At 48.6% G+C, this 57,671-nt stretch carries 43 protein-coding genes and 1 riboswitch (1 of these 44 only partly in view); of the genes, 26 read left to right on the plus strand and 17 right to left on the minus strand.

Annotated elements, in window-relative coordinates; translation table 11 throughout:
* Positions 1–400: 400 nt before the first annotated feature.
* A complete protein-coding gene (gene nqrF / locus BC343_RS28270; protein ID WP_078351174.1) occupies positions 401–2,677 on the plus strand; it encodes an NADH:ubiquinone reductase (Na(+)-transporting) subunit F in 2,277 nt (758 codons plus the stop codon).
* Here nqrF and BC343_RS28275 read toward each other — a convergent pair.
* Positions 2,674–3,486, minus strand: coding sequence for a sugar phosphate isomerase/epimerase family protein (locus BC343_RS28275; protein ID WP_078351175.1), 813 nt, complete (start codon positions 3,484–3,486; stop codon positions 2,674–2,676). The two genes, nqrF and BC343_RS28275, sit on opposite strands and share 4 nt — an antisense overlap.
* Before the next feature lie 149 nt (positions 3,487–3,635).
* On the opposite strand from BC343_RS28275, the gene BC343_RS28280 reads away from it, so the two are divergent.
* The 19 genes from BC343_RS28280 (at position 3,636) to BC343_RS28370 (ending at position 25,538) form a co-directional block, all read left to right on the plus strand.
* Complete coding sequence (locus BC343_RS28280; RefSeq protein WP_078351176.1) at positions 3,636–6,107, plus strand: glucosidase family protein; 2,472 nt, start codon at positions 3,636–3,638, stop codon at positions 6,105–6,107.
* 183 nt (positions 6,108–6,290) lie between these two features.
* Positions 6,291–7,277: a family 43 glycosylhydrolase gene (locus tag BC343_RS28285; protein ID WP_078351177.1), complete on the plus strand. Its 987-nt coding sequence runs from the start codon at positions 6,291–6,293 to the stop codon at positions 7,275–7,277.
* Between the two features lie 92 nt (positions 7,278–7,369).
* The gene (locus BC343_RS28290) at positions 7,370–8,311 is read left to right on the plus strand and encodes an FAD:protein FMN transferase (RefSeq protein ID WP_238381891.1); all 942 of its coding nucleotides are present in this window, start codon (positions 7,370–7,372) and stop codon (positions 8,309–8,311) included.
* A 4-nt stretch (positions 8,312–8,315) separates the two neighbouring features.
* Positions 8,316–9,512: a Gfo/Idh/MocA family protein gene (locus BC343_RS28295; RefSeq protein ID WP_078351179.1), complete on the plus strand. Its 1,197-nt coding sequence runs from the start codon at positions 8,316–8,318 to the stop codon at positions 9,510–9,512.
* Between the two features lie 261 nt (positions 9,513–9,773).
* Complete coding sequence (locus tag BC343_RS28300) at positions 9,774–10,640, plus strand: alpha/beta hydrolase (RefSeq protein ID WP_143822392.1); 867 nt, start codon at positions 9,774–9,776, stop codon at positions 10,638–10,640.
* Positions 10,641–10,841: 201 nt separating this feature from the next.
* On the plus strand, positions 10,842–12,233 hold the full coding sequence (locus BC343_RS28305) for a sialate O-acetylesterase (protein ID WP_162276965.1): 1,392 nt from the start codon (positions 10,842–10,844) through the stop codon (positions 12,231–12,233).
* Between the two features lie 172 nt (positions 12,234–12,405).
* Positions 12,406–14,109: a ribulokinase gene (locus BC343_RS28310; protein ID WP_078351181.1), complete on the plus strand. Its 1,704-nt coding sequence runs from the start codon at positions 12,406–12,408 to the stop codon at positions 14,107–14,109.
* Complete coding sequence (locus BC343_RS28315; protein WP_078351182.1) at positions 14,106–14,807, plus strand: L-ribulose-5-phosphate 4-epimerase; 702 nt, start codon at positions 14,106–14,108, stop codon at positions 14,805–14,807. Before BC343_RS28310 ends, BC343_RS28315 begins: the two co-directional genes overlap by 4 nt.
* A 44-nt stretch (positions 14,808–14,851) precedes the next feature.
* Entirely contained in the window at positions 14,852–16,219 is a 1,368-nt protein-coding gene (locus BC343_RS28320; RefSeq protein ID WP_078351183.1) for a glycoside hydrolase family 27 protein, read from the plus strand.
* Positions 16,220–16,262: 43 nt separating this feature from the next.
* Positions 16,263–17,753, plus strand: coding sequence for an L-arabinose isomerase (araA, locus tag BC343_RS28325; RefSeq protein WP_078351184.1), 1,491 nt, complete (start codon positions 16,263–16,265; stop codon positions 17,751–17,753).
* Between the two features lie 79 nt (positions 17,754–17,832).
* Complete coding sequence (locus BC343_RS28330) at positions 17,833–19,539, plus strand: sodium:solute symporter family transporter (RefSeq protein ID WP_078351342.1); 1,707 nt, start codon at positions 17,833–17,835, stop codon at positions 19,537–19,539.
* A gap of 111 nt (positions 19,540–19,650) precedes the next feature.
* Positions 19,651–20,058: an EthD family reductase gene (locus BC343_RS28335; RefSeq protein ID WP_078351185.1), complete on the plus strand. Its 408-nt coding sequence runs from the start codon at positions 19,651–19,653 to the stop codon at positions 20,056–20,058.
* A gap of 256 nt (positions 20,059–20,314) precedes the next feature.
* Positions 20,315–21,124, plus strand: coding sequence for an alpha/beta fold hydrolase (locus tag BC343_RS28340; protein WP_202909882.1), 810 nt, complete (start codon positions 20,315–20,317; stop codon positions 21,122–21,124).
* A 171-nt stretch (positions 21,125–21,295) separates the two neighbouring features.
* Entirely contained in the window at positions 21,296–21,973 is a 678-nt protein-coding gene (locus tag BC343_RS28345; RefSeq protein ID WP_078351186.1) for a type 1 glutamine amidotransferase domain-containing protein, read from the plus strand.
* Positions 21,974–22,039: 66 nt separating this feature from the next.
* Complete coding sequence (locus BC343_RS28350; protein WP_078351187.1) at positions 22,040–22,342, plus strand: putative quinol monooxygenase; 303 nt, start codon at positions 22,040–22,042, stop codon at positions 22,340–22,342.
* 65 nt (positions 22,343–22,407) lie between these two features.
* Positions 22,408–23,286 (plus strand): alpha/beta fold hydrolase, encoded by an 879-nt coding sequence (locus BC343_RS28355; RefSeq protein ID WP_078351188.1) that lies wholly within the window; start codon positions 22,408–22,410, stop codon positions 23,284–23,286.
* A gap of 9 nt (positions 23,287–23,295) precedes the next feature.
* The gene (locus BC343_RS28360) at positions 23,296–24,570 is read left to right on the plus strand and encodes an MFS transporter (RefSeq protein ID WP_162276966.1); all 1,275 of its coding nucleotides are present in this window, start codon (positions 23,296–23,298) and stop codon (positions 24,568–24,570) included.
* A gap of 93 nt (positions 24,571–24,663) precedes the next feature.
* Entirely contained in the window at positions 24,664–25,293 is a 630-nt protein-coding gene (locus tag BC343_RS28365) for a pyridoxamine 5'-phosphate oxidase family protein (RefSeq protein WP_078351190.1), read from the plus strand.
* Complete coding sequence (locus tag BC343_RS28370; RefSeq protein WP_078351191.1) at positions 25,290–25,538, plus strand: hypothetical protein; 249 nt, start codon at positions 25,290–25,292, stop codon at positions 25,536–25,538. Before BC343_RS28365 ends, BC343_RS28370 begins: the two co-directional genes overlap by 4 nt.
* Before the next feature lie 369 nt (positions 25,539–25,907).
* On the opposite strand, the gene BC343_RS28375 is transcribed toward BC343_RS28370, so the two are convergent.
* The 7 genes from BC343_RS28375 to BC343_RS28405 form a co-directional block, all read right to left on the minus strand.
* Positions 25,908–26,261 carry a DNA-binding transcriptional response regulator gene (locus BC343_RS28375; RefSeq protein WP_162276967.1) on the minus strand — a complete coding sequence of 118 codons (354 nt, stop codon included), beginning with the start codon at positions 26,259–26,261 and terminating at the stop codon, positions 25,908–25,910.
* Positions 26,262–26,544: 283 nt separating this feature from the next.
* Positions 26,545–27,573 carry an aldo/keto reductase gene (locus tag BC343_RS28380; protein WP_078351193.1) on the minus strand — a complete coding sequence of 343 codons (1,029 nt, stop codon included), beginning with the start codon at positions 27,571–27,573 and terminating at the stop codon, positions 26,545–26,547.
* A 251-nt stretch (positions 27,574–27,824) separates the two neighbouring features.
* Positions 27,825–28,745, minus strand: a complete 921-nt coding sequence (locus BC343_RS28385; RefSeq protein WP_078351194.1) for a LysR family transcriptional regulator — start codon at positions 28,743–28,745, stop codon at positions 27,825–27,827.
* A gap of 37 nt (positions 28,746–28,782) precedes the next feature.
* Positions 28,783–29,622, minus strand: coding sequence for an alpha/beta hydrolase (locus BC343_RS28390; RefSeq protein WP_078351195.1), 840 nt, complete (start codon positions 29,620–29,622; stop codon positions 28,783–28,785).
* A gap of 204 nt (positions 29,623–29,826) precedes the next feature.
* Complete coding sequence (locus BC343_RS31750; RefSeq protein WP_078351196.1) at positions 29,827–31,779, minus strand: sigma 54-interacting transcriptional regulator; 1,953 nt, start codon at positions 31,777–31,779, stop codon at positions 29,827–29,829.
* Positions 31,780–31,792: 13 nt separating this feature from the next.
* Positions 31,793–34,285, minus strand: coding sequence for a tetratricopeptide repeat-containing sensor histidine kinase (locus tag BC343_RS28400; protein ID WP_202909883.1), 2,493 nt, complete (start codon positions 34,283–34,285; stop codon positions 31,793–31,795).
* 229 nt (positions 34,286–34,514) lie between these two features.
* Positions 34,515–34,811 carry a putative quinol monooxygenase gene (locus BC343_RS28405; protein WP_078351197.1) on the minus strand — a complete coding sequence of 99 codons (297 nt, stop codon included), beginning with the start codon at positions 34,809–34,811 and terminating at the stop codon, positions 34,515–34,517.
* 265 nt (positions 34,812–35,076) lie between these two features.
* Here BC343_RS28405 and BC343_RS28410 point away from each other — a divergent pair, with 265 nt between their 5' ends.
* From BC343_RS28410 to BC343_RS28420, 3 genes are all read left to right on the plus strand, one after another.
* Positions 35,077–35,964 (plus strand): alpha/beta fold hydrolase, encoded by an 888-nt coding sequence (locus tag BC343_RS28410; protein ID WP_078351198.1) that lies wholly within the window; start codon positions 35,077–35,079, stop codon positions 35,962–35,964.
* Between the two features lie 192 nt (positions 35,965–36,156).
* Positions 36,157–38,478, plus strand: coding sequence for a sensor histidine kinase (locus BC343_RS28415; protein WP_078351199.1), 2,322 nt, complete (start codon positions 36,157–36,159; stop codon positions 38,476–38,478).
* Positions 38,479–38,531: 53 nt separating this feature from the next.
* On the plus strand, positions 38,532–39,074 hold the full coding sequence (locus tag BC343_RS28420; RefSeq protein WP_078351200.1) for a carboxymuconolactone decarboxylase family protein: 543 nt from the start codon (positions 38,532–38,534) through the stop codon (positions 39,072–39,074).
* A gap of 42 nt (positions 39,075–39,116) precedes the next feature.
* Here the strand turns inward: BC343_RS28420 and soxC are convergent, their stop codons facing one another.
* From soxC to BC343_RS28460, 8 genes are all read right to left on the minus strand, one after another.
* Positions 39,117–40,361 (minus strand): sulfite dehydrogenase, encoded by a 1,245-nt coding sequence (soxC, locus tag BC343_RS28425; protein ID WP_078351201.1) that lies wholly within the window; start codon positions 40,359–40,361, stop codon positions 39,117–39,119.
* Positions 40,362–40,366: 5 nt separating this feature from the next.
* Positions 40,367–40,936, minus strand: coding sequence for a c-type cytochrome (locus BC343_RS28430; protein WP_238381892.1), 570 nt, complete (start codon positions 40,934–40,936; stop codon positions 40,367–40,369).
* A gap of 15 nt (positions 40,937–40,951) precedes the next feature.
* On the minus strand, positions 40,952–42,208 hold the full coding sequence (locus BC343_RS28435; protein WP_078351203.1) for a YeiH family protein: 1,257 nt from the start codon (positions 42,206–42,208) through the stop codon (positions 40,952–40,954).
* A 16-nt stretch (positions 42,209–42,224) separates the two neighbouring features.
* Complete coding sequence (locus tag BC343_RS28440; RefSeq protein ID WP_078351204.1) at positions 42,225–43,679, minus strand: phytoene desaturase family protein; 1,455 nt, start codon at positions 43,677–43,679, stop codon at positions 42,225–42,227.
* On the minus strand, positions 43,679–45,280 hold the full coding sequence (locus tag BC343_RS28445; protein ID WP_078351205.1) for a hypothetical protein: 1,602 nt from the start codon (positions 45,278–45,280) through the stop codon (positions 43,679–43,681). The genes BC343_RS28440 and BC343_RS28445 overlap by 1 nt, the downstream gene beginning before the upstream one ends.
* Before the next feature lie 30 nt (positions 45,281–45,310).
* Positions 45,311–46,672, minus strand: coding sequence for a hypothetical protein (locus tag BC343_RS28450; protein WP_078351206.1), 1,362 nt, complete (start codon positions 46,670–46,672; stop codon positions 45,311–45,313).
* A 123-nt stretch (positions 46,673–46,795) separates the two neighbouring features.
* Positions 46,796–48,151, minus strand: a complete 1,356-nt coding sequence (locus tag BC343_RS28455; protein ID WP_078351207.1) for a RagB/SusD family nutrient uptake outer membrane protein — start codon at positions 48,149–48,151, stop codon at positions 46,796–46,798.
* A 15-nt stretch (positions 48,152–48,166) separates the two neighbouring features.
* Positions 48,167–51,301 carry a SusC/RagA family TonB-linked outer membrane protein gene (locus BC343_RS28460; protein WP_078351208.1) on the minus strand — a complete coding sequence of 1,045 codons (3,135 nt, stop codon included), beginning with the start codon at positions 51,299–51,301 and terminating at the stop codon, positions 48,167–48,169.
* Between the two features lie 492 nt (positions 51,302–51,793).
* Between BC343_RS28460 and BC343_RS28465 the strand changes: the two genes are divergently transcribed.
* The gene (locus tag BC343_RS28465) at positions 51,794–52,579 is read left to right on the plus strand and encodes an SDR family NAD(P)-dependent oxidoreductase (RefSeq protein WP_078351209.1); all 786 of its coding nucleotides are present in this window, start codon (positions 51,794–51,796) and stop codon (positions 52,577–52,579) included.
* 236 nt (positions 52,580–52,815) lie between these two features.
* Positions 52,816–53,622: a phytanoyl-CoA dioxygenase family protein gene (locus BC343_RS28470; RefSeq protein WP_078351210.1), complete on the plus strand. Its 807-nt coding sequence runs from the start codon at positions 52,816–52,818 to the stop codon at positions 53,620–53,622.
* A gap of 388 nt (positions 53,623–54,010) precedes the next feature.
* Here the strand turns inward: BC343_RS28470 and BC343_RS28480 are convergent, their stop codons facing one another.
* Complete coding sequence (locus tag BC343_RS28480) at positions 54,011–55,147, minus strand: cysteine desulfurase family protein (RefSeq protein ID WP_078351212.1); 1,137 nt, start codon at positions 55,145–55,147, stop codon at positions 54,011–54,013.
* Between the two features lie 97 nt (positions 55,148–55,244).
* Positions 55,245–55,360: riboswitch (SAM riboswitch) on the minus strand.
* A 445-nt stretch (positions 55,361–55,805) separates the two neighbouring features.
* Here BC343_RS28480 and rph point away from each other — a divergent pair.
* A protein-coding gene (rph, locus tag BC343_RS28485) for a rifamycin-inactivating phosphotransferase (protein ID WP_078351213.1) crosses the window boundary here: on the plus strand, positions 55,806–57,671 show its 5' portion. 723 nt of this gene lie beyond the right edge of the window; the window shows 1,866 of its 2,589 coding nt (coding positions 1–1,866); the start codon lies at positions 55,806–55,808; its stop codon lies beyond the right edge, outside the window.

The raw sequence follows: 57,671 nt of genomic DNA on the forward strand, positions 1-57,671 counted from the left end.
GCTTTTTGACAGGATATTCACTTTTCCGTGTAACCAACACCCTAAACCAACGGCAATACAAAACCACAAACAATTAATAAACAATAAATTACATTCAAAAATACAAACCTTAGTGTATCAACAACAATCTAAGGCATATTTGGGATAGTATAGGTTGCCAATTAAAACAACAAAGCAAATATTTACTAAAGCCGGGGGAAACGGCTGATATGTTCATTTAAATACAGGCCAGCAACATGCATATCAAATTGCTAAAATCTTTTCTCAATTTCTGCAATCGCGCGGCGTGTAAAACTTGTTCTTTAGCACTAAATTTAGAAGGCCAAATTATAACCTTAGCCCCCTTCCGGTTCTGTTCAGCATCCGCGGGCGCACTAAAGCTTTACAACATTTATTTATTATGGCAACCCAAACAATGGAATATAACGCCGTTGAGAAGATCGATTATTCGTTAACCGGAGCAAGCGCCGAACGCGCGTTAGCCCTTGGGCTGGCCGAGGCCGATTGGTACCAAAGCCCCGTACCACATAAAACTATGCGTAGCCTGCTTGCCCGGCGCGATGGCCCCGCTATCCGCGATACCCTGCTGCTGTTTGCTGTATTGGCGATAACCGCAGTAGCTACCATCTGGCTTTGGGGAACGTACTGGGCCATTATCCCCTACCTCATCTATGCCGTTTTTTATGGCACCAGTTCCGATTCGCGCTGGCACGAATGCGGGCATGGCACCGCCTTTAAAACCGACCGGCTGAATAATCTGGTTTATGAGGTAGCCTCGTTCATGGTGATGCGCGAATCGGTAGTGTGGCGCTGGAGCCATATACGCCACCATAGCGATACCATCATTGTAGGCCGCGACCCCGAGATACAGGTCCCCCGCCCTCCAAATCTGCTGAGCCTTGTATTATCGGTATTTAACATACAGACCTACCAGGCCTATTATAGCGGCTTGATACGCCACGCCTTTGGCAACATGAGCGCCGCCGAGAAAACCTACGTGCCTGATACCGAATACAACCGGGTATACCGCAACGCGCGCATCAGCCTTGGGCTATACGTGTTGTTTATTATTAGCGCCATTGCTTTCCATAGCTGGGTGCCCATATTTTTATTCATCCTGCCGCAATTTTTCGGTACCTGGTTAATGATAGTGCACAACACTACCCAGCATGCGGGCCTTGCCGAGAACGTGCTGGACCATCGCTTAAACTGCCGCACCGTTTACATGAACCCCATTAGCCGGTTTATTTACTGGAACATGAACTATCACGTAGAGCACCACATGTTTCCGTTGGTGCCCTACCATGCTTTGCCTAAATTACATCAGTTGGTTAAGAATGATTGCCCGCCGGTTTACCCCTCTATCCTATCGGCCTGGCGCGAGATACTACCAACGCTATTGCGGCAGCAGAAAGAACCCGGCTACCATGTAAAGCGCGAGTTACCGCTGGCAAGCGAAAGCAGCCGCGGCAATGTTATCGTATCATCCGCCTCAATTGGTAATGAAGGCTGGCTAAAGATAGGCGCAGCCGACCTGTTGGATAATGAAGATGTTCTGCGGTTCGATCATGATAACAAAACATTTGCCGTCTACCGCGATGCCAAAAGCCAGCTATACGCTACCGATGGTATTTGCACCCATGGCAATACACACCTTAGCGAAGGTTTGGTAAAGGGTGGCATTATAGAATGCCCCAAACACAACGGGCGTTTTAACCTGCACGATGGCTCCCCCGCAAGGGCACCTATTTGCCGCGGGCTTGCTACTTATCCCGTAAAAGAGGTTTCGGGCGAATTGTGGTTGAATCTTAAAAATGCGGGTGGCGCTAAGGAAATTGAAAGAGCCTATAAACTGCGCGTTGTATCTAACCAAAACGTAGCCACCTTTATAAAAGAACTGGTTTTGGAACCGATGGAAGACGGGGAGAAAATAAACTTTAGGCCGGGCGACTATATGCAGATAGAAATACCGCAATACGCCGAAATCAACTTCAGCCAGTGGGATATCCCCGCCCCCTACCGGCAGGTTTGGGAGGCGCAGCGGCTATTCGGTTTAAACTGCCAAAACTCGTCGCATATCCGCAGGAATAATTACTCATTGGCAGGCAATTGCAAAACCGACAGGCAGCTTACCTTCAACGTGCGCATAGCTATGCCGCCCCCGGGGCAAGAGTGTTTACCCGGCGTAGGCTCAAGTTATGTTTTTAACCTCAAGCCCGGCGATACGGTAACCGCTTACGGCCCCTACGGCGATTTTCACATTAAGCCTACCGAAAAAGAAATGGTTTATATTGGCGGCGGCGCCGGCATGGCTCCTATACGTGCCCACTTAACACACCTGTTAGACAATAGCGCTTCCGACCGGAAGATCACATATTGGTACGGCGCACGCTCGGGACAGGAACTTTTTTATACCGGCTACTTCCGTCGGTTGGAGGCAGAACACGCTAACTTCCATTTTCAGCCCGCCCTGTCTGATGCATTGGAAACTGAGGAATGGGATGGTTACCGCGGGTTCATCCACGAGGTGGCGCGCGATAATTACCTGAAGTTGCACCACGACCTTAGCCAGGTAGAATTTTACTTGTGTGGCCCGCCAATGATGATAAAAGCCTGCACCAAAATGCTGGCCGGCTTAGGCGTTAAACCCGCACAAATAGCGTACGACGAATTTTAAACTATGGTGTTACGGATGATATCTTTCATAAAGCAATTGATATCGAACTGGTTGGCAATAGGTTCCCCGGTACCGGGCAGCTTTACCATGTAGGGTGGCGGGCCAAATTCGGTGGTGATGGTAAAGGTTTTGTAACCCGCTTGTCGTTTAATATCGATGACCCTCTCCCACCAATTCATAAAAATATCGGTGGCTTGTTGCCACTCGACCACGCGAGGGTCGGGCACTTGCGGGCCCTGGGTGTGCCCTACACGGGCATGCATATGTTCGGCACGGTTCAATGCTTCGTTTACAATATCGGGGCAATGTTCCAGGTAGCTTTCGGTAACGCAAACCCAGTGCGATAGGTCGGCAGTAATTTTCATCCCGGGGCGATGTTTAAATAATTCAGCCGCATTGTAAGGGCTGTAACCCAGCCGCCCCCTGTGCGTTTCGTGCACTACGCGGATGTTGTTCTTTACCGAAAATTCTTCGGCCACGTCTATCACCCGCAATTGGTCGTCTAAACTAAAATAATCCCTGCCCGAATGGGAGTTGATGAGTATGGGGTTGCACTCCATCGAAATATTCAGGTAATATTCGAAAGAACGGCAAAACTCGTTGATGTTGTTGCCCTTCGCCTGGTGCTGATGGCTCACTATGGGTAACTTGTACTGTTCTATCAGCTTAACAAATTCCTTTCGCTCCTGCTCATCCTCCGGCATCCAGGTATCTATACCATCAAAACCTGCATCCTTTATTTTAATAATAAATTCTTCTGCGGGCAGGTGCTCAAAACCCCATTGGGGAGCTAATATTAAAACTTCCATAACAAGCTACTTTTGCCGCAATGTATATAAAATGCATTTACACTTTTTGACCGAAAACTTAAAGGATTTGCTAACTATTACGCAGCTATCCGTTTTTTACCAATATTTGGCATGCAACTCCAATTTATCTAACCAAGTAACCATCCGTTATGCTTTCGCGCTTCAAGTTTTGCCTGTCTATAATATTCGTCATTGCCCTGCTGCCCAAAAACTCGCAGGCGGCTACCGGGAATATCATCCATAACAAAACCAACCATACCATTGCTATAACGGGCGCAGACGGGAGCCTTAAGCTGATAATAGATTACACCAAAGGCTGTGTTGTAAAACAGCTGTTTGTAAAAGGCAAAAACAAGCTATCGCCATTGGGCATATACAGTGGTATTGGCAGCGCCACATCCCTCAATACAGCATCGATACAAGTCTCCGAAAGTAAGAACGCCATTACCATAAGCGGTATAAAATACGGCGATGTTGATTTAACTATAACCGAAACCTGGCTATTTAAACTCAATGGCAATACTGTAGATTGGGTGATAAACAGAAATTACGACAAGAATGCTAAGCCGAATGATATGGCATTCCCCAAATGGAATTTTGCGGACATGAATACCTGGAAGGGCGGTATTATGGATAACGGCGGTATGGTTTGGTGCAAATACCTGAAAGCCGTTGGCGATACCTACGGTGTACATACCGCGGGGGTAACTTTCTGGGATGCATCATCGGGCGATGGTTTGGCTATTAAAGCCAACGCCGGGCAAGGGCAATTCGCAGCATCAAAATATTCGCAGGGGCCAAACGGCGAGTTCACTTTCACCCAGCTTGCCACCACTACGCCCCTGCGGCAACGTTATGATCAGAGCAGGTTCGTATCTCAAAAAACAGATGTATTTGCGCCAGGCCAGGTAAAAAAGGGCGGGATGAGCATGCACCTGTCGTTAAGTTATGTAAACTATTTTGAGAAGTACTCGCGCGGGAACTTACCCGGTATTGATGCCGCCGCCGTACGCGAGCTGCTGAATACCACCGGCAGGTATGGCGTGGTTGATAATAATATTGTGGGGGGCAACGGCTGGACCACCAACTGGAAATGCCTGCACGAGCCATTTTTTGCGCAGGTTGGCATGGCCATAAACGACCCAAATTACACCCGCAACTTCTCGGCAACCCTTAACCAGGAACGCGATGAGGCCATGCTGCCCGACGGCAGGGTACTATCCCGCTGGCATAACGCGGCCGGCGATGAGATACCGGGCACCTACAACCCCAAAACCGGCTATTACGAGGCCATGTGGGGCTACACCATCGATTCGCAAACGGGTTACATCATTAACCTGAGCGAACAATTTGATATCACCGGCGATGTTAACTGGCTTCGCACACATCGCGAAAGCGCAGAGAAAGCGCTTGCGTGGCTCATTAAACGTGATGCGAATGGTAACGGCATTTTCGAGATGATGAACAATAACATTGCCGAGCACAAGGCCAGCGACTGGCTGGATATTGTATGGGCCAGTTATGAAAATGCTTTTGTAAACGCCCAAATGTACGAGGCGCTCACCCTTTGGGCCGAGTGCGAAAGGGTAATGGGCGATTCGCAAAAATCAGGTTACTACAAGTCGGTTGCCCTGAAGCTTAAAACGGCCTTTAATAAACCTGTTGAGGAAGGCGGTTTTTGGTCGGCAGCTAAAAAACAATACGTTTACTGGCGCGATAATGATGGCAGCGTGCATGGCGACAACCTGGTAACGCCCGTTAATTTTGCCGCCATTGCCTTCGGCCTTTGCGACGATCCTAAAAGAATCGAACAAGTGCTCGGTCAGATAGAGCAGCGTACCGTTGCCGAAAACCTTTTCCACTGGCCGCTCTGCTTCGAATCGTTCAAGCGCGAAGAAGTGCAAAGCGGAAACTGGCCCTTCCCTAAATACGAGAATGGCGATATATTCCCGACATGGGGTTATCTGGGCATACGAGCTTACGTGGGTTACGATAAAGCCATAGCTTTGAAGTACATCAACAACATCCTGAAGCAGTACAATAAAGATGGGCTATCGTCGCAACGCTACAGCCGGGTAACACAACTGGGCCAGGGCGATGATATCCTTTCGGGCATATGCACTTCTATTACTGCGCTTTACCGCGATATCTACGGCATCCGCCCAAAATGGAACCGCATGGGTATTGAGCCTAACATGGTGGCTTCGCTTAACGGCACAGCATTTAACTACACGTTACGAGGCACCGAATACCACATCGCCTTAAGCACGAATAATTACCGCATCAGTGCAAAAGGTTTCAATGTTTCGGCAAACGAAGGTTTTGGTGTGGCTAAAAACGGCAACAAACTCACATACTACCACCAAAATAAGGAAGAGCACCGGTTAGAATTGCTATCGAAAAATGGCATTGAAATTAAGCTGAACGTGAACCGTTGGGATAACGATTCGGTTAGCTGGAAAGTCGCCTCGACGGGGCTTTACACCTTTAAACTCACAGGCATGTCGCCCGGGAGGGAATATACAGTTGCTATCAACAATAAAAACCGGGTTATAAAAGCTACAGCCGAAGGTGATTTGCAGTTTAACCACAACGGCCCGGCAATCTTTATAGTGAAATAAGGTATCATCGGGCTGTGCGCAAGGTGCTCAAAAAACAGCCATCACATCAATGCCCAAACCATTCTAAATTGAGCTTAAGGGAAAGTGCCGTGTAGATACTTTAGCGTTGCGTTATAGAAAGATCGGATTAAAATGCGTATTATCACCGCACGCTTAATTTGCTAACCATATACATCTATACCAATGGCTAAATTATACCTGCTCTTGCTGGCTGTGCTATGCGGCTTCCGCACTTCGGCTCAGCAAAAACCTAAAATGTATTTTACCGATACCTCGGCTACCGGCATTATGGTGGCCAAAGACCCGGTGGTGGTAAAATTTAAGGGCCGCTACCTGATGTATTACTCTAAACAGGTTTTCAGGAACAGTGCCGATGGTATGCAGGGATGGAACATTGGTATAGCCGAAAGTAAGGACTTATACAACTGGCACAAAGTTGCCGAAATAAGCCCCGAGGCCGAGTATGAGAAAAAAGGGCTTTGTGCGCCGGGTGCATTGATCAGAGACGGGCAGGTACACCTGTTTTATCAAACTTACGGCAACGGGCCAAAGGATGCTATTTGCCATGCACAATCGGCAGATGGGCTGCATTTTACGCGGGATGCCTCAAACCCTATTTTTTCGCCCAAAGGCGATTGGACCAACGGGCGGGCGATTGATGCCGAGGTATATTTTTACAAGCAACAGTATTTCCTGTACTTCGCCACCCGCGACCCGGCAGGGCAGATACAGAAACAAGGCGTAGCTACCGCCAAAGCCGGCAGCAATTTCGGCCGCGAGGATTGGAAGCAGGCGAGTGATAATTCTATCCTCTACCCGGCTTTAGATTGGGAGGGGCAATGTATAGAAGGTGCCAGTGTTATTAAACGCAACAATAAGCTATACATGTTTTACGCTGGCAGTTACAATAACGTGCCGCAGCAAATAGGCGTAGCCGAAAGTAAGGATGGCATTAGTTGGAAGCGCGTATCAGATAAACCCTTCCTTGCCAACGGCGCACCGGGAAGCTGGAACACCAGCGAATCGGGGCATCCCTGCATTTTTGAGGACGAAGACGGGCAAACTTATTTGTTTTACCAGGGCAATAATGATAAGGGGAAATCGTGGTATCTATCCAACCTGAAAATAGGCTGGACGAAAAAGGGGCCGTACATCCTTCCAAATCAATAGGCAACAATGTTATGCATCTAACCCTATCAAAGTATTTTTGGGGCCTATGTTTCGCCGCTATCGCCTTTTGTTTAGCTGCGGCAAAACCTAACTTGGAGTTAAAGAGGTTTCAAATAACAGGTTATGCGCAGGGCACCACCTACCAGGTAACTTACTATGCCGAAGATAGTGTGGTAACCCAGCAGCAAACCGATAGTTTGTTAAACAGGTTGGATAGTTCGGTATCGCTGTATCGGCCCACATCCCTCATTTGCCAATTTAACCGTTCAGCTACAGGAATAACTATTGATAAGGATTTCATAATGCTGATAAAGAAAGCCCTCGAGATAAACCGCGCTACGGATGGCTTGGTTGATATTACCGTAAAGCCGCTGGTTGATGCCTGGGGCTTTGGTGTAAAAAAGCCTGCAAACTTTCCCGATAGTGCACAGGTAAAGGCCATTCTAAAAAATGTAGGCGGCGATAAGATTTGGCTCACGGGCAGCTTCCTACACAAAAAAACGCCGGGGGTACAAATAGACCTTAACGGTATTGCGCAAGGCTACGCTGCCGACCTGCTTGGCAATTTTTGCGAAAGCCACAATGTTTATAGTTACTTAGCCGAAATAGGCGGCGAACTGCGCATACAGGGCACGAAGCCCGGCAATGAACCCTTTGTAATTGGCATTGAAGCGATAGATGGCGACGATATGCGGCCCGAACCTTTGCGAAAACTCATCACGCCCGGCGACGGGGCCGTTACCACATCGGGCAATTACCGTAAGCATTTGCAGGCCAACGGCAAAACCATATCGCACATCATCGACCCAAAAACAGGCTACCCCACCCAAAACGAAATGATAAGCGTTACCGTTTTGGCGCAGGATGGCATAACGGCCGATGGTTATGATAACGCATTTATTACAATGGGTTTGAAAAAAACGCTTCGGTTTTTGGCGAATAGAACGGATATTGGCGCATATATTATATACAAAAAACCTAACGGCGCGGTTGCAGATACAGTAACCGCCGGTTTTAAAGGTTTAAAAAAATAACAGGATGGATCGCAGGGGATTTGTTAAAAACACAGGTTTAGTAGCGGGCGGGCTTTTAATAAGCAAATTGGATGCTTTTGCCGGCGAAGATACAGGCATTATAAAAATTGGCGTTATTGGCTGCGGCGACAGGGGGAAAGGTATTATAGATATGATAACCCGCTTACCCGAAAAATTTAAAATGATATCGGTTTGCGATGTGTTGGATTTCCGCCTGGCCGAAGCGCAGAGGTATGCAAAAGGCCAAGCCTATAAACAGTTTAAAGACCACCGCCAAATGCTTGACGATAAGGAGCTGGACGCTGTGGTGGTTTCTGTGCCGCTTAATGCGCATTACCAAATTGCTGCTGATGCCCTTAAAGCCAATAAGCACCTATACCTGGAGAAAACCATGACCTACGATATCCCCCAGGCGCTTAACCTGGTGAAACTGGTAAAAAGCCACCCGAAACAGGTTGTACAAGTGGGGCACCAATACCGCTACTCGCCGCTGTATTATAGGGTTAAAGAAATGATCAACAAAGGCTACCTGGGCCAAATAAGCCAGGTAGATTGCCGCTGGGACCGCAATGGCAGCTGGCGCAGGCCGGTGCCCGATGCATCGCTGGAGAGGCAGATCAATTGGCGCATGTATAAAGAATATTCGGGCGGCTTGGTTGCCGAACTACTATCGCACCAAATGGATTTTATTAACTGGGCCTTTGATACGCACCCTTCGGAATTTCAGGCTACCGGGGGCATTGATGTTTACAAAGACGGCCGCGAAACTTACGATAACGTGCAGGTACTGCTGCGCTACCCTGAACAGGGTATGGTGGGCAACTTCGGCGCTACCTGCGGAAACGCACGCGATGGCTACCTGTTTAAAATAAAAGGCACAAAGGGTACTGTATCGTTATTAACCGACCAGGGGATGTTCTACCCCGAAAAAAGCCTGCTGGCAGAAAAAGGAACGGTTGATGGCGTAACCGGCGCCACCCGCATCACTTGGAACAAAGAGGGTGGCACCCCTATCCTGCCCGAACCTACAAAAGATGGTACCTGGTATGCGCTTAACGATTTTTATGATAAAGTAAAATCCGGCCAACTGCCAGATTCTAACATCCATACCGGGGCTAAAACGGCTATATGCGTGCATTTGGCCAACCAGGCGCTGTACAGCAAGGCCGCTGCCTACTGGAAAGATGAGTATAATGTTTAACACCTCCGTGTTTTTTATTCGGAAAGAGGCCAACTCTATGTAAAATAGACTTTATTTATGGAGGGCCGGGGTAACGAAAACAAACTGGAAAAGTATTCGCATTATGTAGTGCTACCACATTTTTTTGGAGGATGAAGAGTTAGCATTAAAGGTGATTAACAAGATACCTAAGGATAAGCTTATCCTGCTTGATAAAATTTCCTGCGGGGTATTTGGTGAATTTGGAGCATCGTTATAAACCAATTGAACTCGATATAAAACATGAATATAAGGCCATTTTTACTCACCCTTACTTTACTATGTTCTGCACTGTGCAGTGTTGCACAGCAAAGCCTGCCACTATATCCCGAGGGGCAAATACCTTTTGCCAAACCGGGTGCCGAAATACCAAAATTAACCGTTTACGCGCCTGCCAAAGCTAATGGCAAAGCGGTGATCGTATGCTCGGGCGGCTCGTACGTTGGCCGGGCTAATGATGTAGAAGGTATACCTGCCTGTAAAAAACTGATAGCTGCCGGCATAACTGCCTTTTTGCTGGATTACCGCGTGCCTGATCCTGCAAAAATGGACCACAAAGAGCTGGTGCCGCTTACCGATGCACAGCGCGCCATACAATACGTGCGCGAAAATGCCGCCAAGTACCACATCGACCCGCAGCAGTTGGGCATTATGGGTTTTTCGGCAGGCGGGCATTTGGTATCTACCGTGGGTGCGCATTTTAATAAAACCGAATTATCAAATCCTAAAAACACCAGCCTTCGCCCCAACTTTTTGGTGCTAATATACCCGGTGATCAGCTTTGCCGATTCGCTTACGCACCAAACATCGCGCGAACGGCTCATAGGGCCGGATATAACGCCCGAAAGAATTACCTATTACTCTAACGAACTGCAGGTTACCGATGATACGCCACCAACCTACATTACCCATGGTATGGATGATAGCGGCGTAAAGGTGGCCAACAGCCTGTACTTTGCTGCGGCCCTTAAACAGCACCACGTGCCGGTAGAACTTTTCCTGTACGCCAAAGGCGAACATGGTTACGGCGCTTACAATAAGGCAGCCCAAACGCAATGGATAGACGATTGCATCAACTGGATATTGAAAGATCGCTGGAAGCAGAACTAAAACACAAAAATTTCATACAGTACGGAAACGCCAAGGCTTTCAATCAGCCATCACGGAAAGGGCATTGGCAACAATTCTCTATCTTAAACTATTGTATCCTGTTCATTTTAAACGAACAAAAACCTAATGAAACACCTTGCCATTTTCAGAATATTTATAAGCGTCTCCCTTCTTCTTTGCAGCGCCCCGCTAATGGCACAAATGCGATTGCCTAATGTGATCAGCGCTAACATGATATTGCAGCGTAACGCGCAGGTGCCTGTTTGGGGATGGGCCGCGCCGGGGCAACAGGTGCGCGTGGCATTTGCCGGGCAGGTAAAAACCGTCGTTGCCGCTGCCGATAGTGCGTGGCATGTAAAACTGGCAACAGGTAATGCGAATAGCAAACCGCAAGTATTGAGCATTACAGCCGGTAAGGAGACAAAGCAACTGGAGAATATCCTTATTGGCGATGTGTGGCTGTGCTCGGGCCAATCTAACATGAACTACGCCATGGACCGCACCATCAATAATTTTGCTGCTCCTGCTAAAGGTGCCGATTCTGCCGCGTTGGCCATGAAAGAACCACACCCCGGCATCCGCATCATGAAGGTAGAAATGCAGTACGATACGCCCGATGTGCCTTCTACGGGCTGGCATGAGGCAAAGGGCAGAATATTCGAGCGCTCATCGGTTGTGGCTTTCTATTTTGCCAAACAGCTGCAGGCAAAGTTGCATATACCCATTGGCATTATCACCTCAGCCTGGGATGGTAGCCGCATAGAGCCATGGACACCACCTATAGCCTACAAAAACATTCCCGCTTTTGAAGAGGATATTAAAAAGAATAGTACCGCCATGGATAAGGAAAAAGAGGGCCGAATGTATAACAGCATGATCAAACCACTGGGGCAGTTCGGCCTAAAGGGTATTATTTGGTACCAGGGCGAATCGAACTGTATGATAGAGGAGCAGGATATGCGTTACGCCTACAAAATGCAGGCGATGGTGGCCAGCTGGCGCAAACAGTTTGGGGCTCAACTACCGTTCTATTACACATTGATAGCACCTTATATCTACACCGAATGGCGCAACGGCATACCGCACACCATAGAAACGCTGCCTAAGTTTTGGGAGCAACAGGTAGCCGCCGCGCAAATACCCGGTACCGCCTTTGTTACCACTACCGACCTGGTGGATGTTATTACCGATATACACCCATCGTACAAATGGGTGGTGGGCCGACGCCTGGCAAATCTTGCACTATCAAAAACCTATCGCCAAAAGGGCATCCCCTACCTGGAGCCAACCTACGCCCATAAAAAGATAGAAGGCGATAAGCTTGTACTCTACTTTAAAAACGCCAACGGCTTAAAAACCCGCGACGGAAAATCACCCGACTTTTTTGAGATAGCCGGTGCCGATGGCAAATACCTGTCCGCACAAGCCACCATAAAAGGCAATACCCTTGTATTACAAAATGCAGATATAAAAGCCCCGACAGAGGCCCGCTTTGCCTGGACACAATTTGCCATGCCCAATTTGGTGAATGGTGATGATCTGCCCATGGTGCCTTTCCGCACCAATGCTGTAAAATGGGAATACATCCCTTAATGTAAAAACTAACCGCCTTCCGGCAAAATTAGAAACAATGCAAAAACCGTCCTGAATACGCCTTCAGGGCGATTTTTGTTTCAATGCCGTCCGGTCTCAATAATTTTTTTCATCAAAATTTCTTTTTGTAAAAAAATAAGTGTTATTTCAACACTCAATTATAAACTAAACAATGACTAAACAATATGTGATCGGGGTCGACTACGGTACCGACTCTGTGCGCTCGGTTCTGGTTGATGCCGCCAACGGGCAGGAAATTGCCTCTTCTGTTTTTAATTATCCGCGCTGGCGCAAGGGCCTTTACTGCAAACCCGCCGAAAACCAATTCCGCCAGCACCCTTTGGACTATGTGGAAGGGCTGGAAAATACCATCAAGGATTGCATCCGCAAGGCAGGTGGCGAGGCAATTGCCCCATTTGTTAAAGGTATATCGGTAGATACTACCGGCTCTACTCCTGTTGCTGTTGATGCCACGGGTACGCCATTGGCCTTAACCCCCGCTTTTGCCCAAAACCCGAATGCGATGTTCGTGCTGTGGAAAGACCATACCGGCATTGGCGAAGCAGAAGAAATAAATGCCCATGCCCAAAAGTTCGATACCAACTACCTGAAATATGTAGGCGGTATTTATTCATCCGAATGGTTTTGGGCGAAGCTGCTGCATGTGCTAAGGATTGACAGCGAAGTAGCTGCAGCATTACACTCCTGGGTGGAGCATTGCGATTGGGTGCCCTTCCTGCTGACAGGCGGAACCAAAGCTGAAGATATTAAACGCGGACGCTGCTCGGCGGGGCATAAAGCGCTTTGGGCCGAAGAATTTGACGGACTACCTCCCGATGAGTTTTTCAGTTCGCTTGATCCGCTTCTGACAGGTATCACCAATAAACTTTATACCGATACCTACACGGCCGATGTTGCCGCAGGCAATTTAAGCGCGGAATGGGCACAGCGCCTCGGCTTGTCGACAAATGTAATGGTAGGCACCGGTGCTTTTGATGCGCACATGGGTGCCGTGGGCGGTCAAATAGAACCGTATTACCTCAGCAAAGTAATGGGTACATCTACCTGCGATATTTTGGTAGCGCCCAACGCCGAACTGGAAGGCACACTGGTAAAAGGCATTTGCGGTCAAGTGAACGGTTCGGTAATACCCGGCATGGCCGGCTTAGAGGCCGGGCAATCGGCCTTTGGCGATACTTACGCCTGGTTTAAAAATCTGTTGAGCTGGCCGATGAATAACCTGTTATCGCAGTCTACGCTGATTGACAGCATCACTGCCGAAGCTTTAAGAGAAGAACTTGCCGACCTTATTATACCTGAACTAAGCCGCCAAGCCGCCCTGTTACCTGTAGACGAAAATACCGAACTGGCCATCGACTGGTTCAACGGCCGCCGCACACCCGATGCCAACCAGGCATTAAAGGGAGCCATTAGCGGTTTGAATTTAGGTAGCGATGCACCGCGTGTGTTCCGCGCACTGGCCGAGGCCACCTGCTTTGGAGCCAAGAGTATTGTAGAACGCTTTATCAGCGAGGGCATACCGGTTAAGGGAATCATCGGCATTGGCGGGGTGGCCAAAAAATCGCCATACATTATGCAAATGATGGCCGATGTTTTGGGCATGCCCATCCGCATACACCAATTTACGCATACTTGTGCTTTGGGTGCTGCCATGTTTGCGGCGGTTGTTGCGGGCATTTACCCCAATGTAGAGGCGGCCATGCAGTCCATGGGTGGCGGCTTTGATGTAAGCTACGAACCAAATCCTGCTCTTGCTGAAGTTTACCAAAAGCGCTACAGCCAATACCAAACGCTGGGGGGCTTCATCGCGCAGCAAACTGCCTTAAAAACAAAAACCGAAAAGCAACCCGCATGAGCCAGTATCAACATATAAAACAACAAGCTTACGATGCCAACATGCAGCTGCCCAAACTGGGCTTAGTGCTGTTTACCTTTGGCAACGTAAGCGCTGCCGACCGCTATTTGGGCGTATTTGCCATAAAACCAAGCGGCGTGCCGTATGACGAACTAACGCCTGAAAAAATGGTGATAGTCGACTTTGATGGCAACACCGTAGAGGGCGAGCACCGCCCTTCGTCGGACACACAAACGCATGCGGTGTTGTATAAGCACTGGCCAAACATTGGCGGTATTGTGCACACGCATTCCACTTTTGCTACGGCATGGGCACAATCGCAACGTTGCATACCCATCTTCGGCACCACACATGCCGACCACCTCACCTGCGATATCCCCTGCTGCCCGCCTATGCACGATGATAAGATAAAAGGCAATTACGAATACGAAACGGGTTTCCAGATCATTAACCACTTTGAAGAATTAGGGCTGAGTTACGAGGAAGTAGAGATGGTTTTAGTGGGCAACCACGCCCCTTTCACCTGGGCAAAAACGCCTGAAAAGGCCGTGTACAATAGCGCCGTGTTAGAGAACGTCGCCCACATGGCCTACCTCACCGAACAAATAAATGCCAACGCGCCAAGGCTGAAAGAAGCACTGGTGAAAAAGCATTTTGAAAGGAAGCACGGACCGGATTCTTATTATGGGCAGGCTTAGTTCAATGGTTCATTAGTCATTAGTTCATTGGTATCAAATTCAATATGAAATTCCGTCAACTTATATTAGTTATTGCCTGCTTTGCGCTTTGCGCTACAGCATCGGCACAAGTAAAAATTGCCGAACGGCCGCCTATGGGCTGGAACAGTTATAACTGCTTTGGCTCGGCAGTACACGAGGATGAGGTGAAGGCCAACACCGACTATATGGCCGATAAACTGAAAGCCTATGGCTGGGAATACATTGTTGTAGATTTTTTATGGAGCTACGATAACCCGCCGGGCAGCAATATTGGCAACCCTTTTCAACTGCGCCTGCACGATGGCTCGTACGTGCCCTGGCTCACCATGGATAAATGGGGGCGCTTAACACCGCAGCCTACAAAATTCCCATCGGCATTTGGTGGCGCGGGCTTCAAACCGTTATCCGACTATGTACATAGCAAAGGCTTAAAATTTGGCATACACGTTATGCGCGGCATACCAAGGCAGGCCGTTTGGAGCAAAAGCCCGGTTAAAGGTACCAATGGCATCACTGCCGATATGGTTGCCGACACCAACTCCAAATGCCCCTGGATGAACCACATGTACGGCCTTAACATGAGCAAACCCGGCGCGCAGGAATACCTTAATTCGATACTGGAACTGTATGCCAGTTGGGGAGTTGACTTTATTAAGGTGGACGACCTATCGCGCCCATACAGCAATGCCGAGGTAGAAGGCTACCAAAAGGCTATTCAAAACTGCGGCAGGCCTATGGTATTAAGCCTCTCGCCCGGCGAAACGCCCGTTGCGCAAGCAGCACACGCCACCAAATATGCCAATATGTGGCGCATGGCCGACGATTTTTGGGATAACTGGAAAGAAGTACTCCACATGTTCGATTATGCCAAGAGCTGGGAAGGCGTGGGTGGCCCCGGCCATTGGCCCGATGCCGATATGATACAAATTGGCAAGCTATCAAAACGCGGCCCCGTAGGCGAAGAACGCTACAGCCGCTTCACCGAAGAAGAGCTGTATACGCACATGACTTTCTGGAGCATTTACCGCTCGCCTCTGATGTTGGGCGGCAACTTGCCCGAGAACCGCGAGTTGGAACTGAAGTTATTCAGCAATGCCGAAGTGCTTGCCGCCAACCAGCAAGGCGAAAACCCCAAACAACTTTACAAAAAGGATGGGGCGATGGTTTGGTACTCGCATGTACAGGGCAGTAAGGACCTTTTCGTGGCACTGTTCAATATCGGCGATAGCAATAAAGCAGTTTCGGTAGACCTTAAAGCACTCGGCATAAAAGGCAAAGTAAAAGTGCGCGACTTGTGGAAGAAACAAGACGTCGGCACCTATAAAAACAGCTACCGGCAAACCATCAACCTGCATGGCGCAGCAATATTCAAATTAACACCAACAAAATAATTTTCATCTCAATACTCACATCTCAAATCACATATCTAACAACATGATCGATCTGAAAACATTCGAAGTTTGGTTCATCACCGGGAGCCAGCATTTATACGGCGAAGAAACTTTAAAACTGGTTGCCGAGCACTCGCAGCACATTGCAGCCGGGCTTGATGACGCGGAGCAAATACCTGTACGCGTGGTATATAAACCAGTTGTAAAAAGCACCGATGAAATTTACCAAACCATACAGGAGGCCAATGTGGCACCAAATTGTATTGGTTTGATCTGCTGGATGCACACCTTCTCCCCTGCCAAAATGTGGATACGCGGCCTCAACATTCTGCAAAAACCAATGCTGCACCTGCACACCCAATACAACCGCGATATACCATGGAGCAGCATCGATATGGACTTTATGAACCTGAACCAAAGCGCCCACGGCGACCGCGAGTTCGGTTTTATGGTATCGCGCCTGCGCAAAAACCGTAAGGTAGTGGTTGGGCACTGGCAGGATACCGAAGTGCTGGGCCAAATAAACGGCTGGGCACGCGCCGCCGCAGGATGGCACGATTGGCAGGGCGCTAAATTTGCCCGCTTTGGCGATAACATGCGTTTTGTGGCCGTTACCGATGGAGACAAGGTAGAGGCCGAAACCAAATTCGGTTTCTCGGTAAATACTTACGGTATTGGCGACCTGGTAGCTGTGATCAACAGCATCAGCGAAGCCGAAGTTACCGCCCTAACCGACGAGTACGAAGCCAGCTACACCATGGCAGATTCGTTAAAAAAAGGCGGCGATGGCTATTCGTCGGTTTACGAAGCGGCTAAAATTGAACTGGGGCTGAAAAAGTTTTTAGAAGACGGCGGCTTTAAAGGCTTTAGTGATACGTTTGAAGACCTGCACGGCATGGTACAGCTACCCGGCATAGCATCGCAACGCTTAATGGAAGCCGGCTATGGCTTTGCCGGCGAGGGCGATTGGAAAACCGCTGCATTGGTACGCGCCTTTAAAGTGATGGGCAGCGGCCTGCCGGGCGGCAATGCCTTTATGGAGGATTACACCTACCACTTCGACCCGAACAACGCACTGGTATTAGGCTCGCACATGCTGGAGATAGATTCATCATTGGCCGGCGGCAAACCTGCTTTAGAGGTACACCCGCTTGGCATAGGCGGCAAAGCCGACCCTGCGCGTTTGGTATTCAACGTGGCCGGCGGCGATGCACTCAATGCATCGCTGATAGATATGGGCAACCGTTTCCGTTTATTGGTTAACGAGGTAGAAGCCGTAGAACCGCAGCACGACCTACCGAAACTACCGGTTGCACGCGTACTATGGAAACCCCTGCCCGATATGAAGACCGGCTGCGCGGCCTGGATATACGCCGGCGGCGCACACCATACCGCCTACAGCCAAAACCTGAGCGCTGAACAGATACAGGATTTTGCCGATATGGCGGGCATCGAATACCTGCGCATAGGCAAAGGCACTACCATTGAGCAGTTCCGCAACGAGCTGCGCTGGAACGAAGTAGCTTACCGTTAACATAAATTAAACAGGCGGCCGGATGGGAACGGGCCGCCTGTTTTTTGTAATATTAAACCGAATCAATTTAAACCAAATTATGAACAAATTTACTACGATAGATTACGTCATTTTCGTTGTCTATTTCATTGTTGTATCGGGCTACGGCTACTGGGTATACAGCCGCAAGAAGATCAAGGGCGTATCCGACAGTAAGGATTTCTTCCTGGCCGAAGGTTCGCTTACCTGGTGGGCCATTGGGGCATCGCTTATTGCCTCTAACATATCTGCAGAGCAATTTATTGGTGCCAGCGGTACAGGCTTCGCCGTAGGTTTGGCCGTTGCCGCTTACGAGTGGGTGGCTGCTATAGCGCTTATTATTGTGGCGGTATGGTTTGTGCCCATTTACCTCAAAAATAAAATATTCACTATGCCGCAGTTCCTGCACACGCGGTATAACGAAACGGTGAGTTTTGTAATGGCCATCTTTTGGCTGTTCCTCTACATATTTGTAAACCTTACTTCTATCCTTTACTTAGGGGCGCTGGCCCTAAACAACCTCATAGGCGGCGACGTGGATAGCATGCACCTCATTATTATCGCATTGGCCGTATTTGCCTTATTCATTACGCTGGGCGGTATGAAGGTTATAGGTTTTACCGATGTGATACAGGTTTTGGTATTGGTGATAGGTGGCCTGGCTACCACATACATTGCACTAACTTTAGTAAGCGAAAAATTCGGTTATGGTAAAGATGCGCTGGCAGGCTTTAACGCCATGCTTAAGGATGCACCTGACCATTTTAAAATGATATTAGCCAAACCAAAGCCGGGCGCACCACAGGCAGATATCGACAAATATTTAACCCTACCCGGCATTGCTATGTATTTTGCAGGCCAATGGATAGTGAACCTTAACTATTGGGGCTGTAACCAATATATCACCCAACGCGCCCTGGGCGCCGACCTGAAGACCGCACGCACGGGCATCCTATTCGCTGGTTTAATGAAATTGGCCATGCCTGTTATTGTAGTGCTACCGGGCATTGCAGCTTATGTTTTGTACAAAAATGGCGGCTTACAGGCAGAGATGCTATCGGGCGGTAAGTTCAATTCTGATAACGCTTATTCTGCCGTACTTGGTTTCTTGCCAACGGGCTTAAAGGGGCTATCGGTAGCAGCGCTTACGGCGGCTATTGTTGCTTCGCTGGCGGGTAAGGCAAATAGCATATCTACCATTTTCACGCTGGATATCTACAAAAAGCACATGGTGAAAAAAGCCAGTGAGCAGGATATGGTTAAAGTAGGCCGTTGGGTAATATTTGCGGCCATGGCGCTGTCTATCGCCCTTACCTGGAAAGATTTGCTGGGTATAAGCGGTGAGGGTGGCTTTACCTTCATCCAAAAATATACGGGCTTTATTAGCCCCGGTATATTTGCCATATTTATTTTAGGCTTCTTTTGGAAACATACCACCGGCACCGCCGCTATTGCGGGTATATTAACAGGCTTTGGTATGTCGGTAGTGTTTAATAACTACGCACCAGCATGGTTCGGGCACGAAACATTTTTGTACACCGCCTTCCCAAGGGCGAACGGCACCTGGGAGATACCCTTCCTGATATGCATGGGCTTGTCATTCTTGTTCACCATCATCGTAATGGTAGCCGTAAGCCTTGCCGGGCCAAAGGTTAATGCAAAGGCACTGGAAATAGATGCCAGCATGTTCAAGGTGGAGCGAAGCACATTGGCGCTTATTGTGGTAACGCTTTTGTTGTTAACTACGCTTTATGTAAGGTTTTGGTAAAGAAAGTAAATTTCAAACACTTGTAAATACAGCCATTTTGTAGATATTTGATGGAGAAGGCTTTAACCAATGGTCTTACCTACTCAAATCCTACAATTAAAACCTTAAAAAATGAAATTCAGGCTTATTTTATCGTTCCTGCTGCTGGCGGCGAGCTTTAGGGCATTTAGCCAAACAAGCCAACCTTCGGCCGGTGCCGACAAGGGCTTAACCAAAATAGTGATCATGTACCCATTCGCAGAGGGCAAAACCTTTAATATGGAGTATTACGAAACCAAACACATGCCCATGGTAGCCGGGTACCTGGGCACCAATTTGGTGAAGTATACTATCGAAAAAGGACTGGCTGCTGGCGTACCGAACCAGCCACTGCCTTATATGGCCATTGGCACATTCTATGTAAAAAGCCTTAAAGAATACCAGGCGGCCGTTGCCCCTCATATACCTGCCATCAGGGCCGATTTTGCCAATTACACCAATGTAACGCCCGTTATACTGGTGAGCGAAGTGGTAAGATAGTTAGCCATAGATAAAAAAGTAAAAGCCTGCAGACTAACATTTGCAGGCTTTCGCTTTTTTTGCGTTTCTCATTTACTTGCATATGCAGGGACCGCTTTTAAAAAGCATTGCGGCTAAATTCATAGTGCGTTCTTTCCAACCTACCTATCACTCCGTTTATAACACATATCATTCGGCTGATATACGCTGCATCCCTGCCATAGCGACCTTTGGTTTAGTGAAAACAATATAAAACCACTAAACAACACACATCGCTATGAAAACAAAATTTACCGCCGCCGCCTCGCTTACCGGCATAGCATCCATCATCTGCATGGCATTTGTAGCCCCCATTGCCGATACTACCACAAAACCTGAAGTCCCTGGTGCCGAAAAGCCCACCATCGTATTGGTTCACGGCGCCTTTGCCGATGGCTCATCGTGGAATAAGGTTATCCCCATCCTGCAAAAAAAGGGCTATAAAACCATCGCTGTACAAAATCCGCTTACCTCGCTTGATGATGATGTTGCCTTTACCAACCGCGCACTTGCCGAAGTTGAAGGGAAAGCCGTATTAGTGGGCCACTCCTACGGCGGCGTTGTAATTACACAGGCGGGCAACAACGATAAAGTTACCTCGCTGGTATATGTTGCAGCCTACGCGCCCGGCGATGGCCAAAGTATTGAAGATATTGAGAAAGACGCCCACGAGGTGAAAAACATACCCAGAGTACCCGGGCTTGCCGCACCTATTGTTGATGGCGGTTTTATACGGATGAAGGATGAGGACGTGGTAAAATACTTTGCACAGGACCTGCCTGAGCAGGAAGCCCGCCTGATAGCCGCCGGGCAGGGGCGTTTCCACATCAGTTGCATACAAGCCAAAGTGAGCAACCCCGCCTGGAAAAATAAGCCCAGCTTTTTTGTAGTGGCCGGTAACGACCAAATCATTTCGCCGGGTATTGAGCGGCAAGCTGCCAAAACCATAGGCGCTACCACTATGGAGGTACCTGCCAGCCACGTGGCCATGTTATCGCAGCCCGAAAAAGTGGCCGAGATGATACTGCGCGCTGCTGCCCTGAAATAAGCCCTGCATCTACCTACCCGAAAAACCATTGTAATAGCCGGCGGCAAAGTGATTTACCTCACACTTTTTCTGTGACTTGCTTCCTTGTTATGGGGCGGGCTTAAAAGCCACATTTGTAGTGTAATAACTAACAATTAACACAAAACAAAACACCATTAAATTAACAAAATCATGAAAAAGAAAATTTTGATCATCGTATCTAACGCAAATGCAATTGGCCCTCATAACAGAAGAACAGGCAACTTTTTGCCCGAAGTGGCGCACCCTTACGAGGTTTGGGAAAACGCCGGCTACCAGATAGATTTTGCCAGCCTTACCGGCGATACCCCCTACCTTGATGCACTGAATTTGGCCGCCGACCCGGGCAACCTTAAGTTTTTAACAGGCAAAGGCTGGGCCGATATGCAGAAGGCTGTTAAACTGGAAACCGTTGACGTGAGTACCTACGATGCCATTTTTGTACCCGGTGGCTTAGCACCAATGGTTGACCTGCCCGAAGCCCCCCTGCTGAAGAAAATAGTTGCCGAAACCTACGAACGTGGTGCGGTTGTAAGCGCGGTGTGCCATGGCCCTGTATCCTTACTTAACGTAAAACTGAGTGATGGCTCGTACCTGGTGAACGGTAAACACATCTCCTCTTTCACCACTGCCGAAGAAGATAACTACGCCCGCGAAGATGTGCCCTTTGATTTGCAAACCGCGCTTACCGCTCAAGGTGCAATTTACCACACGGTAGCCCCATGGCAGCCCTTCAGCATTGCTGATGGTAACATTGTAACCGGCCAAAACCCGGCATCGGGCACTGGCGTGGGCGAAAAGGTTAAGGCCATACTCGAGCAAACCAACTGATCTTATCATAACGGCCGCCACCATGCCCGTGTAGCGGCGGCCTATTTTAAAATCCTCTACCCAGCTATGGAAAATACAGCTATACACGTAATAGCCAAATGGATAGTAAAACCCGGCGAACTGCAAACGGTGCTCGGCCTGTTACCTGTAGTAGTTAAAGCCACCCGCGCCGAACCGGGCAACCTTTTCTACCATGTTCAGCAGGATGATACCGACCCTAATACCCTGCTGCTGTTTGAAGGTTATATGAACGAGTCTGCGGCTGCACAGCACCGCAATTCGGAGCATTACCAAAGTATTGTTGCAGGCCAGATAGTCCCCTTGTTGCAAGCCCGCGAGGTGAACATCACTACGCCGCTATTTTTCTGACACCTCCACATATCCGCCATCTCAGTTGGCATATCCACTTACATACACATCAAACCCATATTATAATGAAAACTCAAACCACCTACCATTTTATCGACATTAAGGGCACCAGCATTTTTTACCGCGAGGCCGGGCCCAAGGATGCGCCAACCCTGGTATTGCTGCATGGCTATCCCGCCTCGTCGCACATGTTCAGGAACCTGATCGAAGACCTGGCCGATCAATACCACCTTATAGCGCCAGATTACCCCGGTTATGGCCGCAGCGAACAACCACCAATAGCCGAGTTCGCCTACACGTTCGACAATATGGCCCTCATTGTGGAAGAACTGCTGAGCAAGCTCAACATTACCCAATACAGCCTTTACCTGATGGATTACGGCGCACCCATTGGCTGGCGGTTAGCATCAAAATACCCCGAACGTATACAAAGCCTTATTGTACAAAATGGCTGCGCCTACGATGAAGGGCTGGAAACTTTTTGGGACCCAATTAAAGCCTACTGGGCCGATAAAAACAATAAAGAGGCAGAAGATACCCTGCGCACCTTCCACAATGCTGAAGGTTTGAAATGGCAGTATACCCATGGCGTGGCCGATGCCTCGGTGGTAAGCCCCGATAACTGGGAGATAGACCTGCGCCATTTAGAGCGCCCGGAAAACGACCGCATACAGCTTGATATGTTTTACGACTACCAAACCAACCCGCCCAAATACCCTGCCTGGCAAGAGTACCTGCGCACGGCCAACCCCGAAATGCTGATCGTATACGGTAAAAACGACTATATATTCCCCGTTGGCGGTGCAGAGGCCTATAAAAAGGATGTGAAGAACCTTGAGTACCACCTTTACGAAGCCGGCCACTTTGCACTGGAGAGCCATGGAGTTGAAATAGCCGCCACCATAAGAGATTTCCTGAACCGTAAAGTGGCCAACAAGCAGTAACCCATGGGCATGCAGCACACATGCAGGATAAAAAGGACGTACGCGGCCCCGGCAAGTAAAACTGCCGGGCCGCTTGCCTTGCTTTTCAATACCATCGTTGGCGCATCCTGTTTTTTACTCATGTTCCAGCTTTACCTTATCGCGCCTTTGCTGCCCGGGTACGTTACCGCATTCCGTTCGCCATTAATGGAGATGGCCATACCTGCTTTTGCCATTCCCTTTGCTATCTCGGCAATGGGGATGGCATTTTTTCGGGCTCTTATTAAGCAACCAAACCGGTGTTTATCCTTTTCGCTTTACGCTATGGCCGTTGGGGCATTATTGTTAAGCGGCGCAGGTTCGGCAGAGAGTTTTTTGCTCGTTAGGGCGCTTACAGGCTTGGCTACCGGCATAATGCTGCCCGCTGCTATTGTCGCGGTTACGCGGCAAAGCAATAAAGCAATGGCGCTTCGCAGCATGATCACCCTTATATTCTTTATGGCAACGGGAATGGTATTTGGCCCGTGCATTGGCGGCTGGTTAAACAAAATCATTGGTTGGCCCTACCTCTACCGTTTTATTGCTTTTGTAAGCGCGGGGCTTTGGTTCATGCATTTATGGTGCAGCAAGGCACATATCCCAACCGCTCATAAATCCACTGCTGTGCATGAGCAATTACCACTCCACATCGTTCGGCAGGTCCAGTATACCTACGCTTTTACCTTTCTTTCGGGGATGTTCCATTCGGGTGTTTTTGTTTGGGTGAGCGTTTACTTCCATTCGGTTTACCAAATAAGCGAGGCCGAAACCGCTAATGCACTCCTCGTTTTTGGCTTGCCGGGCTTGATCATTACCATTTTAATGTTCGTTTATCATTGGGATACCAAAGTAATACGCTTACTTTACTGGGGGCTTATTGTCACCATTGCCGGCTTGTTCATAATGTTACTGCACGTTCCCCTGTGGATGGCGGAGTGCCTGCTGGCGCTTATGTCAGTTGGGTACTGCTTTTCGCAGCCCTTATTTATTGGGGTGCTTAAATTGCCCGTTTCGGGCATTGCGGCAGGGCGGCTGATAGCGCTGGGCTGTGCCGCGCTGTTTGCAGGCTATGGCATAGGCCCGCTGCTGATGGGTTGGTTGCTGAATACGGGGCAACATATCGCCACAGGCTCGCTTATTGTTATGGCAATAGTACTCGCTGTCCTATCAGCCAAAGTTTGGCAGCCTGCAGAAATACAGCAACGCCGCAGGCTTTTCTATGCCAGGAATAGTACCGGGCAAGTGACCACTTCAACAGTAGCCTGAATCGTTGAAAAGTACCATTATTGGTATAATAAACACCATTCAGCAGGCTACTTCTCTGCTTAAATTTGATGCAATATTTATTTTATTACCATTATGAATTACGCTAACCTGGCTTTTTCTGATGCGGCCAAAGCGCTGCAGAGCCAACACGGCAGCCGGCGGGTTTACGAGCAAGCCGAAAAGAAGAACGTGGTAGATGGGTTTACCCAAAACGAAGAACTTTTTATAGCCCACCAGGACCATTTTTATATGGCCACCTTTGGCGATAACGGTTACCCATACATACAGCATCGTGGCGGCCCGCAAGGCTTTGTGAAAGTATTGGATAATCATACCCTCGCCTTTGTTGATTTTGCCGGCAATAAACAATACATCAGCGCAGGGAACATAGAAACGAACGCAAATGTATCGCTCATTATGATATCGTACCCGCACCGTGCAAGGTTAAAGCTATATGCCAAAGCAAGGATAGTGGAACTGAGCGATGACCCGGGATTGTTCGACCAGATAGACCCTGAAGATTACAAGCACCGCCCCGAACGTATGATGGTGCTTGATATACAAGCCTACGACTGGAACTGCCCGCAGCACATTACCCCGCGCTACACTACCGATGAAATAGAACAGGCCTTTGCCCCTCAGCGCCGCCGCGTTGCCGAACTGGAAGCCGAAAACCAACGCCTGAAAACAGAGCTGGAAAATTTAAAACTTAAAGCAGTATGATAACTATATATTATAAGCACACCCTGAGCAAACCCGATGAATGGACAGTAAGATTAGATGCCACTTTCTCTAAATACCAACTGATCGCGGATGAAAGCTTAACCCAGCCAAAACTTATAGAAGGCGATAAGCAGATCGAAGGCATTGCAGCAATAGATGCTTACATAGAAAGCCTGGAACAACTGGTGAACGGCTGGTACGAAGACCGCTGCGATAAATACGAATTTGATGCGGATGGGAAGTAAGCCTTGAGTAAAGAGTCTCAAGTCATAAGGAAGCCCATCGGAAGCAAGGTTGCCGGTAATCCAACCAACCTTGCACTCTGATGGGCAATTTTGTTGAGTCATTAACACGAAACCTCGTAGAGGTTTAAGTTTTGTAGAAATACATATGGCAAAAAACAACGCCGTTAGGTGTTGAACTCGAGTTTGTTGAGCACCTACGGCGCTCGGCTGTATTGTTGGATGTTTTTCTACAAAGCTTTCAGCCCTACGGGCTAATAAGATGCTTAATTAAGCGGCTTTAACCCGCGATCCCCACGGCTCTTTGGGTATTTCCTACAAAGCTTTCTCCCCCAAAGGGGAGGCTTATATACCAATGGTATCGCCACTCATTTACCTAAGATACTTTCCCACTGTACCATACAGGTTCTCCAGGTCAAATGGCTTGCGGATGCGGTCATCGAAACCACATTGGGCATATACCTCATCGATATTAAAGTTGCAGCTTAGGGCAATTACCGGTAGCTGCGGGTGGCAGCATTTAATGGCATGGCACCATTTTGTGGTTAGCTCGCCGGCATATATAAAATCCAGTAACACCAGTTGTGCGCCGGTATAGTTTATTAAACCGAGGCAGTCTTCTTTAGCATCATTAAAGCCATAGGTTCGGTAGCCTTCCAATTCGAGCGCCATGCACATAATATCGGCAAGGTCTTCATCGGCATCGTATATCAATATCGTTTTCATTATAAGGGCAGGTATCATTAAACAGGAAAAAGAAAAACAAGTCCGATCCAAGCCGCTTACATAAAACGTTCCTATGGAACGTGCAATCACGATCTATTCAAGGTCTACCGATAAGCCGTTCCGATGGAACGATTTTTTTTCATCCCATAGGGATGTTTTATAGGTAGAAATAGAAAACAAGTATCTTACGTTCCTTCGGAACGTTTTATGTTGTGAGCATTTGTATGCGGCGACTTCACACTCAAAAAGTAACCGTACAAATCCAGCCCACCCGCGGCTTCATCTACTGCAGCATGGCAACCGGTACAGGCGCGTTATCCGCTATCAGCCCTTCCATTTTTAGTTCTTCCCAAAACTCGGGCGGTATGGTGTTGCAGTTTACCGATGCTACTATCTCTTTTACCTGTTCGGGATTATGCGCACCCGGAATAATGGCCGATACCACATCCGGCGCAGCGCTGAACTGCAGGGCGGCAGATAGTAGGCTCACATCGTGCCGCTCGGCTATGGCACGTATAGCACCCAGCTTTTTAGCGGCTGCTCGCGGATACTCGTTACCGTAATTATAACGCGGCTTACCGGCCAGGAAACCCGCATTTAGCGGCGCGCCAACCACTACCGAAATGCCCCTATCGGCGCAAAGCGGAAACACCTTGTTCAGCTCGCACTCGTGGTGTATCAATGAGTATTGGGTAGCCGAGAGAAAGATGTCAGGATCAGCAACTTCAAGCGTGCGCAAAATAGGCTCCAGTCGGTTAACGCCTATCCCCCAACCTTTAATAATGCCTTCTTCGCGCATTTTGGTAAGTTCGGGCATGGCGCCCTGTTGGGCAGCTTTAAAGTATTCTACCCAGTTCTCGTTCATATCCACATTCTCGGGCGATATATCATGTATAAATACAATATCCAATGATGATACACCCATGCGCTGCAAAGTATCTTCGATACTGCGGCGCGTGCCCGAGGCGGTATAATCGTACCGGTAGCCAAAATTGTGGTTTCCTTTCCAAATATTTTGCCCAACATCAAAGTTCTCGTGCGGGTATAATATGCGCCCAACCTTTGATGATAAGGTATACTCGTGCTTGGGCTTGTTGGCCAAAAATACGCCCATGCGGTGCTCGCTGATGCCCATACCATAAAGCGGCGAGGTATCATAATACCGAATGCCTGCAGTCCAGGCGGCCTCCATGGTTTCGTAAGCCGAGCGGTCGTCGTTCACCCGAAAGCCGTTGCCTATGGCTACCCCACCCAGCCCCAGCCGGGTTAAAGGGCGGTACCTTGTTTGGTTACGTTGAAAATGTGTTTCCATATTGTGTATGATGTTTAGTGGCGTGTTGCGAAAGACGAAAAGCAGCAGCCTTGCCGCTCATATAAATTTCGCATTAAATACACTGATATATAAATAGTTACACTAATAACACCTATAAACAAACTGATGATAAGCGCATTACAGGGGTACCAAATGCCATGTTATACCTGGCTGAATGGCGGAAAGTCATGATGGAAGGAATAGCCCTGCTAAACCCGTGGGGGCGGGCAGCAAGGCCAATTAGGAGGGTATTAGTTCAGCACCTTTTCGGTGCAGGCGGACCGTTTTTTTGACAGGATGGCCTCCAGTTGCTTTATCTCGTCGGCGCAGGCCGTTACCTTGCGTTTACCAAAATAAAGGGTATTTTCTACCGGCGGGCTGCCTGCCCATGCCAGTTTGATAAGGCCAGCGGCTATCTCCTGCCTGCACATAAAATCGGGCATCACGGCGAAGCCTTTGTTATTGCTGAGGCATCGCAATATCGAACCATAATGCGGCACCACATAGTTGGGCCTAAAGCCGGGCAAACCATTAAAACTTGCCGACCAAAAGCCTTTAAGGTGTTCCATATCTGCAGCGGTGGTGTACCAAACCTGGGTGGTTAGCCAATCTTTCACGGCCTGCATGTCGCTTGCCGCTAATAGCTGGTTTAGTTCGGTTGTATCGGTTTTGCCACCGCATATCAGTACAATACGTTCGGTGGTAAATGGTGTGTATTCCAGGTTGTGCTGGCTGCCTTTGTGGGGCGTAAGTATGAGGTCTAACGTACCATTATTTAATTCTTGTAGTAGTTGCGCATGATCGCCAAAGCGGGTTATCAGGTTAAAAGGCAGTTCGGAAACGTGCTCTTCCAGTATATATTGAAATATCTCCATCGACATACCTACGCTTACGGTAGATTTCTCGGACTTAGGCCGGCGGTGGAATATATTCTCGGCCTCTTCCAGCTTATTCATATGCTCGATGATGTAGTTATACAACATAGTGCCCCTTTCGGTAGCAATCATTTTGCGGGTATCGCGGTCAAAAAGGCGGTTGCCGGTATAAGTTTCCAGCGAGCTTAAATGCAGGCTTACGCCGGGCTGCGAAATAAAAAGGGCCTGTGCGGCGGCAGATAGCGTGCCGGCTTCGTAAATAACTTTAAAAGTCCTGAACCACTCGAGATTTAACATGTGCTGTGTGTTTAATTGTGAATAGATGGTATAATTTTCAGGCTCTTTCGTCCAGCCAGTTAATAATGTCGCGCACTACAATGCCGTTGTATTTGTCGTTCAGCAGATCATGGTAATGCCCTTCGTATAATTTCAGTTGCTTATCGGCCGATGCGGCGTGCTCCATGAAATATTGGCTTCCCTCGGGCTTGGTGGCTTTATCGGCAGTGCCGTGGAGTATCAGCAAGGGCAATTTTATTTGCGGAATCTGCGCCTCCAGGTATTTTGAAGCGGCAAAAAGCTGCTGCATGGTTTTATTGGGCTGAACCTCGTTCTCCATTAATGGATCATTGTTCAGCCTGTCGGTTACCGCCTGGTCGCGCGAAAAATCTTCGTTTTTCAACTTCACCAACTTAGCATGCGGAATAATATAGCTAAGCAGTTTAATAAAGGCCACAGCAAAGGCCGGGGCGGGTATGCGGAAGGCAAAACTTGCGCAAATAAGCCCGCGCAGCTTGCTCTGGTTATCGGCAGCAAACACCGAAGCGAACACGCCGCCTGCACTATGCCCGTACAAAAACACAGGTACATTACGATGTGCGGCTACAGCAATGTTGTAGAATTGGTCAATGTCCTTACTTACATCATGGTAGTCGGCTATATAATACCGCTCCCCGTTCGACCGGCCGCGCCCCCTGAGGTCGAGCGCGTAAGCCTCGTATTGATGCTCGTTGAGTTGCAGGGCGAATTGGTCGTAATACGCACTGTGCGAATTTAGCCCGTGTACGATAAGTACCAGCGCTTTTGGTTTACCCTCTACGCGCCAGTTGCGGTAAAAAATACGCACACCATCGGCACCGGTAAATGATGATGTTTTAAGGTTGGTTGTTGTTTGCATACTCTTACAGAGCGTAAAAGCGTGCCAAACAAAACCATCACGCATCGCCAATGGGAACAATCACACAATGTACTATAAATCAATAAGTTAAAATCAATTCTACTTTTTACCAATATCCCTAAAAAACAAATGCCTCCGAAAATTTCGGAGGCGTAATTTATAAACTCCGTAAGCTTCGGAGGCAGGGCGTTATTAGAGCTATGCTTAACTACAGAAATCTTCTTTACGGATACCCAGTTTAGCCATGCGCGATTCGAGAGTGGTGGGCTTGAGGTTGAGCAATTCGGCAGCGCCATTTTCGCCGCGTATGCGCCCGTTGGCGCGCTTCAATACCGATATAATGTAATCGCGCTCGGTATCTTGCTGTACTTGTTTTACATCGCTTAGGTTACCTATATTCACCTTTGAGGATGTCTCGGGGGCTATCACATTAAGGCTTCGTTTCAGTTCTAAGCGGCATTTGCCATCGTTCAGGATAACCGAACGTTCGAGGGTGTTTTCCAATTCGCGGATGTTGCCCGGCCAGTTGTAGGCATACATTTCTTCCAGCATGGTATCGGATATCCCGAGAAATTCTTTCCCAAACTCTTTACAAAACTTCTGGCCAAAAAAGTCGGCCAGCGCGGTTATATCGGTTTTACGTTCGCGCAGCGGTGGTAACGTTATGGGGAATACGTTAAGGCGGTAATACAGATCGAGCCTGAAATTACCTGCCGCCACCTCCTTCTCCAAATTACGGTTGGTAGCGGCTACAATGCGCACATCCACTTTTTTTGACTGATGGCCGCCCACATACTCTATTTCTTTTTCCTGCAATACCCTCAGCAATTTCACCTGCATATCGGGCTGTAATTCGCCTATTTCATCCAGAAAGATGGTGCCCCCATCCGCCAGTTCGAACTTGCCCTTACGCTTCTCGAAGGCCCCGGTAAAGGCCCCTTTTTCGTGCCCGAATAATTCCGACTCGATAAGTGTTGCGGGTATGGCGGCGCAATTCACTTTTATAAAAGGCTCGTTTTTACGGGGCGAAAGTTCGTGTATGGCCAAAGCAGCGCTTTCTTTGCCCGTTCCGCTTTCTCCAAGTATCAACACCGAAGTATTGTAAAGGGCAACCTGGGCAATAAGGTCTAATGCGGCCAGCAGCAATGGGTGATCGCCAATAATGTTTTTGAATTTTGAGCGGTGCCCGGCATCATCGCTCGGCATAGTGGGTTTGGGTGCCGTCCAGGCCACGGAGCGTTCGTATTGAAAAAGCGTATCGGTAATATTGGTGAGCTGCGCTTTTAAGCGGTTAAGCAAATTCACATTGCAGGGGCCGTAAAAATTGCGCTGCCGGCTGTAAAAAAAGTAGTTAACAGTATTACCATTGCTGGCCACTATAGGGTAGGCCATATACGATTCTATCTTAAAATAATCGAACAAAATACCCTGCGGCTGGTTGCCGAACGAGCCCGACTTAAGCCCGCCGTTATTCAATATCAGGGCATCGCCGCCGGTATTCAGCTCCTCTATGGCAAAGGCAATATCCTTACCCTGCAAGCCTGTAATGGCGCTTATCTCTTTATCGCCAATAAGCTGGTACTCGTTAAAACCCGTGCGCAGGTAGCCAATGTTTGATGGTTTGCCACCACCCGATGTAGACGATGATACAATAAGATCAAAGGGTAAAAGCGACTGAACCAATTGCGCTGCGTTCAATAATTTTTGCTCGGCACTCAGCTTTCCTTCGCTTATGGCCTGTAGCTGGGTCTGCAAAAGTTCTTCTTGCCGCAGGCGGGTTTCCAGGCTATGCTTGTGGCGGTACCAGGCAATATCTAAAGTAACCAGCAGGTCCTTCTCGCGGAAGGGCTTAACCAAAAAACCATAAGGCTCAGTCGCCTTGGCTTCTTCCAATACCTTTTGGCTGGAATTTGCCGAGAGGTAAATAAAGGCTATGTTGGCGCCTCTCAGTTTCCGAGCCAGATCTATACCGGTGCTTTTGCCGCTCAGCCTGATGTCCAGCAGTACCAAATCGGCCTTTTCGCGCTGCAGGCTATGGTCGGCTTCCTCGGCAGATGCAGCAATACCCGTTACCGTGTAGCCCGCCTGCACCAAAATAAGCCGCAGCGCATTAGCTACAATAAATTCATCCTCAACAATAAGTATCTTTTTGCTCATTTATACTAATGTTTTAAGGCAGCCCCTGCCCCTGCCCCTGCTCGCGGCTAAACACCCTAAATTTAACTGTTATATGCACGCCGTTGTTATTTTCTATCTTAAAATCTCCGTTTAGCTGTTTTGCCAGCCCCTGTATCAGCCCCAGCCCCAACGAACTATTTTCGCTTGCCTCTATGCCTTCGGGCAAGCCTGTGCCGTTATCAGATACCTTAAGCACCAGGTGCGTTTCGCCATCGCGTTTCAGGCTTATATCTACCACGCCGCGCTCGCTATGCAAAAAAGCATATTTTATTGCATTTACTATACTTTCGGTTACAATTAAGCCCAAAGGTATAGCTTGCGATACATCGAGGTCTATTTCCTCAATATCCTGCTTAAAAATTATCTGGTTGCCGGCATCAAAACTTTCGTGCAGGTAGCGCACCAGGTCGGCAAAATATTCGGGCATAGCAATGGTATCGGTATTCTCGTCCTGGTAAAGCTTTTGATGGATGATGGATATGGCCTGCATCCGCCTCAGGCTATCCTTTATAGCCATTACCGAAGCCTTATCCTTCAGGTAAACCGATTGCGACAGCAGCAAGCCTGTAACCATTTGCAGGTTGTTTTTTACCCGGTGGTGAACCTCTTTCAACAACCATTCCTTCTCTTTTAGCAATTTGTCTTTATCGGTATTTATACTTTCCAAATACGTATTCTTTTGGTCGAGCTCGCGCTGATTGGCCTCCAGTTTACGGTTGGCGTTTCGCTTAATAATATACATCCAAATAAGCAGCACTATAATGATACCCAGCAGCACCGATCCGGCCAGGGTGCGGTTTTTTGTTCTGTTTGCTTCGGCTGCGGTTAGCTGCGCTACCTGGTTTTTGGTATTGAGCAGTTTTATATCGTTATCCTTTTTTTCGGCCTCGTATTTTATCAGCAGTTCGCGGGTCTTTTTTATCTGGTCGTAACTGTAAACCGAATCTATAATATCATAACTTTTTTGCAGGTCGCGAATGGCCGGGAGATACCTCTTCTCCGTCGAATCTATTTTAAATAAGTTATGGTAATAATTGCCCGTGCCCTGCATGTTTTGGTCGGATGTATACTCCTTTGCTATTTCGAGCAGCTCGCGAGCACGCTTGGTATTGCCTATAACGCGGTAAAAACCGGATATCTGAGCATACACACTCGGAAACTCATCGTGCATATACTCTTTGGGGAAATTAGCGGCCATTGCCAAAAATGTGTTGTAATTCTCTTCGGCAAGAGGATACCGCTTCAGGTCCTCGTTTATGCGCCCCGTTAAATAGGCAATATGCATTTTCTCGAAATAGCTGGTTGGCGGGCGCTTACTGGTGAATTGGTTAAGCAACTGCAGCGCTTTGGCCGGCTTGCCAAGTATATTCAGTACAGATACCTTGCCCACTACCGGCCTAAACCAAAACATACTTACCTCGGGCGTAATGGCGGCAAGTGCTTTATCGTACCAAAGCAAAGCTTCTTCCTGTTTCATCAAACGCTCTAACAACAAGGCCTTACGGGTATAAAAAAAGCTCAGCAAGGCCGAATCGGGTTTAGAGCGGAGGCTTTCGAGGCTTTTGTTAGAATACTCTAACGATTGTGTAAGGTGCCCGTTGCGGTAGGCAAGGTAGGCCAAACCATCGTAAGGGTATTGCTGCTGGGTAAACTTAATACCTCGCGCCAACTTTACCACATCAACCAGCATACGTTCGGCAACATCATAACGTTTGGCAACAAAATATTCTATATTAACCAGCGACAGTGCCTCTATCTCGCCGGGTTTATTGCCTGTTTGCCTGTTAACACGCAAGGCATCTTCAAAATACTTTAGCCTGGCCGGGTCGCCATAGTGCAAAGCCTGGCCTGCGTTTAAAAGTGCACGCGCGTAAGCATTTTTGCTGCGCATTTGGCTGGCCTGTTTTACTACGTCCTCAAATAGTTTCCGGCTTTCATCGTCGTGCCCGGTTTGGGCCAGTAGTTGGGCTTTAAGCGTACTGCTCTCTAAACGCCATACATCAAATGCTCCGCCGCTAAGTAGTACGGCCTCGTTGATGTACTTTGTTGCTTCGGCAATATCGGTGTCATCAACACCGGGCTTAAAAAGCAAATAGGCGCCAAGTTCGGCAAGCAGTTGCAACCTTGGCGCGCCTTGTGTTTTGGCCAGCAGCATGCGTGCTTCGGCTATTTTGCCTGCATCTATCAGCTTACTGCCTGCCGATGGTGTGCCGTTGCTATAGCCTTCGTTATAGGCCAACAACGGGCTAAGCCCGTAAAGCTTGCAGGGGATGCGTACGGCACTATCCATATCAACCTGCCCCTGGCTTATGGTGTGTATATATTGCGCGGTGATACGTATGAGCAGGCGTTGCCGGGCCACATCGGGGTAGCCGCTTTTGTTGGTTTGGGCAAATGCTGTTAGGCTCATAAACGCCAACAATAGCATAGCCCCTAAAGCCATACCGAATAATTTAAGCGAACGGTAATTGCATGTAAGCGGCATACCCAATGGTTTAAGGTTACAGGTATATAGCAGAAAAACGAATATAACAAACACGCCGCATTATACCGGCATACAACACCGGCGCGTGCCCGCCATCAGTTGCGGGTTGTTGAAAGCGCAAAAGGGGAACCGGACTGTGCCTGTTCCCCTCGTGTTGGGCAGTTATGTTCTGTAGCGGTATTTTAGGTCTGTTTTTCATCGGCAATAGCCTGTAAAATAATACGAATAGCTAAATGGGCGTTGTCATGATCACTTCGCGTTTTTCTAACAGCGGCAGTATGCGGCCCAATACCAATTGCCTGAAATAAGGCGACTCCTGGTGGCGTTTTTGCGAGGCCTCGTTGCTGTAGCCTTCAAACAGTATAATGGTATTATCATCGGTACTGCAGCGGTTTATTTTGTAGCAAAGGTTGCCTTCTTCTTCCCAACTTTTTTGGGCCACACGTTTAAGCAGGAATATTACTTTGTCGGCCTGCCCATCTTTCACCTGCCATTTGGCAAATACATAAATACGTTTGTCGTTCATGGTTATAGTGTTAAGTTTTGTTTAGGATAGGCGTCAAGGCTTTTGCCGGGGAGCCTGTTAATCCATTTCAAATCTCGGTACCTGGTGATTATTAAATAAATAAGTTGGCTTATAGGTGTTATCACAAAACTGATGGACGGGTAAGCCATCTATCAGAAAAGCAATAGCACTTACTATTAAACTAATAAGCGCGGCAATGTTATAGGGCTAATTTTGGCTTGCGAGGGAGCGGCATCCGCCAGCCTTTATTCTAACATAAAACATTATGCAAACCGAAAACACTCAAACCCAACAACGCATACATTACCGTAGCGCAGCCATTGGCCCGGTAAACATTTTTTACCGCGAGGCCGGCGACCCGGCCAAACCCACCCTTTTGCTGCTGCATGGCTTCCCCTCGTCATCGCACATGTTCCGCAACCTCATCAATTGGTTATCTGCCGATTTTCACCTCATAGCGCCCGATTATCCCGGCTTCGGGCATAGCAGCGCCCCGGCTCCGGAGGGTTTCGAATACAGCTTTGCCCATTTATCTGAAGTGATGGAAGCTTTTATAGACAGCCTTGGCTTAACAGAAGTTAGCCTGTACATGCAGGATTACGGCGGCCCCATCGGTTTCAGGATAGCCACCCGCAGGCCCAAACTGGTAAAGGCCCTTGTCATACAAAACGCCAATGCTTTTATGGAAGGGTTGGGCCCCGATGTGCAGGCCATTGGCGCTATGGCTGCAGCAGGTGGCGTAGACGGGTTGGATGAGGCAATAAACTATATGATGTCGGTAGAAGGCATAAAAGAGCAATACGTTTTTGGCACTGCCGACCCCGACGCCGTAAGCCCCGACAGCTATTTAATGGACCACCTGTTTTTTGAAAACCCCGGCATCCGCGCCATACAAAAAATACTTTTTGATAATTACAGCAGCAACTTCCCGCTATACCCCGAGTGGCAGCAATACCTGCGCGAGTACCAACCACCGGCATTAATTACCTGGGGCGCAAACGACAAGATATTCCATGGCCCCGGTGCGCTGGCCTATAAAACCGTTCTGCCCGATGCCGAGGTGCATCTGTTTGATGGCGGGCATTTCCTGCTGGAAGAATATGGTTTGGAGGTAGCAGGATTGATTCGCACTTTCTTCCAAAAGCTGGGCTGATAGCTAACCTATTACCGGGTGAGGTTGCTGTTATTTTTAGCTAGGGGGGCATGTTGAAGTAACTATAAGCCTGCTTATAGCAGCTATTAGTTTTCTGATAAACAAGCCGGTTATACTGCTCCTAAATTTGGCTTAGAGCATGTTAATGAAGCCTTTAAGGCTTTTACCAATAACCATAACCTTTTAAGCTATATGAAAAAACGCTACCTCATCCTTATTTTACTATTGCTGCCCATTGCGCTATTTGCGCAAAATACCCCCGCCGAAGACCTGCCCCTGCCGGTATTAAAAAAGCAATTGGCCGAAGCAAAAACCGATACCGCTAAACTCTGTTTGCAGATAGGCCTGGGCCGCGCCATGCTGCAGCAACCCAACACTACACAAAAAACAATCGATTCGGCCATAGTTATTGCGGCACAAGCCGAGAAACAGAGCCGAAAACTGGCTTACCCGGAGGGCCTTATTAATGCCCTGCTGTTAGCAGCACTCAGCCAAAACAGGCAGGGCGCGGCCGACGCCGGACTTAAAATGGCACAGCAAGCGCTGGCTTATGCGCAAAAAATGAATAACCCCATAGGCATAGCCGACGCATACACCATTATTGGCCAGCACTACCCCATTACCGACCCTGATGGCCTGCATAAACGCATAGCCTACTACAACAAGGCCACCGCTATTTTCAGGAAAGCAGGTAACCTTTACCGCCTGGAGAATGCGTTGCAAGGCGAGGCCGAATTGCTGCTATTGGACAGGCAACAGACCAATGCTATTAAATTACTGCTCGAATCGTTGAACATCAATAAAGCTATCGGCAACAAATCGGTGCAGGGGGTTTACTGGCTTATAGGCAGAACATTGAACGAGATAGGTGACCTGCCCGGCGCGCTAAAATACAACCTGTTGGCCATTAAGGCAGCTACAGACGCGAAGGACACTACGCTTACGTTTTGCAGCATTAATTACAGCACTGCGGCAACCTTCGTCTCTATGAAAGATTTTAAGGGGGCACTACCCTATGTTACGAAAGCTTTGCAGGTGGCTAAACGTTATAACGATATGAGCTACGTTAACACCACCTGTTTTATGGCGGCTTATGTGTATGCCCGTACCAATAAAATTACCGAAGCTGCCGCGTTGCTGGAAGAAATGAAGAAATACGCGGTAGACGACCATAACCGGCTGATGGTAATGTCGAGCTTTTTGGATAGCTACGTTTATGGCAAACAGTTTACAAAGGCAGCATTTTATGCACAGGAAGTAAAAAAACTGCTGGCCAAAATACCTGAAGATAGCTACAATAATGCCATGACGGCCTATAACTTCCTGACATCGTACTATGTAGAAACCGGGCAAATAAAAGAGGCCTATTTTTACGCCGATAAGTACGCCAAAATAGTTTATGCTATCAAGTACCCCATAGGCATCCGATCGATAGAGAATTATTACTACAGGCTCGATTCGCTGAGGGGGGATTTCAAATCGGCACTGGGGCACTACCTCGCCTCCCGCCGGATAAGAGACTCGATTGATAATGTGGCCAAGGCCTACCAGGTATCTATGTTGCAGATAGAGAACGAAACCGATCAAAAGAACACCGACATACAGGCGCTGAAAGAGCAGTCGGTAAATAAAGATAACCAGCTTAAACGTAACCGGCTGATACAAAAAGCTACTATTGGCGGCATTGTATTGTTGCTGGTTATCACGGCGCTCATCTATAGCCGCTACCGCCTTAAAATGCGCAGCAATGCCTTGCTGATGAAACAGAAAGCCGAAATTGACCAACAAAACGTTGACCTGCAAAAACTGGTGCGCGATAAAGTGCAGCTTATTGATGATAAAGACGGACTGCTGTACGAGAAAGACCTGCTGCTGCGCGAAGTGAACCACCGGGTAAAAAATAACCTGCAAATTGTAATGAGTTTGCTGGAATCGCAATCGGGCTATACGCAGAACGAAACCGCGCAGGAGGCCATTTTAGAAAGCCAGAACCGGGTGCAATCTATAGCGCTAATACATAACCAGTTGTATAATAACGATAAGGTTGCCGAGATAGAGCTACTCCCATACATTACCGAATTGGTTGATTCGTTGGATAACTCGCTGAACAAACACGCGGCCGATATAGCCATCCGTTGCCGCGTAGAAGATATTTTGCTGGATGTGTCGCAGGCCATCCCTTTGGGCATTATACTGAACGAGGCCGTTACCAATGCGCTAAAATACGCTTTCCCCAACCATGGCAGCGGCCAGATATTGGTAAGCGTAACCCGCAGCGGCGATAATATTGATATGCAGATAAGCGATAACGGGATAGGGTTGCCCGCGGGTTTCAGCCCGGTAAACAGTAATTCGTTAGGGCTTACGCTTATCAAAGGCTTAACCGCCCAGCTAAAAGGCACATTTGCTATGGAAGGCGAAAACGGCGTAACCATAGCTATCAGCTTTAAAATAGAGCATAGTGCACTAACAGGTAAAACTGCCGAATCCGTGGCCGAAGCAGAGTTAGCCTAATAAACTTTCAGCGATAAATAACCTAATTTTACAGCTACCAAAACACTACCATTATGATACCGTTTACCGTACCCGTTTATGAAGAAGGCGCCGAGCCCGAATCGGTAAAACCCATTTATGCCCGTTTCAGTAAAACGCTTGGCCATATGCCTAACCTATATGCCGCTATCGGCCACTCGCCAAATGCCCTCACCTCTTACCTGCAGTATACGGGCGAGCAGGCTAAAGGCACATTCCACGCTAAAGACCGCGAGGGGATATTCCTCATTGTATCGCAACTAAACGGCTGCGAGTATTGCCTTGCCGCACACACGGCATCTGCCCTAAAAGCAGGTTGGACCAGCGACGAAACCGTTGCCCTGAGAAAAGGCAAACATGCTGATGCCAAATGGCAGGTAATTTACAAGGTAACCAAATCTATTATCGATAATAAAGGCGAAGTGGGCAGCGCACTACTTGATGAATTTTATGCTCTTGGTTTTAAGGAAGCTGCCATTATAGACCTGCTTACTTTGGTAAACGTAATGAGCTATACCAACTACGCTTACCGCCTGATGCAGATACCTATAGATTTCCCGTTGGCACCTGAAGTGTAAGGCATCCGGAACGAGGCTCATTGTGCCGGCTAACGGGTAAGGCTACTTATATTTCTCAGGCTTAAACAGTACTTGCCCGTTGCGTTTTATGATCCATGAGGTTATGGGGTTCATGTGGTAGCCGCCAATATCGGCACCGCGGGCATCAACCAATTGTTTTAGGGTAGGTTGTATGTAACCCGTTTCGTCGGTTACGCGGCTGAGTATTTCGGTTTCGGCACCGTTCCATTGCCACAGGTGGCGGAAATAGGTATGCGCTTTTGATAGTACCGGTTCCTGCAGGTTGGCATCGTTCCAGGTTTTGCCGGCATCGGTGCTTACCTCTACCTTGGTAACCTTGCCCCTGCCACTCCAGGCAATGCCGCGTATCTCTATCCAGCCGCGTTGCACCTGTTGCGGGTACGATGGATAGGTGATGATAGAACGCGCATCCATCTCAAAGCTGAACATCCTGATCTTACCGTTTACCGGGTAGGTGTATTTGCTTGTTTCTTCGCGCGTGAAGTAAGGCTGGTCGGATATTTCTATTCGCCGCAGCCATTTCACATTGGTGTTACCCTCCCAACCGGGAAGCAAAAGGCGTGCAGGATAACCCTGTGCGGGACGAATGGCCTCGCCGTTTTGCCCGTAGGCGATGATGGCATCGTCCCAGGCCTTTTCTATCGGGATGCTTCTGGTAAGCAAAGCTGCATCGCCTCCTTCGGCTAAAAACCATTTGGCTTTGGGGTGTACGCCTACTTCGCGCAGCAAAGTTGAGAGCATTACGCCTGTCCATTCGCTTTGGCTGGTAAGTCCCAATATTTCCTGCGGTGTCATCTCTGCTTTGCCCCTGCGGAAATTCCCTGCGCATTCAATGAAACAGGTTCGGGTGAACGCCGGGAAGCGCTTCAAGTCGGCAAGGCTAAACTTCATAGGGCGGTCAACCATGCCGTGAATCAATAACTCGTATTTTTCCGGGTCGATATTAGGGATACCCGCATGGTGCCGCTCAAAATGCAAGTCGGACGGGGTGATGGTGCTGTAAAAATCCTGCAAAGGCGAGCGCGAGGATATATCCGAAGCCTTACGCGCCGGGTTCTCAAAAGGCGAACGCGTACCTATTTTGCCGGGTGGGATGCCCTGCACTTTGGTAGGGTCGGCAGGCGCAACGGGAGGCACCTCTTCCTGTACCAAACCGGTAAATGATGACGCCACGGGCAATACCGCAGCCGCCAGGGCACCGCCTAACAATTGCCTACGGCTTATTTTGCCTGTTTTATCCACCTTATTTTCTTTGTTCTCTTCCATGGCATTTACTTTACTTCGTTGCCGCCTTTGCGGTCGTCGCGCACGAATAAGTCGCGGGCGGGCATCACCACTTTAGGCAGGCTTCGGGCATTCATTACAGTATTTTCGCTGATAAATTTATTGGCGCTAAGCAGGTAAGCGGATAGGGCATACACCTCATCGTTACTTAACGAGCCGGGCGCATTGTAGGGCATTGTCCTCTTCACATAATCGAACAATGTGGTAGCGTAGGGCCAGTAGTTGCCTATGGTTTTTGACTTGCCTTTTGCTGAAGTAACCAGCGGCGGCCCCGGTAACTTTACACCCTTAATTTCTTTGCCATCTGCCCCGTGGCAGGCCGCGCATTTAGCCACATAAATAACCCTGCCCGAATCGGCACGCCCCTCTCCTGCCGGCAGCCCTTTTCCATCCGGGCGGATATCAAAGTCAACCGTGGCTATATCTGCCGCAGTAGCCGTTTTGCCAAAGCCAAAGCTCTTGGGGTAATCCCCTTGCGCAGGTATGAAAATGAAATATAAGGCCAAAGCGGTGGCCAGCAGCACCGCAATTGCGAGGCCTGCCCGTTTAAAACCCATGTTCATGATGCTGTCTTAAAACAATACCCAGGCAATGCCTAGTGTAACGAAGATGTTAAAGGTTTGCGCTATTAAAAATGCGTATAAAGGCTTCTTGCTGTTCTTATTGAACAGGTCGGCGAAGTTGGTTTCTAAGCCAATGCTGGTAAATGCCAACGCGAACCATAGCCCCTGCAGACTCTTCAGGCTATCTTTCACAAAGCCAATTTTCTCCGGGCTTACCACGAACGAAAACAGTAGCGATGCGCCCACAAAACCCAGCACAAATTTGGGAAAGCGTTCCCAAATTACTTTCAGCGTTGGTTTGGTTTCTTTATCATTTGCCGACGGATGTTTGGTATAAGTCCAATAAATAGAGATGGCAAAAGCCGCCAAGCCTAACAATACGTTTTGCGAAAACTTGACGATGGTGCTTATTTTTAAAGCTGCCTCGCCAACCAGCGAACCCGATGCCACCACAGCACCCGTAGTATCAATACTACCGCCCAACCACGCACCGGTAACCTCCTGGCTAAAATGGAAGTAATTGGCAATGATGGGCATGAATATCATCATGGGGATCGCGGTGATAAGTACCATGGATATTACATAGGATAGCTTTTTAGAATCGCCTTTGATGGCTCCCGAAGTGGCAATAGCCGCCGACACGCCGCAAATCGACACCGCGCTGGATATCATCATGGCCATCTCGTCATCCACCTTTAACTTGCGGCAAACCCAAAAGGCAAAATACCAAACCGATGTTACTACCAGTAAGGCCTGTATCAAGCCTAAGGAACCGGCTTTAAGGATATCCGAAAATATTACCGAAGTACCCAGCAGCACCAACCCTACTTTTACAAACAATTCGGTAGAAAGCGAACTTTTGAGCCATTCGGGCAGTTTGATGAAGTTGCTGATGGCAAGGCCAAGCACCAGGCTAAAAATTACGGCTTCTAAGTTAAGGGCTTTTGCCTGTTTGCTTCCGGCTAAAATGAGCGCGGCTATGGTAATGATGTATACCAGTGGGAAACCTAACGCGTAATTTTTAACCGATTTGCCCGTAATAAGTGCGCCAACGGTGCCAATAATAAATACGAACACAAACTGCGCCGCTATCTTGGCGAGGTTTTCGGCACCGAAAACTTTAGAGCCTAATTCGGCAGCGTTTGCCCAGCCAAAGGTGGGTACGGGGATAAGCAAGCCTGCAATGGCCAGTAAAATAACGAGGGAGCCTAAAATTACAACTGCCCAATCTTCGTGCAGGGTAAGTTTAGTGTTTGAGGTTGACATAGTGTTTATTTAGTTTTTATTGTTTCAGTTTTATATTGAATACATCGTTGAGTGCCCGTTTAGCCGCATGATAACCACACATACCATGTACTCCACCACCCGGCGGGGTTGACGACGAGCAGATATAAAGCCCCTTTGCCGAAGTGCGGTAAGGCGACCTGCGCAGTACCGGGCGGGTAAACAACTGGCCAATATCTATAACGCCGCCGTTAATATCCCCACCAATATAGTTGGGGTTGTAGCTTTCCATTTGCTGTGTATTAAATGTATGCCTGCCAATGATGCGCTCGCGAAAACCGGGGGCGAAACGCTCCACCTGTTTCTCAATAATTTCGCTCATATCTTTTTTAGAGCCGTTGGGCACATGGCAATAGGCCCATGCGGTGTGCTTACCCGCGGGCGCACGACTGGCATCAATAATGCTTTGCTGCGCCAGTAATACGAAAGGCTTATCAGGATGCGCACCATTAGCCGTTTGCTGTTCGGTAGCGGCAATTTCGCGCAGGGTGCCCCCTATGTGTACGGTGCCTGCCTGCCTTACTTCTTCTGCAGCGAATGGAATGGCATCATCCAGCGCCCAATCAACCTTAAATACGCCCATACCATAGCGATAACGTCCTAACTGCCATTTGTATAGCGATGAAAATTTATGCCCTGCTATTTGCAATAATTGCTTAGGCGTTACATCAAACAAAACCGCATGTGCCGATGGTAATTGCTCTAACTTAGTAATGTAAGTGCCCGTTTGTATTTGCCCGCCAAGGCTGGTAAAATATGCTGCCAAAGCTTTAGCTATACTGAACGAACCACCTTTGGGCACCGGCCAGCCTTTTAAATGCCCGTTGGCCATTAGCACCATAGCAATGGCCGATGTTGCCCAGTTGCTGAGCGGCTGTATACTATGTGCCGCCATCCCGGCAAAAAGCGCTTTGGCCTCTTCGGTTTTAAACTTTTTAGCCAGTTGGGTAGCGGGCAGTAGCGCATTCAAACCAAACTTTGCCAGGTCGATGGGGTGTTTCGGGAAGGAAAGCGGCCCGAGCACGTCAGGGGCCAGTCCCGGCCACGCTTTCACCAGCCCATCGATCAGCGTAGTATAGTTTTGTTTATCTTCTCCCAATAAAGCGGCGGTTTCGGCAACGCTGCCTTTCAGTATGGCGACTGTGCCACCGTCTAAAGGGTGCGCAGCCGCTACCTCGGGTTGCAGGTATTCTAAACCATATTGCTCCAACGGCAGTTTCTCAAAAAACGGCGAACCAATTGCCAGCGGGTGTATGGCCGAACATACATCGTGCAGGAAGCCCGGCAGGGTTAATTCTTCGGTACGCAAACCGCCACCTATGGTATTTTTTCCTTCTATCAATAAAACCGAAAGCCCCTGTTGCTGTAATAATATGCCCGCAGCCAGCCCGTTAGGGCCCGAGCCTACTATTATCGCATCGTAGTCGCGTTTATCTAAAGTTTTGTTAGCCATTAGTATTCGCCGGCAACCAGTTTGCTATCCTGAAGCAGATATTTACGGTTAACGCGGTTGAGCACAATATAAACATCATTTTTCTTTTCGTCCTTGCCGGTTAGCACAACTTGTGAACCATCGGCATTGGCGGTGTATTGCAGCACCATATGGTTGCGTTTGCGCTTATCTTTCAGTTCGGAGGCAATACCTTTGGTGCGGCGGTTAGAGCGTGCAACGGCGTTTATCTTGGCATCCTCGTCGCCAATGTTGGCCAACGCTTCGGCAGGGATAAAGCTTGCCACGGCAGCATCGGCAGGTTTCTTTTTGCCCTTCGCCCCTTTTCCTCTCGGCCGGGCATCTACATATTTATCCTGCAGGTAAAGCACCTTATTAACGGTATCGGCATCGTAATAAAAAACGCGCTTTCCGCCGCCGGTACCGGTAAGCTCGAAGGTGCGGTTAATATCGCGCATGGCGGCACCGCCCCCGTTAGATAGGTCTAACTTTACCGCTTTATTGGCATTGAATGTAAGCGTGCTCCAGTTTTCAAAAGTAACATCCCGCCACCTTACCGAATCGAGCGGAGAATACGGGATGGTTTGCCCGTTCAGTTTAAACTCGCTCACTTTATAATTACCGCGCAAAATGCTTACGCCTTTCACGGCTGGTTGCTTGTATGGATCGTACCGCCAGTTGATGTATTGCAGGTAAAATAGCAACACCAAAAAGATAGCGATGTTAGCCGTTTTCAGGCTGAAACGCGCAATTTGCCACTTGCGGTTAAAGGTTGGGTACCAGGTAAAGGGCGTAGTAAATTTCTCGCGGATGATGAGGTTATAAATAGGCACGGCATCGTACAATATCAGGAATGCCGAAAACAGCACGAAGTACGAGGCATACACATGCACGCCGCCATCATAGGCAAAGTTTACGTAGGTAATATCGCCCAAAGCGCCCAATAACAGTATGGCACCCAGCGTAGTTGTTTTCCTGAAGAATAACAGCGCACCTGCAGCCAGTTCCACTACCCCTGCAAAAACCTGGTACCAGGGTACAATACCTATGGATAGCCAGTATATTTTCTGCGCCGTGAAATCGCCGAAGTTGGTATTCAGCAAACCTAAGGATGGGTAAGGCATTTGGGTTGGCAGCAGCTTGGTGAATCCAAAGCCGATGATGCCTATGCCCGCACGGTAACGCACAATTACGCGCAGCCAGTAGTACAATCTGTTGTATTCGCGGGTTTTGTTGCGGTCAACGGCTGTCCAGATGGCGGCACCTACAATGCCTATCAGCAGGGCTTCAATCCAATCGATGTAGCCTAAAAGGTTATAGGCGGGCGTGTCGAATTTGTATAGCGTCGGCGAAAAACGGGCCACATCGTACAAGTCGCGGTAATGCAGATGCAGCCAATTAATGCCGAATAAATTGGCGTACCATTCGCCATTTAGCGGGATGGTAATGATTAGGAAGAAGATGAACGCTACACGGAAAAGCGCCTTCTCGGTGCTTGTCCATGGTGGCAGTGCGCTATCCTCTTTTTTATTTTCGGCAGGTTTTGCAGCTGCCTGCTCCGGCAAGCTTATGGCTTCGGGAGCTTCGGTGATAGTTGATGGCATATCCAATTTCTTTTACGGGGGTTGATGATATTATAACTTCAGCGCCTTGCTGCGGCCTACCGAGGCCTCTTTAAGCAAATATTTTTTGTTGATGCGGGTAAGCTGCGCGTAAACCGAATCTTGTGCGCCGCGCACGCCGCTTAGCACGATAGTCGCGCTATCGGGGCGGGTGTAATGCAGTGTCAGTCTCTCGGGCGTTTTAAGGTTGCGGCTTGTCAGCTTTAAAACCTTAGTGGTGGTATCAACCGTGTAGTTGTAATAAATGCGCCCAATGGTACCGTTAAACTCGTAGTTGCGTTTATTGCTCGCGGTGTAAACTTCCTCGGCATTGGCGGTATCGGGCACCACAGCCTGGTTCGATTTTACGCTGATGGTTCCCCATTTTTCGAACACTACATCCTGCCAGCGGTTAGGGCTATACTCGTCATAAGGGATATCGGTGCCGTTAACGCGGTATTGGCTCACATTGTATATACCTGCTGCCCCGGGCAATGCTGCCGTATTAGGGAACTGGTAAACATCGTGATGGTAAGCGGCATAAGTTTTATAGCCATACAGCACTACAAAAAAGAAGATGAAGGCTGTTTTCAGCGCCAAACGGGCATTGGCTGGTAGCCCCTTAGCCAACGATACTTTAAATGTATTGGCAGCCGTAGGCTCACGCAAAGCAACCAGTTTGTAAAGCCGCAAAGCATCAAACACCAATAAAAACGATGCGATGGTGATAAGGTAAAGGCTGTACACAGTTTCGCCCCCCTCATAAGCAAGGTTGGAGAAGAAAACATTCCCGGTAAATACTACCACAGCAAAAGCACCAAAAGTAGCCGTACGGCGGAATAGCAATAACAAACCGGCTATGATCTCTACCAAACCCAAGAACGATTCGTAACCGGGCACGATGCCGAGGCTGAGCGAAAACAACTTCCAGCGGTTGAAATCGCCATACGCGGTGTTCAGGTTACTGATAGATGGGTACGGAGCCTGCAACGGGAAGAATTTGATAAAGCCGTAAGCGATGATACCAATGGCTAAACGATAACGCAGTATTACCCGTAGCCAATAGTAAAGACGGTTGTAGTTTTCGGCATTTTTATCGCGGGCCGTCCACACGATAGCGCCTATTAAGGCTATTACGCCCAGCAAGGCCCAATCGGCAAAAGTGCCAATGCCCCAGCCCGGGTTGCTGCTGCCTGATACAAATTGCGGCGTGTAGCGGCTGATGTAAAAAATATCGCCAAAACCAAGGTTTGCCCAGTTGATGCTGAACAGGTTGCCGTAGAACTTCCAATCTAAGGGAAGCGCCTGCAGCAAAAAGTAAATGGCGAAGAAACGGAAGAGTACCTTTTGGTAGCCCTCCCACTTGCTTGCATCGTTTGTAATTAATGTGTTCATGTTATTTATTTTTTTAATTGATATCCTGACAGACGCCGGGGGCAGATTCGAACTGCCGTAGAAGGTTTTGCGGACCCCAACCTATCCTCTCGGTCACCCGGCTATGGCCCTTTTCAAACCATTTTAGTATCCTGCATTTTGCGTCAACGCGGGGTCAACGGTTATCTGGTCTATTGGTATAGGCAGCACCAACTTTTGCGCGTTGGTTACGCCCAATACAGCGCTTGCCCTTCCGGTACGTACCAAATCGAACCAGCGGTGCCCCTCTAAGGCAAACTCTAAACGGTTTTCGTTCTCAATGGCCAGCAGCACATCGTCTTGCGTTAAAGCGGTAGTAACGGCAAGCCCGGCGCGGTCGCGGATGAGGTTGAGGTCAGCACGGGCATCGTCCAGTTTATTTTGCTGTGCCCTTGCTTCGGCGCGTATCAAATACAGTTCGGCTATCCTCAGCACATAGGCCGGGTCGGTAGCGGGGCTGCGGTAGTATAGGTTGCCATACCATAAACCGGCAGTTGTTTTAGCTACCAATGCGCTGCGGGTGCCGCCGGTCAGCGGGTCGTTAAGCAGGTTAAGTAGTGCTGTATTGGGTGCCCATTGGCGGGTGCCGCTGTTAGCAGGCGGCTGCCATTGCCCGCGGTGCCCATTGGTATAAGTAGCGCTATAAGCCAGCTCTAAAACCGACTCTTTAGTACCCACCGCATTATTGGCGAACCAGGCGCTATAAGGCTTCAGCAAGGTATAGTTAGCTGTTTTGGTTATCACCTGCGAGGCATATAGCTCGGCATTCGCCCAATCTTTTTGGTAGAGGTAATACCTTGCCTTCAGCGCCCAAACGGTTTCTTTATTGGCACGTACAGGGTTAGGCGTAGTAGGTGCGGGCAGCAATGGTTCGGCAGTGTTCAGGTCGCTTAATACCTGGGCGTAGGTTTGCTCAACGGTGCTCCGGGCTATGCCGTTTTTATCGCTGGCCGATAAGGTTGGCGTGGTTACTATCTGTACCCCACCCCATGTACGTGCCAGGTCGAAATAAGCTAAGGCTCTTACAAAGTAGGCCTCGCCCAACAACTGGTTTTTGTAGGCTGCGGTCAGCGTAGCATCGTTCACCTCGGGCAACTTGGCAATTACATAATTGGCCCTGTTGATAGTGGTATAAATAGCCAGCCATACGCTTGATACAGTTGCGTTATCTGATTTTACATTATGATCAATAAATTGCTGCACGATAGATTGCGAGCCCGTCCACTGCACATTATCTCCCGAAAGGTAACCTATCGAGGGGAAGCTTACCCCGTAATAGCTATCAGCCGCCAGCGCACGGTACACACCGCGCACGGCAGTTTCGGCAGACGACTTATCGAAGATGGTCTGCTCATCCGACACCGAATCTACCGGCTTTACATCCAGGAATTTGTTGCACGATACCAGTGTTACCAATAACACCGCCGTGGCTATATATTTTGTATTTTTTAATATGTTCATCTCTAAGCCCTCCTGTTATAAAGTAATGTTTACGCCCAACTGTACGGTATGCGGCTGCGGCGGTGTGCCCAGGTCTATCCCCTGCACGGCTTGGCCGCCGCCTACGTTCGCCTCTGGGTCGGGGCCGGTGTATTTGGTGAACAGCAGCAGGTTGCTGCCAACAACGTATACACGCAGCGATTGTATGTCTATCTTCTGTGTAAGGCTCTTAGGCAGGGTATAGCCCAGCGTTAACGATTTTAGGCGAATGAACGAGCCATCTTCTAAAAAGCGGCTGTTTTGTTCCAGCGTGTAGTTGTTGCCGTAAGCCGTTAAGCGGGGCACATCGGTAACATCGCCCGGTTTTTGCCAGCGTTTTAGCTGGCTGGCAAATATCACGCGGTTAGCATCGCGGGTACCACCGCCTTCGCCGAAAAAGCGGTTAAGGTTTAGCACTTTGTTACCCTGCTGAAAGGTGAACAATACCCCTGCATCAAAATTGCCCCAGGTAATATTGTTGCTTAAGCCTCCATAGAATTTAGGCAAGGCGCTGCCCAGTATCTGCCTGTCGGCAGCGGTGATAGTACCATCCTTGTTCACATCCTCGAACACTGCGTTACCGGTTTGCGGATCTACACTGGTTTGTTTATACAGCCAGAACGAGTACATGGAATAGCCCTGCTGCATGCGTATCCAATCGCGGCTGTACTGGTTAATAGGTACCGGCAGGCTGGTAATTTTATTGGTATTGCCCGATATATTGAAGCTGCTGCTCCAGCTAAAGTTGGCGGTTTTAATGTTGGTGCTATTGATGCCTACCTCGTAACCCTTGTTGCTTATTTTACCGGCGTTGCTGCTGTAGGTGCTGTAGCCTGTTATGTATGGCACGGGCAATTGCAGCAATACGTTGCTGGTTTGTTTGTTGTAAACATCGAAGGTGATGTTGAGGCGGTTGTTGAGGAAACCGATATCGAAACCGGCATTCACCTGCGCGGTACGCTCCCATTTCAGGTTGGGGTTGGCCAATTGTTGTGGTGCGGTACCGGGTTTATCGCCGCCGGTGGTATTGTCGGGGTAACCCGCGCCGCCATTCCAGAGGCCCTGGGCGGCAAAGTTATTGATGCCTGCCTGGTTACCGGTTACGCCGTAGCTGGCGCGAAGTTTAAGGTCGCTAATGGTGTTATAGTCGCGCAGGAAGCTTTCTTCCTTAGCACGCCATGAAGCACCTACCGAGGGGAAATAGCCCCAGCGGTTGTTGGCTCCAAATTTAGACGAACCATCGGCCCTGCCGCTTACTTCGAGATAATATTTGCTGGCGTAATTGTATGATATACGCGAGAAATATGACGATAAATTAGCCTTTGTATACGTTTGGTTGGCCGTACGCACCGATGCCGAGGAAATATCGGTATAGGCATTATTAGGGAAGCCCGTACCCTGTGCCGACGTAAGCTTGATGATATTACTTTGCAGCGTATTACCCACCACTACATCCAGCGTGTGTTTTTTATTGAACACGGTGTGGTAATTTAGTGTTTGCTCGTTTATCCAGGCACTGTTTTGGGTTATGGCCGATGTACCTAAGCCGTTGGTTGGCGAAGCACCCAATTGGGTTTTATCATTCCAATACTCCGATTCGTTATAGTTATCGTAATCTAAACTCCAGCTCGAGCGAAATTTTAAGCCTTTGATAATTTCTACATCGGCATACAAATTACCTATGTAGCGCAGGCTGGTGGTGTGTACATTATAGTTATCAAGCAGTACCTGCAGGTTATCGAAACCGGCGTAACGCGCGGGGGTGCCGTCGGCATTGGTTTCGGGCAGGTAAGTTGGCGTATGCAAAGCCGACTGGAATAAACCACCGGCAGGCCCATCGCCCGCACGGCCCTGTGTACGCAACGAACGCGATATGCTGCTGCTGGTACCCACCTGCACTTTATCGCTCACACGCTGGTCGAGGTTTACCTTAAGGCTGGCGCGACTGAAGTCTATCGGTTTGATATCAGCTTCCTGTTTGGTATATCCCGCGCCAATGTAATACTTGGTATCCTTAGAACCGCCCTCTAACGAGAGGTCATAGTTCTGCAATTTGCCGTTGCGGAATATCTTATCCAATCTATCATAGGTATTTTGTTCTGATGGTAAACCACGTGGTGCCGGGGTAAGCGTAGGGTTATCCGTTAAGGCACGGAAGGGAACATTACGGTAGGTATTTTGCCCGGCGGTATTGCCTGCTGCAACCGCATCAGCATAAGAGTTGCGGTAAAACTCGTTCACAATCTCGGCATGCTCGGGGCCGGTGGTTAGTTGCCACAGGTCGCCCTTTGGTTGCCAGGCAACACCTTGCAAAGTATTAAAACTCACCTTTGGGCGGGCGTTAAAGTTACCGCGCTTGGTAGTTACTATAACAACACCATTGGCACCCCGCGAGCCGTAGATGGCCGTAGCACTGGCATCTTTCAATACCTCAATGTTCTCGATATCGCTTGGGTTAATATCCGCTATGGGCGATGTGGCCCTGCCGCCGGTATTTACGGTTTGCAGGCTGGTGTTGTTCATAAACACACCATCCACAATATAAAGCGGGTCGTTACTGGCGTTAATTGATGTGGTACCACGTACACGTACAAATACACCATCGCCGGGCACGCCGGTATTAGAGTTTATTTGCACGCCACTGGCTTTACCCTGTATTTGCGCGTCGAAACCGGCTACAGGGGTATTCTTTACATCGTTTGCTTTTATAGTAGCAACCGCGCTGATGAGGTCCTTACGGGTTTTGGTACCGTAGCCAACTACAACTACATCATTCAGTATTTGCGACGATGGCTTCAGGTAAACTTCTAAAGGGCTGCCGTTTACTACCAGTTCCTGCGATTCGTAGCCTATAAATTTTACAATTAGTGTGTAAGGGAATTTTTGACCGGTAACAAATTCAAATCGGCCTTCGCTGTTGGTGGTAACACCGTGGGTAGTACCTTTTATACTCACGGTAGCGCCGGGCAGTACATCGCGGTTAGCAGCATCAAAAACGCGGCCTTTTAGTACAGAGTTAATAGTTGGGGGTGGTTCGGTTTGGGCCAACCCGATGAGCGGGGCGGCAAGCAGGAGCATAATAAGGGCATATTTTAATGCCATTATTTTCTCAACAGGTATAAATATTCGCATATTTAGCGAGGTTTTATGTTGATAATAATTGTTGACAGAAACCGGGGAATGAACTTCGGTGAGTGATTGGCGTTACGTAACCGAAACTTCATTTTGACGACCGGCGAGGCTTCCTTGCCGGTTTTTTTATTTGATGGATAATTTTAACACATGGTGTAGCTTGTTATTGTTGCAGGATGTGCACACCCCTCCCCGGGGCAGGCCTCAACCTGTTATATTATGGATATCGGAAAAATGGATTCGGCGTTAGCAGCAAGGGCAACAACAACAAGCCATGCGCTGTTCAGCGGCTGCCTTGCAGTTGTTAAATTCCGGAGTAAGTGTTGCTTTAAAGTAAGCGGCTCTCATTGCTGTATTTTTTTCTACGCGGCAAACATATAAATAAAAATATAAACTACCAAATCCATAGACTTAATATATTATATTATTTTTGCAGATGTTCTTTTATCATTTGGAAATAGCCCGTGCGGCTATATTTGTTCATCTTATAATATGGATAGTTTAAAAACATACGCTTTAGTAACAGGTGCCACCAGCGGCATTGGCAAAGAGTTGGCCACACAATTGGCAGCAAAGGGCTACAATGTGCTGTTGGTTTCCCGTTCGGCAGATAAACTGGAGTTGTTGTCGCGGGACCTGGTCGAACAATACGGCGTAGACGCTAAACATCTGGCAGCCGACCTGTCCATCGCGAGCAGCGCGCAAACCGTTGCCGATTGGTGCGCAGCTTCCACGTCATCTTTATCCATATTAATAAATAACGCGGGTTACGGGCTTTGGGGCGATTTTGCCGAACTGGAACTCCCGGCGCAGCTAAACATGCTTCAGCTGAATATTAATGCCGTGGTTGAACTAAGCCACCGCCTGCTGCCCTTATTAAAACAACAAAAGCAAGCTTATATATTAAACGTGGCCAGTACGGCTGCCTACCAGGCGGTGCCAACGTTGGCATTGTATTCTGCAAGTAAAGTGTTCGTCCTCTCCTACTCCCGTGCCTTGCGTTACGAGCTAAAAGATACGCCGGTATCCGTAAGCTGCCTTTGCCCAGGCCCTACTGCCACCGGCTTCGCCGACCGCGCGGGCATGTCGGCACTGGCAGAACTGGCCGATAAATTCAACATGCAGCCGGATGAAGTTGCTGCCAGCGGACTAAAAGACATGTTCGACAAGAAAGCTGAAATTATCCCGGGACTGCTCAATAAGCTATCTGCCGCCGGTGCAAGGCATCTGCCTAAGGCCTTGATAGAGAAAATATCAGCCGGGTTATACGACCGCTAAAATATTTCGAAATAAATTTTGAAACAGCGTAACAAGCTCTATATTTGCATTGTCTATTAAATCTATAGACCTTATATATTTTGATAATAAACACCTCCATATATATAGTTCGCACTTCGCGAATGCCTCTCTTTAAAAGGCAGGGGTGTTGCTGTTGTTGTTAATTCTCATCAACATCCCGGCGCTGTGCCGGGCAACAGTATTATTTCATTTATCATCTTATTTTCTTTTTCTCCATGTTACAAGATTATTCAAGGTTTACCTTAGGGCAAACCATAAGCGACGAACAACGCGCGTTTTTCAATAAATACGGCTTTATCCATTTCAAAAACTTTATTAAACAGGAAACTGTAGACGCCATTATCAAAGCATCAGAACAGGTGCAGCAGCGCTGGTTGGAAAACGATGTGCAGAAAGTAAACGGCGTACCCATCAAATTCGGTAAGGATATCGATGGTGCTGCTATTGTACAGCGTTTCGCCTTCATCAATCAGCACCATCCCCTGCTCGAAGAATTTTCGTTAGACCCGCGCTTTCAAACCCTGCTAAGCCTGGTTGGCCCGGGTGCACGCCTGGGTACACACGAAAAAGATGGAATGGTGCTTAACCACTACGTGAACGCTGCCGAAAGCAGCTTCACCCAAATGGGCTGGCATACCGATGGGCTGCGCGATATTTTCCACGGCAGCCGCCTTAACCCCATGCTGAACGTGGGCATACACCTCAGTACCCTGAAACCCGAGAACGGCGGCCTGCGCATTTTGCCCGGTACACACGAGCAAAGCCTTTACGGGATGCTTTTCCGCAAACGTTACTTTTTGGATAATAATGCCGATAAAAACGAGGTAGCCATCGTTCCCCAAGCCGGCGACCTTACCATACACGATGGCCGCCTGTGGCACCGTGTAGCCCAATCATCCGTAATTGGCGAAGAAAGCCGCCGCAGGGTTATCTATATCCCCATTATAGCAGGCAAATACGCCCCGAAAAACGAGAATAGCCCTACCGCTTTGTATCAACGTTTTGCCGGACTTGTAAAGTAACCTGATATGCTGATAGCACTCATAATTGGGTATTTGCTGCGCAGGCGCAAGCAGTACATTTTGGCAAAAGCAACGGTGAATAATGGGGGATTTGAGCACCGTGATATAGGCATCATGGTTGATAATAGTCGAAAACTTCTTTATACATCTACCATTGAAAACAAAAAGAGGCATACCGAAAGGCGTGCCTCTTTTGCGTGATAGCGGTCGTATGTCGCTCGGTGAGTTTACTCACCCAGAATGCGCTACGCTGTTCGAACCTCTCTGTCTGCGACAAAATGGGTTTAGAAAAAAATCTTATTGAAGCTCACCCTCTTTCCGCGTAGCGAAGAGAGGGTCGCCCAGCGATAGCGGGGTGAGTTAAATAGCGACGAACCCATTACGGCCTCTACGCAGCAATAGCCTTATACAAAGCGGCCAATTTCTCAACCGTATAATCTATCTCCGCAGCGGTATTAAATTTACTGAACGAGAAGCGGATGTTGTTACACGAAGTATCGGCACCAATAGCTTTCAGCACATGAGAGGCTGAACCGGTAGAGCATGCGCTACCACCCGATGCCGAGATACCCTGCCGATCGAGGTAGCTGAGCAGGTTGCCGCCCGCGTAGTTTTCGGGCAGGCTTACGTTGAGTACGGTGTAAAGGCTTTTATCGGCAATAGCAGAGTTGCCGTTGAAATAGATATCCCCTACCTGCTCCTGCAGTTTGGTTATCATCCTGTTTTTAAGGTTTTGGATATAGGCGTGGTGCTCGTCGATATCTCGGTAAGCAATTTCCAGGGCTTTGGCCAGGCCGATGATGCCGTGGATATTTTCGGTACCGGCGCGTAGTTTGCGCTCCTGCCCGCCACCGTGCAGTAGTTGAGATAGTTTTATCCCATCTCGGCAGTAGATAAAGCCCACACCCTTTGGCCCGTGGAATTTATGGGCAGATGCAGCTATGAAATGTGTGTTTAGTTTAGATAGGTCGTGACGGTAGTGGCCCATGGTTTGTACCGTATCTGAATGGAAAAGTGCGCCCCTGCTTTTACACAGCTCCCCTATCAGTTCGATATTGTTGAGGTTACCAATTTCGTTGTTGGCATGCATTACCGATACCAGCGCCGGGCCGTTATAGCGCAGTAGGTCGTCCAGGTGGTTAATATCCAGGTTACCGCGGTTATCAGTATTGATGAAACTGAGTTTTATTTCGCCTGCTTTTTTTAAAACCTCCAGGGTATGCAATACCGCATGATGCTCAAATGGCGTGGTGATAACATGTTTAACTCCATGAGCACGCACAGCCGACAAAATAGCTGTATTATCTGCCTCGGTACCACCGCTGGTAAACACAATTTCGTTGGGCGAAGCATTCAGCAGTCCGGCAATGGTAGCGCGTGCGCCCTCAATAGCTTGCTTTACTTCGCGCCCATGCCCGTGGTGCGACGAGGGGTTGCCGTAAAATTCCAGCAAGTATGGGGTAATGGCTTTAAATACTTCGGTATCGAGTTGGGTGGTGGCGGCGTTGTCGAGGTAAATGCTCATGGTTTTGTTTTGTTTAATGTTACTATATGGCTTTTAGTAACTTATCTGAAAACAAGAGGCATAACCGCCGGCGCATTCGCGCTTTTAATTGATGCATATCTTATCTTTCTCCATGTAGTATGGAGCAGGAATTAGCACCTTTTACCCGCTAAATAGCCGGTACAGGTTGCTAAGACGTCGTAGGGCCTTTCCCTCTGTCTTTCTGGATAAGTTATTAAAAGAACTAATTAATGATGCAAAGATATAATAAATTCTATAATTCCTATAGACTTTATATAAATATTGAAATTATTTTTTTGAGAGACTATTTAAAAGGCTGTTGGTAGCGATGGATTTGAAAACCATTACTTCGGAGATCCAATTAGAACGCCCGTCCAGGCGTCCACGCCTGGATGAAAATATTTGTGGGCGTCCACGCTCACGGATCTCGCCAGCGCGGACGCTGGCAGATATTAACATTCAGGCGTGGACGCCTGAATGGGCGGGTAAAAACTACACTTTCACCCACAAAAAAAGCCCTCATTTCCGGGGCTTTGTTGTAAGGATAACGCCTTTATCCCGTGCATATTGCGCCTTAAAAAATATAGTTAAAAAAAGGTCGCAGCCCACAAATGCCTGTATATATTTGGGCTGCAAACACCTGTAAAAACCAATTGCTATGGGCAAATACACGCTAAATTTCGGGGAGATAAACAAAGGGCATATCAACCTTGCAGGCGGTAAAGCAGCCAACCTTGGCGAGCTTTTGCTGACGGAAGGCATAGTGGTTCCGCCCGGTTTTTGTGTAACTACGCAGGCCTACGGCGAGGTTACCGATAGCACTCCCAGGCTGCAATTACTGCTTGATGAACTGGAAAGCCTCACCCCTGCCGATCGGAAAAACGTTGCCACAATAAGCGCTAACGTCCGTAAATTGATAGAGGAACAGCCTATAACGGAAAGCGTTGCGAATGAAATAGCCGAATCCATAAAACTATCGGGCGAAAGCATCGCTTATGCCGTGCGCTCGAGTGCCACTGCAGAGGACCTGCCCGGAGCTTCTTTTGCCGGTCAGCAGGATACTTATCTCAACATCATTGGCACGGATGCCATCCTGAAACACATCAGCAAATGCTGGGCATCCTTATTTACCGAGCGGGCCGTTCTCTATCGCATGCAAAACGGCTTCGGGCAGCGGCAGGTGCGATTGGCCGTAGTGGTGCAGCAAATGGTATTTCCTCAAGCCTCCGGCATTATGTTCACTGCCGACCCTGTGAATGGTAACCGCAAAGTGGTGTCAATAGATGCCGGCTACGGGCTTGGCGAAGCCTTAGTGTCGGGCTTGGTAAATGCCGATAACTATAAAGTGAAAGCGGGGGCCATCATTAATAAAATTATCCCGGCAAAAGCGCTGGCTATTTATACTGATGAACAGGGCGGCACCAAAACGCACGATATAGAACCCGACTTGCAAACTGCGCAGGTGCTAACGGATACGCAGATCGTTCAGTTAGCCACGCTCGGCGGGAAGATAGAACAACACTTCGGCGCACCGCAGGATATAGAATGGTGCCTGGCCGATGGAGAGTTCTACGTTGTGCAAAGCAGGCCTATAACTACCCTATACCCGCTTCCGGAAGTTACGGATGCGGATAAACACGTTTATATATCGGTGGGGCATCAACAAATGATGACGGATGCCATGAAGCCGCTGGGGCTATCGATATGGCAGTTAACAGCCTCTCGCCCCATGTATACCGCAGGTGGCCGCTTGTTTGTTGATATAGCCGCCGGGTTGGCTACCGCAGCCGGCAGGCAGGCACTCATGAATACCCTCGGCCAGTCGGACCCATTGGTGAGAGATGCATTAGAAACACTGATGGCGCGGGAAAATATAGAGAAGCCCGAGGCCGACGTAACGCCCCTATCGGCCGCCCCTCCGCCCCGCCCCCAAATTGCTAACGACCCTGCCGTGGCGGCCAAGCTGGTACAACAAAGCCGCGAATTAATGGCATCGCTGCAACAACATCTCGAAGGCAAACATGGCGCGGAAGTTTTCAGCCTTATTTTGGAGGATATTAGGCAGTTAAAGCAATTGCTCTTCGAACCAGATAATATAGGGGCTATCATGGCAGTGATGAGCGCTACGCTATGGCTTAATCAAAAAATGGCGGATTGGCTGGGTGAGAAAAACGCAGCCGATGTACTTTCCCAATCCGTAACGGGTAACATCACAGCTGAAATGGGGCTTGAACTGATGGACGTGGCAGACGTAATTCGCACATATCCGGAGGTAGTGAATTATCTTGAAGATACTAAACAACATAACTTTTTAACGGGCTTGGATAACCTCCCCGGCGGACTCGAAAGCCGGCAAGCCATCGAAGATTACCTCATCAAATACGGCATGCGCTGCGCGGGCGAAATAGATATTACCAAAATCCGCTGGTCCGAAAACCCTGCTATCCTCATCCCGCTTATCCTTACCAATATTAAAACATTTGCGCCGGGAGCAGCTAAGCAACGCTATGAGCAGGGCCTGCGC

Origin of the sequence: Mucilaginibacter pedocola, assembly GCF_002013915.1 — a bacterium.
In the GTDB taxonomy this organism is placed as follows: domain Bacteria; phylum Bacteroidota; class Bacteroidia; order Sphingobacteriales; family Sphingobacteriaceae; genus Mucilaginibacter; species Mucilaginibacter pedocola.

Excerpts from the sequence above, each read along its gene's own strand:
- nqrF (WP_078351174.1), top strand. The coding sequence starts at position 401 with ATGGCAACCCAAACAATGGAATATAACGCCGTTGAGAAGATCGATTAT.
- BC343_RS28275 (WP_078351175.1), bottom strand. The coding sequence starts at position 3,486 with ATGGAAGTTTTAATATTAGCTCCCCAATGGGGTTTTGAGCACCTGCCC.
- BC343_RS28280 (WP_078351176.1), top strand. The coding sequence starts at position 3,636 with ATGCTTTCGCGCTTCAAGTTTTGCCTGTCTATAATATTCGTCATTGCC.
- BC343_RS28285 (WP_078351177.1), top strand. The coding sequence starts at position 6,291 with ATGGCTAAATTATACCTGCTCTTGCTGGCTGTGCTATGCGGCTTCCGC.
- BC343_RS28295 (WP_078351179.1), top strand. The coding sequence starts at position 8,316 with ATGGATCGCAGGGGATTTGTTAAAAACACAGGTTTAGTAGCGGGCGGG.
- BC343_RS28300 (WP_143822392.1), top strand. The coding sequence starts at position 9,774 with ATGAATATAAGGCCATTTTTACTCACCCTTACTTTACTATGTTCTGCA.
- BC343_RS28305 (WP_162276965.1), top strand. The coding sequence starts at position 10,842 with ATGCGATTGCCTAATGTGATCAGCGCTAACATGATATTGCAGCGTAAC.
- BC343_RS28310 (WP_078351181.1), top strand. The coding sequence starts at position 12,406 with ATGACTAAACAATATGTGATCGGGGTCGACTACGGTACCGACTCTGTG.
- BC343_RS28315 (WP_078351182.1), top strand. The coding sequence starts at position 14,106 with ATGAGCCAGTATCAACATATAAAACAACAAGCTTACGATGCCAACATG.
- BC343_RS28320 (WP_078351183.1), top strand. The coding sequence starts at position 14,852 with ATGAAATTCCGTCAACTTATATTAGTTATTGCCTGCTTTGCGCTTTGC.
- araA (WP_078351184.1), top strand. The coding sequence starts at position 16,263 with ATGATCGATCTGAAAACATTCGAAGTTTGGTTCATCACCGGGAGCCAG.
- BC343_RS28330 (WP_078351342.1), top strand. The coding sequence starts at position 17,833 with ATGAACAAATTTACTACGATAGATTACGTCATTTTCGTTGTCTATTTC.
- BC343_RS28335 (WP_078351185.1), top strand. The coding sequence starts at position 19,651 with ATGAAATTCAGGCTTATTTTATCGTTCCTGCTGCTGGCGGCGAGCTTT.
- BC343_RS28340 (WP_202909882.1), top strand. The coding sequence starts at position 20,315 with ATGAAAACAAAATTTACCGCCGCCGCCTCGCTTACCGGCATAGCATCC.
- BC343_RS28345 (WP_078351186.1), top strand. The coding sequence starts at position 21,296 with ATGAAAAAGAAAATTTTGATCATCGTATCTAACGCAAATGCAATTGGC.
- BC343_RS28350 (WP_078351187.1), top strand. The coding sequence starts at position 22,040 with ATGGAAAATACAGCTATACACGTAATAGCCAAATGGATAGTAAAACCC.
- BC343_RS28355 (WP_078351188.1), top strand. The coding sequence starts at position 22,408 with ATGAAAACTCAAACCACCTACCATTTTATCGACATTAAGGGCACCAGC.
- BC343_RS28360 (WP_162276966.1), top strand. The coding sequence starts at position 23,296 with ATGCAGCACACATGCAGGATAAAAAGGACGTACGCGGCCCCGGCAAGT.
- BC343_RS28365 (WP_078351190.1), top strand. The coding sequence starts at position 24,664 with ATGAATTACGCTAACCTGGCTTTTTCTGATGCGGCCAAAGCGCTGCAG.
- BC343_RS28370 (WP_078351191.1), top strand. The coding sequence starts at position 25,290 with ATGATAACTATATATTATAAGCACACCCTGAGCAAACCCGATGAATGG.
- BC343_RS28375 (WP_162276967.1), bottom strand. The coding sequence starts at position 26,261 with ATGAAAACGATATTGATATACGATGCCGATGAAGACCTTGCCGATATT.
- BC343_RS28380 (WP_078351193.1), bottom strand. The coding sequence starts at position 27,573 with ATGGAAACACATTTTCAACGTAACCAAACAAGGTACCGCCCTTTAACC.
- BC343_RS28385 (WP_078351194.1), bottom strand. The coding sequence starts at position 28,745 with ATGTTAAATCTCGAGTGGTTCAGGACTTTTAAAGTTATTTACGAAGCC.
- BC343_RS28390 (WP_078351195.1), bottom strand. The coding sequence starts at position 29,622 with ATGCAAACAACAACCAACCTTAAAACATCATCATTTACCGGTGCCGAT.
- BC343_RS31750 (WP_078351196.1), bottom strand. The coding sequence starts at position 31,779 with ATGAGCAAAAAGATACTTATTGTTGAGGATGAATTTATTGTAGCTAAT.
- BC343_RS28400 (WP_202909883.1), bottom strand. The coding sequence starts at position 34,285 with ATGCCGCTTACATGCAATTACCGTTCGCTTAAATTATTCGGTATGGCT.
- BC343_RS28405 (WP_078351197.1), bottom strand. The coding sequence starts at position 34,811 with ATGAACGACAAACGTATTTATGTATTTGCCAAATGGCAGGTGAAAGAT.
- BC343_RS28410 (WP_078351198.1), top strand. The coding sequence starts at position 35,077 with ATGCAAACCGAAAACACTCAAACCCAACAACGCATACATTACCGTAGC.
- BC343_RS28415 (WP_078351199.1), top strand. The coding sequence starts at position 36,157 with ATGAAAAAACGCTACCTCATCCTTATTTTACTATTGCTGCCCATTGCG.
- BC343_RS28420 (WP_078351200.1), top strand. The coding sequence starts at position 38,532 with ATGATACCGTTTACCGTACCCGTTTATGAAGAAGGCGCCGAGCCCGAA.
- soxC (WP_078351201.1), bottom strand. The coding sequence starts at position 40,361 with ATGGAAGAGAACAAAGAAAATAAGGTGGATAAAACAGGCAAAATAAGC.
- BC343_RS28430 (WP_238381892.1), bottom strand. The coding sequence starts at position 40,936 with ATGGGTTTTAAACGGGCAGGCCTCGCAATTGCGGTGCTGCTGGCCACC.
- BC343_RS28435 (WP_078351203.1), bottom strand. The coding sequence starts at position 42,208 with ATGTCAACCTCAAACACTAAACTTACCCTGCACGAAGATTGGGCAGTT.
- BC343_RS28440 (WP_078351204.1), bottom strand. The coding sequence starts at position 43,679 with ATGGCTAACAAAACTTTAGATAAACGCGACTACGATGCGATAATAGTA.
- BC343_RS28445 (WP_078351205.1), bottom strand. The coding sequence starts at position 45,280 with ATGCCATCAACTATCACCGAAGCTCCCGAAGCCATAAGCTTGCCGGAG.
- BC343_RS28450 (WP_078351206.1), bottom strand. The coding sequence starts at position 46,672 with ATGAACACATTAATTACAAACGATGCAAGCAAGTGGGAGGGCTACCAA.
- BC343_RS28455 (WP_078351207.1), bottom strand. The coding sequence starts at position 48,151 with ATGAACATATTAAAAAATACAAAATATATAGCCACGGCGGTGTTATTG.
- BC343_RS28460 (WP_078351208.1), bottom strand. The coding sequence starts at position 51,301 with ATGCGAATATTTATACCTGTTGAGAAAATAATGGCATTAAAATATGCC.
- BC343_RS28465 (WP_078351209.1), top strand. The coding sequence starts at position 51,794 with ATGGATAGTTTAAAAACATACGCTTTAGTAACAGGTGCCACCAGCGGC.
- BC343_RS28470 (WP_078351210.1), top strand. The coding sequence starts at position 52,816 with ATGTTACAAGATTATTCAAGGTTTACCTTAGGGCAAACCATAAGCGAC.
- BC343_RS28480 (WP_078351212.1), bottom strand. The coding sequence starts at position 55,147 with ATGAGCATTTACCTCGACAACGCCGCCACCACCCAACTCGATACCGAA.